The organism is Microbacterium sp. WCS2018Hpa-9, from assembly GCF_031843745.1.
In the GTDB taxonomy this organism is placed as follows: Bacteria; Actinomycetota; Actinomycetes; order Actinomycetales; family Microbacteriaceae; genus Microbacterium.
Genome location: NZ_JAVTIY010000010.1, coordinates 1 through 55,973 on the forward strand (window position 1 = coordinate 1; position 55,973 = coordinate 55,973).

The 55,973-nt window shown below is 68.4% G+C and carries 54 protein-coding genes and 1 pseudogene (1 of these 55 running past the window's edge); 32 read left to right on the forward strand and 23 right to left on the reverse strand.

Annotated elements, in window-relative coordinates:
- The first annotated feature begins 65 nt into the window (after window positions 1-65).
- The 12 genes and pseudogenes from RQG82_RS17760 to RQG82_RS17815 all read left to right on the forward strand — a co-directional run bounded on the left by RQG82_RS17760 (window position 66) and on the right by RQG82_RS17815 (window position 12,121).
- The gene (locus tag RQG82_RS17760) at window positions 66-911 is read left to right on the forward strand and encodes a sugar ABC transporter permease (RefSeq protein ID WP_311260124.1); all 846 of its coding nucleotides are present in this window, start codon (window positions 66-68) and stop codon (window positions 909-911) included.
- The gene (locus RQG82_RS17765; RefSeq protein ID WP_311260125.1) at window positions 904-1,767 is read left to right on the forward strand and encodes a carbohydrate ABC transporter permease; all 864 of its coding nucleotides are present in this window, start codon (window positions 904-906) and stop codon (window positions 1,765-1,767) included. Before RQG82_RS17760 ends, RQG82_RS17765 begins: the two co-directional genes overlap by 8 nt.
- Window positions 1,767-2,915 (forward strand): mandelate racemase/muconate lactonizing enzyme family protein, encoded by a 1,149-nt coding sequence (locus tag RQG82_RS17770; RefSeq protein WP_311260126.1) that lies wholly within the window; start codon window positions 1,767-1,769, stop codon window positions 2,913-2,915. The genes RQG82_RS17765 and RQG82_RS17770 overlap by 1 nt, the downstream gene beginning before the upstream one ends.
- On the forward strand, window positions 2,912-3,940 hold the full coding sequence (locus RQG82_RS17775) for an aldo/keto reductase (RefSeq protein ID WP_311260127.1): 1,029 nt from the start codon (window positions 2,912-2,914) through the stop codon (window positions 3,938-3,940). Before RQG82_RS17770 ends, RQG82_RS17775 begins: the two co-directional genes overlap by 4 nt.
- Before the next feature lie 5 nt (window positions 3,941-3,945).
- A complete protein-coding gene (locus RQG82_RS17780) occupies window positions 3,946-4,662 on the forward strand; it encodes a GntR family transcriptional regulator (RefSeq protein ID WP_311260128.1) in 717 nt (238 codons plus the stop codon).
- Between the two features lie 183 nt (window positions 4,663-4,845).
- A complete protein-coding gene (locus tag RQG82_RS17785) occupies window positions 4,846-7,788 on the forward strand; it encodes a Na+/H+ antiporter subunit A (RefSeq protein ID WP_311260129.1) in 2,943 nt (980 codons plus the stop codon).
- Window positions 7,788-8,288: pseudogene (locus tag RQG82_RS17790) on the forward strand (Na(+)/H(+) antiporter subunit C); the annotation flags it as partial. The gene RQG82_RS17785 and the pseudogene RQG82_RS17790, both read left to right, overlap by 1 nt.
- A 191-nt stretch (window positions 8,289-8,479) precedes the next feature.
- Window positions 8,480-10,033 (forward strand): Na+/H+ antiporter subunit D, encoded by a 1,554-nt coding sequence (locus tag RQG82_RS17795; protein ID WP_311260130.1) that lies wholly within the window; start codon window positions 8,480-8,482, stop codon window positions 10,031-10,033.
- A complete protein-coding gene (locus tag RQG82_RS17800) occupies window positions 10,030-10,638 on the forward strand; it encodes a Na+/H+ antiporter subunit E (protein ID WP_311260131.1) in 609 nt (202 codons plus the stop codon). Before RQG82_RS17795 ends, RQG82_RS17800 begins: the two co-directional genes overlap by 4 nt.
- Window positions 10,635-10,904 carry a monovalent cation/H+ antiporter complex subunit F gene (locus RQG82_RS17805; RefSeq protein WP_042540345.1) on the forward strand — a complete coding sequence of 90 codons (270 nt, stop codon included), beginning with the start codon at window positions 10,635-10,637 and terminating at the stop codon, window positions 10,902-10,904. The genes RQG82_RS17800 and RQG82_RS17805 overlap by 4 nt, the downstream gene beginning before the upstream one ends.
- Window positions 10,901-11,290, forward strand: coding sequence for a monovalent cation/H(+) antiporter subunit G (gene mnhG, locus RQG82_RS17810; protein WP_311260132.1), 390 nt, complete (start codon window positions 10,901-10,903; stop codon window positions 11,288-11,290). Before RQG82_RS17805 ends, mnhG begins: the two co-directional genes overlap by 4 nt.
- Before the next feature lie 15 nt (window positions 11,291-11,305).
- Window positions 11,306-12,121: a DUF2510 domain-containing protein gene (locus tag RQG82_RS17815; protein WP_311260133.1), complete on the forward strand. Its 816-nt coding sequence runs from the start codon at window positions 11,306-11,308 to the stop codon at window positions 12,119-12,121.
- 35 nt (window positions 12,122-12,156) lie between these two features.
- Here RQG82_RS17815 and RQG82_RS17820 read toward each other — a convergent pair whose 3' ends face one another.
- The gene (locus RQG82_RS17820) at window positions 12,157-12,918 is read right to left on the reverse strand and encodes an alpha/beta hydrolase (RefSeq protein ID WP_311260134.1); all 762 of its coding nucleotides are present in this window, start codon (window positions 12,916-12,918) and stop codon (window positions 12,157-12,159) included.
- A 104-nt stretch (window positions 12,919-13,022) separates the two neighbouring features.
- Between RQG82_RS17820 and RQG82_RS17825 the strand changes: the two genes are divergently transcribed.
- Entirely contained in the window at window positions 13,023-14,393 is a 1,371-nt protein-coding gene (locus RQG82_RS17825; RefSeq protein ID WP_311260135.1) for an MFS transporter, read from the forward strand.
- Between the two features lie 23 nt (window positions 14,394-14,416).
- Here RQG82_RS17825 and RQG82_RS17830 read toward each other — a convergent pair whose 3' ends face one another.
- The 6 genes from RQG82_RS17830 to RQG82_RS17855 form a co-directional block, all read right to left on the reverse strand.
- Entirely contained in the window at window positions 14,417-17,062 is a 2,646-nt protein-coding gene (locus RQG82_RS17830) for a penicillin acylase family protein (RefSeq protein ID WP_311260136.1), read from the reverse strand.
- Window positions 17,063-17,196: 134 nt separating this feature from the next.
- On the reverse strand, window positions 17,197-19,116 hold the full coding sequence (locus RQG82_RS17835; RefSeq protein WP_311260137.1) for a YhgE/Pip domain-containing protein: 1,920 nt from the start codon (window positions 19,114-19,116) through the stop codon (window positions 17,197-17,199).
- On the reverse strand, window positions 19,113-20,021 hold the full coding sequence (locus RQG82_RS17840; protein ID WP_311260138.1) for a hypothetical protein: 909 nt from the start codon (window positions 20,019-20,021) through the stop codon (window positions 19,113-19,115). The genes RQG82_RS17835 and RQG82_RS17840 overlap by 4 nt, the downstream gene beginning before the upstream one ends.
- Complete coding sequence (locus RQG82_RS17845; RefSeq protein WP_311260139.1) at window positions 20,018-20,641, reverse strand: TetR/AcrR family transcriptional regulator; 624 nt, start codon at window positions 20,639-20,641, stop codon at window positions 20,018-20,020. The genes RQG82_RS17840 and RQG82_RS17845 overlap by 4 nt, the downstream gene beginning before the upstream one ends.
- Window positions 20,642-20,773: 132 nt before the next feature.
- Complete coding sequence (argG, locus tag RQG82_RS17850; protein WP_140035705.1) at window positions 20,774-22,207, reverse strand: argininosuccinate synthase; 1,434 nt, start codon at window positions 22,205-22,207, stop codon at window positions 20,774-20,776.
- Window positions 22,208-22,255: 48 nt separating this feature from the next.
- Entirely contained in the window at window positions 22,256-22,660 is a 405-nt protein-coding gene (locus tag RQG82_RS17855) for a helix-turn-helix domain-containing protein (protein ID WP_311260140.1), read from the reverse strand.
- A 100-nt stretch (window positions 22,661-22,760) separates the two neighbouring features.
- Here RQG82_RS17855 and RQG82_RS17860 point away from each other — a divergent pair, with 100 nt between their 5' ends.
- From RQG82_RS17860 to RQG82_RS17880, 5 genes are all read left to right on the forward strand, one after another.
- Window positions 22,761-24,131, forward strand: coding sequence for an MFS transporter (locus RQG82_RS17860; protein WP_311260141.1), 1,371 nt, complete (start codon window positions 22,761-22,763; stop codon window positions 24,129-24,131).
- Window positions 24,132-24,144: 13 nt separating this feature from the next.
- Window positions 24,145-24,936, forward strand: a complete 792-nt coding sequence (locus tag RQG82_RS17865; RefSeq protein ID WP_311260142.1) for an NAD(P)H-dependent oxidoreductase — start codon at window positions 24,145-24,147, stop codon at window positions 24,934-24,936.
- Window positions 24,937-25,034: 98 nt separating this feature from the next.
- Window positions 25,035-25,742 (forward strand): hypothetical protein, encoded by a 708-nt coding sequence (locus RQG82_RS17870; RefSeq protein ID WP_311260143.1) that lies wholly within the window; start codon window positions 25,035-25,037, stop codon window positions 25,740-25,742.
- A gap of 155 nt (window positions 25,743-25,897) precedes the next feature.
- Window positions 25,898-26,866 (forward strand): alpha/beta hydrolase, encoded by a 969-nt coding sequence (locus RQG82_RS17875; RefSeq protein ID WP_311260144.1) that lies wholly within the window; start codon window positions 25,898-25,900, stop codon window positions 26,864-26,866.
- Between the two features lie 66 nt (window positions 26,867-26,932).
- Window positions 26,933-27,928 (forward strand): hypothetical protein, encoded by a 996-nt coding sequence (locus RQG82_RS17880; protein WP_311260145.1) that lies wholly within the window; start codon window positions 26,933-26,935, stop codon window positions 27,926-27,928.
- 50 nt (window positions 27,929-27,978) lie between these two features.
- Here the strand turns inward: RQG82_RS17880 and RQG82_RS17885 are convergent, their stop codons facing one another.
- The 11 genes from RQG82_RS17885 to RQG82_RS17935 form a co-directional block, all read right to left on the reverse strand.
- Window positions 27,979-28,416: a type II toxin-antitoxin system VapC family toxin gene (locus RQG82_RS17885; protein ID WP_311260146.1), complete on the reverse strand. Its 438-nt coding sequence runs from the start codon at window positions 28,414-28,416 to the stop codon at window positions 27,979-27,981.
- On the reverse strand, window positions 28,379-28,612 hold the full coding sequence (locus RQG82_RS17890; protein WP_311260147.1) for an AbrB/MazE/SpoVT family DNA-binding domain-containing protein: 234 nt from the start codon (window positions 28,610-28,612) through the stop codon (window positions 28,379-28,381). The genes RQG82_RS17885 and RQG82_RS17890 overlap by 38 nt, the downstream gene beginning before the upstream one ends.
- Before the next feature lie 39 nt (window positions 28,613-28,651).
- Window positions 28,652-29,767, reverse strand: a complete 1,116-nt coding sequence (locus RQG82_RS17895) for a hypothetical protein (protein WP_311260148.1) — start codon at window positions 29,765-29,767, stop codon at window positions 28,652-28,654.
- A complete protein-coding gene (locus tag RQG82_RS17900; RefSeq protein ID WP_311260149.1) occupies window positions 29,767-30,549 on the reverse strand; it encodes a tetratricopeptide repeat protein in 783 nt (260 codons plus the stop codon). Before RQG82_RS17900 ends, RQG82_RS17895 begins: the two co-directional genes overlap by 1 nt.
- Window positions 30,546-31,571 (reverse strand): VWA domain-containing protein, encoded by a 1,026-nt coding sequence (locus RQG82_RS17905; RefSeq protein ID WP_311260150.1) that lies wholly within the window; start codon window positions 31,569-31,571, stop codon window positions 30,546-30,548. The genes RQG82_RS17900 and RQG82_RS17905 overlap by 4 nt, the downstream gene beginning before the upstream one ends.
- Window positions 31,568-32,554: a VWA domain-containing protein gene (locus RQG82_RS17910; RefSeq protein ID WP_311260151.1), complete on the reverse strand. Its 987-nt coding sequence runs from the start codon at window positions 32,552-32,554 to the stop codon at window positions 31,568-31,570. Before RQG82_RS17910 ends, RQG82_RS17905 begins: the two co-directional genes overlap by 4 nt.
- Window positions 32,545-33,036, reverse strand: a complete 492-nt coding sequence (locus RQG82_RS17915; RefSeq protein ID WP_056375135.1) for a hypothetical protein — start codon at window positions 33,034-33,036, stop codon at window positions 32,545-32,547. Before RQG82_RS17915 ends, RQG82_RS17910 begins: the two co-directional genes overlap by 10 nt.
- Window positions 33,023-33,910, reverse strand: a complete 888-nt coding sequence (locus tag RQG82_RS17920; RefSeq protein ID WP_311260152.1) for a DUF58 domain-containing protein — start codon at window positions 33,908-33,910, stop codon at window positions 33,023-33,025. The genes RQG82_RS17915 and RQG82_RS17920 overlap by 14 nt, the downstream gene beginning before the upstream one ends.
- Window positions 33,911-33,917: 7 nt before the next feature.
- Window positions 33,918-35,078 (reverse strand): AAA family ATPase, encoded by a 1,161-nt coding sequence (locus RQG82_RS17925; RefSeq protein ID WP_311260153.1) that lies wholly within the window; start codon window positions 35,076-35,078, stop codon window positions 33,918-33,920.
- Between the two features lie 197 nt (window positions 35,079-35,275).
- Window positions 35,276-35,980: a Pr6Pr family membrane protein gene (locus RQG82_RS17930; protein ID WP_311260154.1), complete on the reverse strand. Its 705-nt coding sequence runs from the start codon at window positions 35,978-35,980 to the stop codon at window positions 35,276-35,278.
- 93 nt (window positions 35,981-36,073) lie between these two features.
- Window positions 36,074-37,111, reverse strand: coding sequence for a DMT family transporter (locus tag RQG82_RS17935; RefSeq protein WP_311260155.1), 1,038 nt, complete (start codon window positions 37,109-37,111; stop codon window positions 36,074-36,076).
- A gap of 128 nt (window positions 37,112-37,239) precedes the next feature.
- Here RQG82_RS17935 and RQG82_RS17940 point away from each other — a divergent pair, with 128 nt between their 5' ends.
- From RQG82_RS17940 to RQG82_RS17980, 9 genes are all read left to right on the forward strand, one after another.
- Window positions 37,240-38,526, forward strand: coding sequence for an adenylosuccinate synthase (locus RQG82_RS17940; protein WP_042540385.1), 1,287 nt, complete (start codon window positions 37,240-37,242; stop codon window positions 38,524-38,526).
- A 7-nt stretch (window positions 38,527-38,533) separates the two neighbouring features.
- Entirely contained in the window at window positions 38,534-39,643 is a 1,110-nt protein-coding gene (locus tag RQG82_RS17945) for a beta-propeller fold lactonase family protein (protein WP_311260156.1), read from the forward strand.
- 57 nt (window positions 39,644-39,700) lie between these two features.
- Complete coding sequence (locus tag RQG82_RS17950; RefSeq protein WP_311260157.1) at window positions 39,701-41,077, forward strand: MFS transporter; 1,377 nt, start codon at window positions 39,701-39,703, stop codon at window positions 41,075-41,077.
- A gap of 185 nt (window positions 41,078-41,262) precedes the next feature.
- Entirely contained in the window at window positions 41,263-42,696 is a 1,434-nt protein-coding gene (locus tag RQG82_RS17955; protein ID WP_311260158.1) for an NAD(P)/FAD-dependent oxidoreductase, read from the forward strand.
- A gap of 201 nt (window positions 42,697-42,897) precedes the next feature.
- Window positions 42,898-43,200, forward strand: coding sequence for a DUF427 domain-containing protein (locus RQG82_RS17960; protein WP_311260159.1), 303 nt, complete (start codon window positions 42,898-42,900; stop codon window positions 43,198-43,200).
- 64 nt (window positions 43,201-43,264) lie between these two features.
- Window positions 43,265-44,152 carry an ATP-binding cassette domain-containing protein gene (locus RQG82_RS17965; RefSeq protein ID WP_311260160.1) on the forward strand — a complete coding sequence of 296 codons (888 nt, stop codon included), beginning with the start codon at window positions 43,265-43,267 and terminating at the stop codon, window positions 44,150-44,152.
- Window positions 44,149-44,829 carry an ABC transporter permease subunit gene (locus RQG82_RS17970; RefSeq protein WP_311260161.1) on the forward strand — a complete coding sequence of 227 codons (681 nt, stop codon included), beginning with the start codon at window positions 44,149-44,151 and terminating at the stop codon, window positions 44,827-44,829. The genes RQG82_RS17965 and RQG82_RS17970 overlap by 4 nt, the downstream gene beginning before the upstream one ends.
- On the forward strand, window positions 44,826-45,560 hold the full coding sequence (locus RQG82_RS17975; RefSeq protein WP_311260162.1) for an ABC transporter permease: 735 nt from the start codon (window positions 44,826-44,828) through the stop codon (window positions 45,558-45,560). Before RQG82_RS17970 ends, RQG82_RS17975 begins: the two co-directional genes overlap by 4 nt.
- A gap of 53 nt (window positions 45,561-45,613) precedes the next feature.
- A complete protein-coding gene (locus tag RQG82_RS17980; protein ID WP_311260163.1) occupies window positions 45,614-46,537 on the forward strand; it encodes an ABC transporter substrate-binding protein in 924 nt (307 codons plus the stop codon).
- 74 nt (window positions 46,538-46,611) lie between these two features.
- Here RQG82_RS17980 and RQG82_RS17985 read toward each other — a convergent pair whose 3' ends face one another.
- Entirely contained in the window at window positions 46,612-47,892 is a 1,281-nt protein-coding gene (locus tag RQG82_RS17985; RefSeq protein WP_311260164.1) for an AI-2E family transporter, read from the reverse strand.
- Window positions 47,893-47,986: 94 nt separating this feature from the next.
- Here RQG82_RS17985 and RQG82_RS17990 point away from each other — a divergent pair, with 94 nt between their 5' ends.
- A complete protein-coding gene (locus RQG82_RS17990; protein ID WP_042541193.1) occupies window positions 47,987-48,286 on the forward strand; it encodes a chorismate mutase in 300 nt (99 codons plus the stop codon).
- 138 nt (window positions 48,287-48,424) lie between these two features.
- Entirely contained in the window at window positions 48,425-49,591 is a 1,167-nt protein-coding gene (locus tag RQG82_RS17995; protein WP_311260165.1) for an ROK family protein, read from the forward strand.
- Window positions 49,592-49,628: 37 nt separating this feature from the next.
- Here the strand turns inward: RQG82_RS17995 and RQG82_RS18000 are convergent, their stop codons facing one another.
- From RQG82_RS18000 to RQG82_RS18015, 4 genes are all read right to left on the reverse strand, one after another.
- On the reverse strand, window positions 49,629-50,108 hold the full coding sequence (locus RQG82_RS18000) for a hypothetical protein (RefSeq protein ID WP_311260166.1): 480 nt from the start codon (window positions 50,106-50,108) through the stop codon (window positions 49,629-49,631).
- A 117-nt stretch (window positions 50,109-50,225) separates the two neighbouring features.
- Entirely contained in the window at window positions 50,226-51,146 is a 921-nt protein-coding gene (locus RQG82_RS18005; RefSeq protein WP_311260167.1) for a carbohydrate ABC transporter permease, read from the reverse strand.
- A gap of 2 nt (window positions 51,147-51,148) precedes the next feature.
- Window positions 51,149-52,123, reverse strand: coding sequence for a sugar ABC transporter permease (locus RQG82_RS18010; RefSeq protein WP_311260168.1), 975 nt, complete (start codon window positions 52,121-52,123; stop codon window positions 51,149-51,151).
- 30 nt (window positions 52,124-52,153) lie between these two features.
- A complete protein-coding gene (locus RQG82_RS18015; protein WP_311260169.1) occupies window positions 52,154-53,398 on the reverse strand; it encodes an extracellular solute-binding protein in 1,245 nt (414 codons plus the stop codon).
- Window positions 53,399-53,689: 291 nt separating this feature from the next.
- On the opposite strand from RQG82_RS18015, the gene RQG82_RS18020 reads away from it, so the two are divergent.
- The 3 genes in view from RQG82_RS18020 to RQG82_RS18030 are tightly spaced (at most 24 nt apart) and all read left to right on the forward strand, a layout consistent with a single transcriptional unit that may run on beyond the window.
- Window positions 53,690-54,586: an SIS domain-containing protein gene (locus RQG82_RS18020; RefSeq protein WP_311260170.1), complete on the forward strand. Its 897-nt coding sequence runs from the start codon at window positions 53,690-53,692 to the stop codon at window positions 54,584-54,586.
- A 24-nt stretch (window positions 54,587-54,610) separates the two neighbouring features.
- Window positions 54,611-55,603 (forward strand): ROK family protein, encoded by a 993-nt coding sequence (locus RQG82_RS18025; RefSeq protein WP_311260171.1) that lies wholly within the window; start codon window positions 54,611-54,613, stop codon window positions 55,601-55,603.
- A protein-coding gene (locus tag RQG82_RS18030; RefSeq protein ID WP_311260172.1) for a 1-phosphofructokinase family hexose kinase crosses the window boundary here: on the forward strand, window positions 55,600-55,973 show its start. It continues 568 nt past the right edge of the window; the window shows 374 of its 942 coding nt (coding positions 1-374); it begins with the start codon at window positions 55,600-55,602; its stop codon lies off the right edge, out of view. Before RQG82_RS18025 ends, RQG82_RS18030 begins: the two co-directional genes overlap by 4 nt.

Here is a 55,973-nt window from a genome sequence, read left to right on the forward strand (position 1 = left end):
CCCCCCCCCCCCCCCCCCCCCCCCCGCGGGCTCCACGTCTGCGACACCGACGCGGCGACGGCTGGGTGGCTGTGGCCTTCCTCGCGCCGGGGTTGATCGGGTTCGTCCTCTTCATCCTCACTCCGCTGTTCGGATCCGCCTTCATCAGCCTGTTCGACTGGAAGCTGTTCGGCAGCCCCGACTTCATCGGGTTCGAGAACTACGTGAAGCTGTTCCGGGACCCGACGTTCTACACCGTGCTCGGCAACACGCTCATCTTCGCGGTCGTCTACACGGCGCTGAACCTGTTCGTCGCCCTCACCATCTCGTTGTGGCTGAACACGCGCATGAAGGCCGCGGGCGCCTGGCGGGTCATCTTCTTCCTTCCCGTGATCACCCCGATGGTGGCCAACGCGCTCGTCTGGCGCCTGCTGCTCTCGCAGGACGGTCTCGTCAACTCGATGCTCGCGACCGTCGGCATCGACGGACCCAACTGGCTGTCCGACTCGGCCTGGGCGCTGCCCTCGGTGATCGCGATGTCCGTGTGGCAGTCGTTCGGCTACAACGTCATCGTCCTGTCGGCCGGCCTCAGCGCGATCCCGAAGGAACTGCTCGAAGCCTCCCGCATCGACGGGACCTCTGCCTGGCAGCGCCTGCGGTTCATCATCCTGCCGCTGCTGTCGCCGTCTCTGTTCTTCTGCTCGACCATGACGATGATCGGCGCATTCCAGGTGTTCGTGCAGCCGCTGTTCCTCACGCAGGGCGGCCCGGGCGAGAGCACCAACACGTTCGTGCTCTACCTGTATCGCAACGGGTTCGTCTTCGATCGGCTCGGCTATGCATCCGCCCTCGCGTGGATCCTCTTCCTGGTCGTGATGCTCATCACCGCCCTGCAGTTCGTGGGCCAGCGCAGGTGGGTGAACTATGAGTGACGTCGTGAGCCTGCCCCGCCGCGCGAGCCAGCGTCGCGCTTCCCTCAAGGAGTGGCTGAACACCGCAGCCATCGCCGTGGTGGCGCTGATCTTCGCGTTCCCCTTCATCTGGATGTTCCTCACGGCTCTCAAGCCCGAGAACGAGGTGTTCACCGCGACCCCGCAGATCTTCGGCTCGGAGATCCGCTGGGCGAACTTCGTCGAGGCCTGGACGGTCGTGCCGTTCGGCCGGTTCATCCTCAACGGCCTGATCGTCGCGATCCTCGGCGCCCTGCTCTCGGTGATCGTCGCCGTGCTCTCGGCCTACGCGTTCTCGCGGCTGCGCTTCAAGTACCGCGACAAGCTCTTCCTGCTGTTCGTGCTCACGCTCGTGCTGCCTCAGGAGGTGCTGGTCGTGCCCCTGTTCATCATGATCAACAGCTGGGGATGGAACGACAGCTTCGCCGCGCTCATCATCCCGTTCGCCTTCACGGCGTTCGGCACCTTCCTGATGCGGCAGTTCTTCCTCACCATCCCGATGGAGTACGAGGAGGCAGCGCTGATCGACGGCGCCTCCCGCCTGCGCACCCTCTGGTCGGTGCTGCTGCCGCAGCTGGTCGCGCCGCTGAGCGTGCTCGCGGTCTTCTCGTTCATCGGCTACTGGAACTCGTATCTGTGGCCGCTGATCATCATCAACACGCAGGACATGGCCACCGTGCCCCTCGGGCTCGGCATGTTCACCGGTCAGTTCGGCACGCAGTGGGCTCTGCTCATGGCGGCGTCGACGCTGGCCGTCATCCCCTCGCTGATCCTGGTGCTGCTGCTGCAACGGCAGCTCATCAAGGGGGTCACCCTGGGCGGACTCGGAGGACGCTGATGCACACGACACACGACACAGGACGCAGCCTCCTCGAGGTCACGGCGGATGCGACGGCAGGGAGCCGCATCGTTCACGCAGCGGCGCAGCTGTGCGACCTTCCGGTCGAGACGGAGCGGACGGATGCTCTGCAGACGTTCGTGAAGCAGGAGACGATCCTCGTCAGACTGCGCACCGCCGACGGCACCGAGGGCATCGGCTACAGCTACACGATCGGCACCGGCGGCGGAGCCGTGCTCAGCCTGCTGCGAGAGACCCTGCTGCCGGCGTTGATCGGCCTTGAAGCCGAGCGACCGGAGGCCGTCTGGCTGGCGCTGTTCGGCATCACCCGCGCGACCACCGTGGGCCCGATCACCGCGCTCGCGCTCGCCGCGGTCGACACCGCGGTGTGGGATGCGAAGACGCGGCGAGCCGGGCTGCCGCTGTGGGTCGCCGCGGGCGGCGCCTCGCCGTCCGTCCCGGTGTACGACACCGAGGGGGGATGGATGCACTTCGGCACCGACGAGCTCGTCGCGCACGCCGTCGACGCGCAGGAACGAGGCATGCGCGGGGTCAAGATCAAAGTCGGGATGCCGAGGGGCCACCAGGACCTGGAGCGGCTGCGCGCAGTGCGGGAGGCGGTTGGACCCGGCATGGACATCATGGTCGATGCGAACCAGTCGTTCTCGGTGGCGGAGGCGATCAGGCGGGCTCGTCTGTTCGAAGAGGTCGACGTCTTCTGGTTCGAGGAGCCCCTGCCGGCCGAGAACGTCGAGGGTCATCGGCAGCTCGCCCGCTCGACGTCGGTGCCCATCGCGGTCGGCGAGAGCATGTACTCCCTCGGGCACTTCCGCGAGCACCTGCAGCGCGGGGGCGCGTCGATCGTCCAGGCCGATGTGGCGCGGGTCGGCGGCATCACTCCGTGGCTCAAGATCGCGCACCTCGCCGAGTCGTTCAACGCGCCCGTCGCACCGCACTTCCTCATGGAGCTGCACGTGTCGCTCGTGTGCGCCATCCCCAACGCGCTGTACCTCGAGCACATCCCGCAGCTGCGTGCCGTGACCACCGGCGAGCTGCGCATCGAGAACGGGCGGGCGTGGGCGCCGAACGAGGCAGGCATCGGGATCGCGTGGGACCACGACGCGCTGTCGGGGCTGATCGTCGCATGAGTGCTCCTGCGCCAGCCGGGGCGGGGCATGTGGTGCCTGATCGCGTGGCGATCGGCCGGGGCGGGCTCGCAGCGCCGCCGGTCGGATACGGCGCCGCGGCGCTCGGCAACCTCTATCAGGCGCTGGGCGACGACGAGTGGCCGGAGATCGTTCCCGCGGCGTGGGCGGGCGGCATCCGGTACTTCGACGTGGCACCGCACTACGGGCTCGGTCTCGCGGAGCGACGGCTCGGCGAGAGCCTGCGGCAGCTGCCGCGCGACGAGTACATCGTCTCGACCAAGGTGGGGCGCCTGCTGGTGCCGCAGGATGCCGCCGGCCGAACAGACCTCGACAACCTGTTCGACGTCCCCGCCGACCATCGCCGTGTGCAGGACTACTCGCGAGACGGGGTGCTGCGTTCGATCGAGCAGTCGCTCTCGCGGCTGAGGCTCGAGCGCATCGACATCGTGCTCGTGCATGACCCCGACCAGCACGAGCGCGAAGCCCTCGACGGTGCGTTCCCCGCGCTCAGCGAGCTGCGCGATCAGGGCGTCATCACCTCGTTCGGGGCGGGGATGAATCAGAGTGCGATGCTCGCGCGGTTCGTGCGCGAGACCGACGCCGACGTGATGATGGTCGCCGGTCGCTGGACCCTCCTCGACCAGTCGGCCGTCGACGACCTGCTTCCGCTCGCCGACGAGCGCGACGTGACGGTGCTCGCCGCGGCGGTCTTCAACTCGGGGATACTCGCGACGGATGCGCCCGGGCAGGACGCGCTCTTCGACTACGGGCCCGCCGAGCGCTCGGTCGTCGAGCGAGCCCGGGCGATCGCGAGCATCGCCCGGCGGCACGGCAGCTCGCTTCCCGAGCTCGCCGCGCAGTACCCGCTGACCCACCCCGCTGTGGCGGCGGTGGTGATGGGCGGCGCGAGCGCCGAGCAGGTCGCGAGGAACAGCCGACTCGTCGCGCGCCCGGTCGTCGCCGAGGTGTGGGACGAGCTTCGAGAACACGGGCTGATCAGCCGAGAAAGGCACCCCGTACGATGAGACTCATGTTCGGCGACGACGAAGCACGCGGACCGCGGCCGCTCCCGGCGCGACGTGCCCTCGTCGACGATGTGTACGACGCGGTGCTCGGCCTTCTCATGGACCGCGTGATCGAGCCCGGTGCGCGCGTGAACATCGACGCGGTCGCTCGCGATCTCGATGTGTCGCCCACTCCCGTGCGCGAGGCGCTCACGCGCCTCGAGGCCGAGGGGCTCGTCGCGAAGCGCGCACTCAAGGGGTACGTCGCGGCTCCGCTGCTCGATGCCGCAGGGCTCCGCGACCTGTACGACATGCGCGAGCTGCTCGAGCCAGAGGCGGCGCGTCGGGCATCCGCGAACCTCGACGATGACGCGGAGTCCGAGCTCGCCGAGTCGGTGGTGCAGATGCGGGCAGCGTCGGCTCCCGATGAGGACGAGCGCTTCCGCAACTACCGGCAGTTCATCGACGAGGATCTGCGCTTTCACCATCTGATCGCCGAGAACGCGCACAGTCCGCTGCTCGCCGAGGCCATCCTGCGGCTCCGGTCGCACATGCACCTGTACCGCCTGAACTTCCGCCACGACTTCGAGGACGACACCCTCAGCGAGCACGAGAGCATCCTCGCGGCGCTTCGCCGACGCGATCCCGCGGCCGCGGCCGAGGCGATGCGCACCCACATCGCGAACTCATACGAGCGCCTCGGCCCCGCGATCGCTCGGCAGGCGGAGAACGCATCCGAATGATCTGATTCGCCGATCCGAATCGCGCAAAGTGCCCGAAATCCCGGGCAAAACCGGCCATTTGGGCGATTCGATGCCGACATGATCGACCCTGAAGAGCGAAATATCAAGGTAAACTCGGTACCGACACCCGCCCGCCCGCCTGCGCCGCACCCCCCGGCCGACGAGCTTTGAGGAGCCGCGTATATGCTGACGCTCCTCGCCGTGTTCCTCCTCGGGTCGATCCTGATGCCCGTTCTGGTGCGCTGGCTGGGGTCTCAGGCATTCGCCATCGCGGCTGTCATTCCCGCCGCGGCATTCATCCACGCCCTCGTCCTCACCCCCCAGGTGCTCGACGGACCGACGCCCTTCGTCTCGGTCGCATGGATTCCGCAGCTCGGGCTGAACCTGTCCATGAACATGGATGTGCTCGGCTGGGTGCTGACCCTCATCGTCACCGGTGTCGGCGCGCTCGTGCTGCTGTACTGCCGCTGGTACTTCCACGATGACTCCGCGGGAATCGGCCAGTTCGCCGGAGTGCTGCTCGGGTTCGCCGGCGCGATGTACGGCCTCGTCCTCACCGACGACCTGGTCATGCTCGTCATGTTCTGGGAGGTCACGAGCATCCTCTCGTACCTCCTCATCGGCCACTACCGACGCCGCGCGGCCAGCCGGCGAGCTGCCCTGCAAGCGCTCCTGGTCACCACTCTCGGCGGACTCGTGATGTTCGTCGGAGTCGTGCTGCTGGTCGTCGATGCCGGCACCTCGAGCATCCGCGAGATCCTCGAGATCGCGCCCACAGGGGCGATCGTCGATGCCGCCGTGGTGATGCTGCTCGTCGGAGCCATCAGCAAGTCCGCGATCTTCCCGTTCCACTTCTGGCTCCCCGGTGCGATGGCCGCACCCACTCCCGTGAGCGCCTACCTGCATGCTGCGGCGATGGTGAAGGCGGGCATCTACCTGATCGCGCGCTTCGCCCCGATCTTCGCGTTCACCGGACCCTGGCGGCCGATCATCATCTCGCTGGGAATCGTGACGATGCTGCTCGGCGGCATCCAGGCCCTGAGGGAGACCGACCTCAAGCGCATCCTCGCCTTCGGCACCGTCAGTCAGCTCGGGTTCTTCTCGATCGTGATCGGCTACGGCACGCAGGCGAGCGCCCTGGCCGGTCTCGCACTCGTGATCGCGCACGCGCTGTTCAAGTCGGCACTGTTCCTGATCGTCGGAGTGATCGACCGGCAGCTGTCGACGCGTGACATCACCGAGCTGAGCGGCGTGGGGCGGCAGGCCCCGGTCATGGCGACCGCGGCATTCATCTCCATCGCGTCGATGGCAGGCATTGCGCCGACCCTCGGATTCGTCGCGAAGGAGTCCACCCTCACAGCCCTCCTCGATGACGCGCTGCACGGATCGCCGTGGGGACTCGTCGCCATCATCGGCGTCAGCATCGGATCCATTCTCACTGCGGCATATGGCATCCGCTTCCTCTGGGGTGCCTTCTGGACCAAGCGTGACGCGGCAGGCGATCGACTGCCGGACACCGCGTGGCCCGACCCGCCCGTCGGATTCCTCTCGGCACCGATCATCCTCGCCGGCCTCACGCTCGCGGCCGGCATCGGCGCACCGGCTCTCGACGTCGCGCTTCAGGGATACGCACTCACCGCCACGCCCGGCCTCGATGCAGAGGGCGTCCCCGCCGAGGGACCAGGGCACCTCGCGCTCTGGCACGGTCTCGAGCCTGCTCTCGGCATCTCGATCCTGTCGATCCTGCTCGGCGCTGCGGTCTTCCTTCTGACGCTGCGCACAGGGTGGGATCGCAAGGCGCGGCTGATCCGCTTCACCGCGGCAGACGTCTACTACCTGGTCATGCGCGGCGTCGACCGGCTCTCGGTGCTGAGCACGACGCTCACGCAGCGAGGCTCGCTTCCGGTCTACGTCGGCACGATCTTCGTGGTCTTCGTCGCCGCCGAGATCACGGCCCTCGTGGCCAGCGACATCGACCGCTTCCAGCTCTCGGCCTGGCACACTCCCACGCAGCTCGTCGTCGCGCCCATGATGGCCGCCGCCGGCGTCATGGCCGTGCGGGCGCAGAAGAGGTACACCGGGGTCGTGCTCGTCTCGATCACGGGCCTCGGCATGGTCGTGCTGTTCGCGACCAGCGGCGCCCCCGACCTGGCGCTCACTCAGATCCTCGTCGAGACCGTGACGATGGTGACCTTCGCACTCGTGCTGCGACGTCTGCCTGCGCGGATGGGCGAGCACAACGCCTCCGTCGGCCGCATCCCCCGAGCGCTGCTGGGTGTCGGAGTCGGGCTCACGATGGCGCTGGTCGCGATCGTGGCGACGCAGTCGCGCGTCGCCGACCCCATCTCCGCGGCCTTCCCGAAGCTCGCATACGAGATCGGCCACGGCAAGAACGTCGTGAACGTGGCGCTCGTCGACCTCCGCGGCTGGGACACGATGGGCGAGCTCTCGGTGCTCGTGCTGGCCGCCACCGGCGTCGCATCGCTGGTGTTCGTCACGCACCGGGCCGACATGCTGTCGGCGACCAAGACCCTGCCCAAGGCGCGACGCCGAAGGACGCTCAGCCGCCCCCTCGTCGAGACGACCGAGGGCGTGCGCTTCCAGACCGACGAGAACGAGAGCAGCCCCCGCGCCTGGCTCGTCGGCGGCCCGAAGATGAAGCCAGAGAACAGGTCGATCCTGCTCGAGGTGATCGTCCGCATCCTCTTCCACACGATCATCGTCGTGTCGATCTTCCTGCTCTTCTCGGGCCACAACCTTCCGGGCGGCGGCTTCGCGGGCGGACTCGTCGCGGGCATGGCGCTCGTCATGCGCTATGTCGCCGGTGGACGCTGGGAGCTCGGCGCGGCCGCGCCCACCGACGCCGGCCGACTGCTCGGCGCCGGTCTGATCCTCGCGGTCGGCACGGCCGTCGTGCCGCTGTTCTTCGGGATGGCACCGCTCACCAGCACGTTCTGGGAGTGGGAGATCCCCGGCATCGGCCACATGGAGTTCGTCACCTCGACCATCTTCGACGTCGGCGTCTACCTCGTCGTGATCGGCCTCGTGCTCGACGTGCTGCGCAGCCTCGGTGCCGAGGTCGACCGCCAGGCGCAGGAGTTCCGCGAGCGGGGGGTGACCCTCTGATGGATGTCTCCCTCACCCTGATCGTCATCATGGCCGTGCTGTTCGCCTGCGGCGTCTACGCGATGCTCGAGCGCAGCCTCACCCGCGTGCTGATCGGCTTCCTGCTGCTCGGAAACGCCACGAACCTCTTGCTGCTCATCGTGATGGGCGTGCCGGGTAGCGCCCCCTTCTACGGCGCTGAGGGCGAGGTCAGCGATCCGCTGCCGCAGGCGCTCACCCTGACGGCCATCGTCATCACCTTCGCCGTCTCGGCCTTCCTGCTCGCGCTCATCTACCGCTCATGGCAGCTGGGCCAGGCCGACACCGTCGAGGACGACGAGGCCGACATCGCTCTTCGCGAGCGCACCGACGCCGACGAAGACCTCATGGACGACGAGGCCGACACCGCCGACGACGAGGCGACCACCGACTTCGTCGGAGTGCAGACCTCGCCGATCACGGTGCTGCACATGCGCGACCACCCCTCGATCCACGACGACGCCCCGACCGACCGGCCCACCGCGCCGCGCGCTGCGGATGCGGATGCGGATGCAGCTGCAGATGCGGATGCGGATGCGGTCGCCGGTTCAGCCGTCCTCGAAGGCGAGTCCGCCCCACCCGATTCTGATGAGAGCGCCGCACGAGACACGGCGGCCGACACGGCATCCGATGACAACGCGCCCGAGCACACGCAAGACGGGGAGGACCGCCCATGAGCGCCCTCGTCCCACTGCTCGTCACCCTGCCGCTGCTCGGCGCGGCCCTCACCCTGATCTTCGGCCGCAAGCCGCGGCTGCAGGCCTTCGTCACCGTCACGACCCTCGCGATCGTCTCGGTGATCGCGGCGGTGCTGCTCGTCGTCGTCGATGCCGGAGCCCCGATCGCCGTCTCGGTCGGCGGATGGCCCGTGCCGTTCGGCATCGTGCTCTACGTCGACAGGCTCGCCGCTCTCCTCGTGCTCATCTCGAGCATCGTGCTGCTCGCGGTTCTGCTCTTCTCGATCGGTCAGGGCGCGGCCGACGGCACCGACGAGACGCCGATCTCGATCTTCAACCCGTCGTACCTGATCCTCGCCGCGGGAATCTTCAACGCCTTCATCGCGGGCGACCTGTTCAACCTGTACGTCGGATTCGAGATCCTGCTCGTGGCGTCGTATGTGCTGATAACGCTGGGCAGCACCGAGTCGCGCATCCGCACCGGTGCCGTCTACATCGTCGTCTCGCTTGTCTCGTCGATCCTGTTCCTCGCCTCGATCGCGATGATCTACGGCGCGCTCGGCACCGTGAACATGGCGCAGATCGCCGAGCGCATGACCGAGCTCCCGCAGGAGACGCAGCTCGTGCTGCACCTCATGCTCGTGATCGCATTCGGCATCAAGGCCGCCATCTTCCCGGTGTCGTTCTGGCTGCCCGACTCGTATCCGACCGCCCCTGCGCCCGTCACCGCCGTGTTCGCCGGCCTGCTGACGAAGGTCGGCGTCTACGCGCTGATCCGCACCGAGACGCAGCTCTTCGCCGAGAACAGCATCGACACCGTGCTGCTGATCATCGCGCTGGCGACCATGATCGTCGGAGTGCTCGGCGCCGTGGCGCAGGCCGAGCTCAAACGGATCCTGTCGTTCACGCTCGTGAGCCACGTCGGCTACATGATCTTCGGTCTCGCGATTGCGACCCCGGCGGCGATCGGCGCGACGGTGTACTACATCGTCCACCACATCATCGTGCAGACGACCCTGTTCCTCGCCGTCGGTCTCATCGAGCGCAGGGCAGGAAGCACCTCGATCCTCCGGGTGAAGGGCCTGCTCAAAGTCGCGCCGGTGATCGCCGTGCTCTACTTCATCCCCGCGATCAACCTGGGTGGACTCCCGCCGTTCTCCGGGTTCATCGGAAAGTTCGCGCTGTTCGAGGCCGCGGCATCCGTGGGCACCCCCCTGATGATCGTGCTGATCTTCGGCGGGATCGTCACCTCGCTGCTCACCCTCTATGCGCTGATGCGCGCGTGGAACCTCGCGTTCTGGCGCGAGGAGGACGACTCGACCGAGACCGAGGGCCGCATCTCGTACCTCGGCAACGCGCCGGCCGCCGACGAGCAGCAGGAGCGTCGCCGCATCCCTCGCATCATGACCATCGCCACCGCCGGCATGGTGGGGGTCACCCTCGTGCTCACCGTGTTCGCCGGTCCGCTCTACGCACTGTGCGATCGCATCGGTGCGGCTCTGCTCGACCCGGTCACCCTCGTGCAGCTGGAAGACGAGGTCGAAGGATGAGCCCCACCGAGACCGGCCGTCACTTCTGGCGGGACATCCGCGTGCAGCTGCCGTTCCTGGCGTGGCTCGTCGTGCTCTGGATGCTGCTGTGGAGCCAGTTCACAGTGCTGGCCTTCATCTCGGGTCTCGTCGTCGCGGTGTTCGTCACGCGCGTCTTCCGGCTGCCGACCGTCGAGCTCTCCGGGCGCATCAACGTCTGGTTCGCGGCCCTGTTCGTGGTGCAGTTCCTGTTCGCGATCCTGCGTGGAGCGGTCTCGGTGGCGGCGCAGGTGTTCGACTTCCGCCGTCAGCCCGGCGCGGCGATCATCGCGGTGCCGTTGAAGTATGCCGACGACCTCATCATGACTCACGTCTCGGTGGTCTCGTCGCTGATCCCCGGATCGCTGATCGTCGAGGCGGACCGCGATCGCCAGATCCTGTATCTGCACGTCATCGGAGTGCGGAGCCTTGCTGACGTCGAGGCGCAGCGGGCGAACGTGCTGCGGTGGGAGCGACGGGTCGTGCGTGCGCTGGGCGCCCCCGACCAGTACCGTGCCCTCAGGGCCGACGAACGTGCGGCACGCGCCGGCGGTGCCGGCGGTCTGACCGGGGGAGGTGCCCGATGAACGTGCTGATGCTGGCGATCATGGTCGTCTTCGGGGTGGCCGCCATCCTGACCATCATCCGCATCGTTCGCGGACCCTCGATCCTCGACCGAGCCGTCGCCTCCGATGTGCTGCTCACCGAGGTCATGTGCGTGCTCGGCGCCGAGATGGCGATCAACGGCCACACCCGCAACATCCCGGTGTTGCTGATCATCGCCGCGGTGGGCGTCTTCGGTTCGATCTCGGTCGCCCGTTTCGTGGCCAGAAGGGACAACACGACCCCATGAACGTGTTCGGTCTCGCCATTCCCGACGCCGTCATCGACGTCGCCATCCTCGTGCTGATCCTGCTCGGCGCGGTTCTGTGCCTGTCTGCCGCCGTCGGGCTGCTGCGTTTCCGCGACGTGCCGTCGCGACTGCACGCCGCGACGAAGCCCCAGGTGCTCGGCCTGATCCTCATCTGCCTCGCGATCGCCCTGTCGCAGCGCACCGTCGGCGGGATCCTCATCGGGCTCGCGCTCGTCGCCCCGATCGTGCTCATGCAGTTCGCCACAGCGCCGCTGTCGGCCCACATCGTCGGCCGGCAGGCCTATCGCAACGGCACGACCGATGAGCGCAGTCTGGTCGTCGACGAGCTCGCCGACTCGAAGCAGACTCCGCCCGGCGCCGGCTGAGAAGGAAGCAGATCGATGTCAGCACCACAGGGATGGTACGACGCGGGCACGCCTGGCCGGCAGCGGTGGTGGGATGGCGTGCAGTGGACCGAACATGAGCGGGCGGCGCCGCCGACCACCCTGTCGATGGGCTGGTATCAGGTGCCGGGAACCACGGACGTGCGCTGGTGGGACGGTGTGATGTGGACGCCGTACCGCGTGCGCAAGGGCAAGCCGCGGCCCGATCCTCTGGCGGTCGAGCCGCCGCTGATGGGACTGGTCCTCGGCATCGTGTTCCTCGTGCTCGCCATGCTGCAGCTGACTGCGGCGGTGATCTCGCAGAGCCCGGGCAACTTCGCGCTTCCCGTGATCCTGATGTCGGTGGCCGTGATCTGGATCCTCGGCGCCGCACACACACGCGCTGTGCGCAGACTCCCCGGCCCGCAGTCGGCGCCGATCGTCGACGCGTCCGTGCAGCCGTTGCCCGGCGAGGTCGACGGGCCGGGTGCCGGGTGGTACCCGGTGACGGGGCAGGCCAGCCGCTGGTGGACCGGTTCTCGGTGGACCTGGTACGTGGGCACGAAGTTCGGCCCACGACCAGGGCACGCCGGGCCCCGCGGGTATCTCACGTCGATGATCGTCGGCTGGTGCGTGGCCGGCCTCGCGGTGATCGGTGTGGCGGTCGCGGTGGCCGGAAGCATCATGCAGCAGAACTTCGTCACCGGGTTCCTGATCGCGTTCGGCATCATCTTCGCCGTGCTCTTCGGCGCTCTGGGGGCGTTCGTCCTGCTGCTGACGAGATCGCGCCGCGACGCGATGCTTCTTCCGACCACACCCCCGCCGCTGCGCTGAGGCAGGCGCGCCGCGCCGGTGGAGTGCCCCGTGCGTCAGAGGTTGTCGGCGAACTCCTGGATCAGGCGGGCCGCCGGCTCGGAGTCGCTGATCAGCGTGCCGTGCCCATGGTCGGGGATGACCTGCAGATCGGCACCGGGGATCTCGTCGATGATCTCCTGGCACCAGTTCATCGGCGCGAGCGGGTCGTCTTCCCCGCGCAGCACCAACACGGGCTGCTCGATGCGCGCGAACGCCTTCTCGGGCTGGTGCACGATGGTCGCGCGGATCTTGCGGATGAGATGCGGACCGCCCCGGAGGTACTCCCGGGCGCCACGCCAGATCACGAGCGGCCGCTCGCCGATCAGGTCGGTGAGGAGGTAGCTCGCCTGTGCCGCGACGTTGCGCGCGGCCTTGTTGACGGTGGGGCCGGCGAGCACGACGCCTTCGACGAGCGAGGGATGCCGCGCGGCGAGCTCCGCGGCGATCTGGCTGCCCATCGAATGGCCGATCACGACGACGGGGCCTTCGCCGACGTGCCGCAGGTAGGCGGCGACGAGGTCGGCGTGGCGCTCCATAGTGAAGGTGCGGGTGGGCTCGGGAGCTTCGCCGAAACCCGGCAGATCGAGCGCGATGACCCGGCCGCGCAGGCGCTGCACCACGTCGAGGTAGACGCTGCGACCCATGCCGATGCCGTGCAGCAGCAGGAAAGTGCGGGGGCCTTCGCCGAAGGACTCCGCGATGAGCGTCGCCCCTGCGTGCTCGAACTCGAGCAGGGTGACGGGGGTGCCCTTCGGGGCGAGATAGCTGGAGACCACGCACCCACGCTAACCGAGTGCAGGCGCGGCGGCTAACCCGAACAGGTGTGCGTCGTATGCCGGTGTGCGGCGAGACGCGGGCGCGCGCCATGCGAGGATGAAGGGTGTCTTCGCCGAGCTCCGATCCCGATCAGATCGAGACAGGGGCCGAGACGGCAGGCTCGTCGAAGGGCTTCATCGCACGCATCGCAGACGGGTTGAGCGATCCGGTGCTGCGAGCGCTCGTCGCGGCGACCGCCGTGTCGCGCATCGGCCGCGGCGTCTTCCTCGCGGTCACAGTGCTGTTCTTCACGCAGATCATCGGTCTCTCGCCCGCGCAGGCAGCGGTGGTGCTCGCGGTGTCGAGCGGATGCGGCGTCGTGGGGTCGCTGCTCGGTGGCTGGCTCGCTGATCGGTGGAGCGCACGACGTCTCGCTTTCGGCTTCGAGATGGCCGGCGGCGTGCTGCTCGCCGCCTATGCGTTCGTCGGAGATTTCGTGTCGGCGCTTCTGCTCGCCAGCCTCTCCGGCTTCTTCGACTCGCTCGGATACTCGGCCCGATCCGCGATCATCGCGCGAGGCTTCGCGCCAGACAAGCGGGTGCACGCCCGCGCCGTGCTGCGCACGGTCACGAACCTCGCGATCGCGGCGGGCTCGGGCTTCGGCGCGATCGCCCTGGCGCTCGGCACCCCCGAGGCCTACCGGGTCGTGATCGCCGGGGCAGGTGCCGCCTGCGCACTCGGCTCGCTCTCGCTCCTCCGACTCACGTCGGCGGTCGACGCCCCCGCTCGCGGTCATGTCGCCGCTCAGCTCACCGAGACGGGATCCATCGACACGCAGGCGACGGCCGCGGCATCCGCTGAGCGCAAGGACTGGAACAGACGCTCGCCCTGGCGCGACCCCCGGTATCTGCTGCTGAGCGCACTCTCGGCGATCTTCGGCATGCAGTTCGGGGTGGCAGAACTCGGAGTGCCGCTGTGGATCAGCGAGTACACGAATGCCCCGGATGCCACGTTCGCGGTGCTCCTGATCGTCAACACGGCGCTGGTCGTGCTCTTCCAGGTGCGTGCATCGCGCGGCACGCACGACCTCCGGATCGCGGGAAGGGTGACGATGATCGCGGGATGGCTCATGGTCGCCGCCTGCCTGATCTACGCGCTCGCCGCGGGCCTTCCGACGTGGGCGGCGATCGTCATCCTCATCGTGGGCATGATCGCGCACACGTTCGCCGAGATCCTGTCGCAGGCCGGAGCCTGGGGACTCAGCTTCGAGCTGGCCGATCCGGTGCGAGCAGGCGCCTATCAGGGGGTGTTCGGCATGGGCTTCTCACTCGGAGCCCTCGCGTCGCCGATCGTCGTGAATGCCACGGCGATCACCTTCGGCTTCGCAGGCTGGGTGATTCTGGCGGCGATCTTCCTCGCCGCCGCGATGGGCATCTGGGTGATCGCGCGCCGCGCAGCCGCATCCGACTCATCCGCCGCGCCCGCATCCGCCTGAGAGCTGCGCACCCGCCTCAGGAACTACCCGCCCGGCGTCAGCACCAGGGTGTGTCGCGTCGCCGCATCGACAGCTTTCTCGGAGAACGCCCACGGCTTCTGCACGCCCGCCGCCCAGTCCGCGGTCTGATCGACATAGTGCTCGTCGAATGCATGACCCGATGCTCCGGTGAGGTGGATCCAGGTCGAGTCGTCGAAGTCCGCCAGGTCGACCACCATCCGCATCGACGGCACGGTGGTCGTGGCGTACGAAGCTCCGAGCTCCCACCCGGTCGCGTTGACCACCGAGGCGCCACCGCCGACCGCATACGGGCCGCGGTTGAAGAGCATCTCGATCGGGGCGATGCCCGACGAGCCGAGAGTGTCGCTCGTGAGGGTGATCGCGTGCAGGTCGCCCCACCTCCACCCGGTGACGGCTTCGCCCTGCAGGGCGGCGAGCTCGTCGTATGCCTCTTCGGCAGACAGCGCCAGCATCTCGTCCATGCTCGCGACGTCGATGCCCGGATTCGCCCAGAGCGGGTCTGAGGGGTCGTCGAGCAGGTCCGAGACGACGGTGAAGAGGCGGCCGTGGCCGTCGATCGGCAGAGGCTGGTCGCGTTCGGCGAACAGGTTCTGCACGAGGTTCGACCAGAGCACGTTAGCGTACGCGGCGGCAGGGGATGCCACGTCGTTCTGCGCGTCCCACGTGCGCAGCAGGGCCACAGCATCCGCAGTGCCTGCGCCCTTGACCTCGACATCCTCCATCGCGGATGCCAGGCGCTTGCCGATCCACATCTCGCTGTCCATCTGGATCTCGCGCATGTCCTGCGCGGTGAGCGGTGCGGCGGCCACGTATCGTTCGATCAGGTGCACGATGCGATCGGCACGGTAGCCGTAATCCCAGTCCCGCGAAAGGAAGTAGGGGTAGTCGTCGGTGACGATCGCGTTGTTCGCGGTCACGATGTAGCCGGACTCGGGGTTGTACGACACCGGCAGCTCGTCGAAGGGGATGAACCCGGTCCAGTCGTAGCTGCTGTCCCACCCGGGCTGCGGCATCCATCCGTCGCCGGCTCCTCGCACGGGCAGGCGTCCGGGAGTCTGGTAGCCGATATTGCCCTCGACGTCTGCATAGATGAGGTTCTGTGCCGGCACGTCGAACAGGGCGGCCGCCGAGCGGAACTCCTCGAAGTCCTGCGCGGCCGACAGAGCGAAGATCGCTGTTGCGGCCGTGCCGGGGTCGAGCGCCGTCCAGCGCAGACTGACCGCGTACTCGGAGGCCTCACCCGTGGGCGCGGGGCCCGCCGCGCCCCCGGCCGTGAGCCCGGGCTCCGGCTGCTTGGCGATCGCAGTGAAGTCGTCTACGAGGCCCGAGATGATCGGCCCGTGCACGGTCGACCTGATCGTGAGGTCGATGTCGTCGCCCCCGGCGACCTTGATCGTCTCGGTGGTCTCCTCGATAGGCACCAGCGCCCCGTCGCGCCAGTACTGGTCGCCCTCGATCCGCTCGATGTAGAGGTCGGTGACATCGGTGGTCAGATTGGTGAAGCCCCAGGCGATCTGCTGGTTGTGGCCGATCACGATGCCGGGGAGTCCCGAGAACGAGAAGCCGCTCATGTCGAACGGGCATTCATCGGTGACCTCGCTGCAGCGCAGCTGCACCTGGTACCAGACCGAGGGCAGTGATGCGCCCAGGTGCGGGTCGTTGGCGAGCAGCGGCATGCCGCTCTCGGTGAGGTCGCCTGACACCACCCAGGAGTTCGACCCGATGCCCTCGCCGACGTCGCCGACGAGCAGGCTAGCGGCCTCGATCACATCGGAGGCCTCGTGCCACTCGATGGTCGTCGCGGCCTGCTGCATCTCGTCGTCGTTCGCGTCGGTCGTGAACGCGGCAGGCTCGGCGCCGGTCTCGAGAGTCGGCACGGTCGAGATCTCGGGCACGATCACCGGGTGCTCGTCGAAGGGGTACGCGGGGTACAGCTCATCGAGCGTCGCGGTGATCCCGGCCGCGTCGGAGCTGTCCGCGAGCTGGGCGGTCAGCAGCGCACGTTCGGCCTCGTCCTCGATGTTGCCGCGGAGGTCCCAGGCCATCGCCTTCAGCCAGGCGACCGAATCGGCGGGCTCCCAGGGCTCGGGCACGTACTCGGGGTTCTGCATGCCGATAACGGCATATTCGAGCGAGAGCTCGGCACCCGAGCGTGACGAGAGATAGGCGTTGACGCCGTCGGCGTAGGCCTCGTAGTAGCCGCGCGTCACGTCGTCCATGGCCTCGACCTCGGCCTCGGCGACCTTGCGCCACCCGAGGGTGCGCAGAAAAGCATCCGTTCCGGCCTGCGATTCGCCGAACATCTCAGCCACCCGACCGGCCGTCACATGGCGACGGAAATCCATCTCGAAGAAGCGGTCCTGCGCGTGCACGAACCCCTCGGCGTAGAAGAGATCGTGCGTCGAGTCGGCCGTGATGGTCGGGATGCCGCGGTCGTCGCGCTGCACCGTGACCTCGGACCGCAGACCCTCGAGCGGCAGGGTGCCCCCGGTCTGCGGGAAGGACCGCTGTATGGTCCAGGTCACGAAGAAGGCAGCGGCGACAGCGACCACGACGATGGCGGCGACGACGAGGAAGACGATGCGACCGATGCGGGCGCCCAGGGAAGAGCGCGACGGGTCGACGATCTCGGTCGAATGGGTTGTCATCTTCGAGAACTCTTTCGGGTGGCATGGCGGAACTCAGTCCCAGAGAGTCCCAGAGTGCGTCTCACCGACGCACTCTGGGAATACTACCCACAACGGCGCGGCGGGCGGGGGAGTTCTCGCCCCCGCCCGCGGGGTCAGCCGATCAGACTCGGCTGCAGATCGCGCAGCGTGCGCCGGTGCGTCATGCGCGTCACCCCGATCGCGGCGAGCAGCAGAGCGCCGACCAGCCAGATCCCGAGCACCACCAGATCCCATCCGGCCCTGCCGAGGTTGCCCCCGTACATGAGCTGTCGCATGGCGTCGACGACGTATCCGAGTGGCAGCACGTGGTGCAGTGCGGCCAGCGGGGCCGGGAGCGTCTGCCAGGGGAAGGTGCCGCCGGCGGTCACGAGCTGCAGCACCATGAGCACGAGACCCAGGAACTGCCCGACCGAGCCGAGCCAGACGTTCAGCGTGAGGATGATCGCTGCGAACGTCGCTGACGCGAAGATCATCACGCCGAGCGTGCCGATGGGGTTGTTGAACGTGAAGCCCAGGGTGATCGCGAGGATGCCCATGAGCCCGACCATCTGCACCGCACCCAGCATCGCCGGAGTCAGCCAGCCGGCCAGAGTCACCCTGATCGGGGAGTGCAAGGCGGTCACGGCGCGGCGAGAGACGGGCTTGACGATGAGGAACAGCGCATAGATGCCGATCCAGGCCGACAGCGCGGCGAAGAACGGTGCGAGGCCCGCGCCGTAGTCCTCGGCCGACGCCACCTTGTCGCTCGAGACCTTCACGGGATCCGCGATCGTGTCGGCCTGCAGCGTGCGCAGGTCGGGGGTCGAGACGGGGATCGCGTCGACCCCGTCAGAGAGCCCGTCGCGCAGCTCGGCCGTGCCCGACGCGAGGGTGCTGAGTCCGTCGCGCAGCTGGGCTGCACCGTCGTTCGCCGACGCCGCGCCCGTGGCGACGGTCTGCGCGCCGCTGGCGAGGGTCTGTGCGCCGCTGGCGAGCGTCTGCGAGCCGCTGGCGAGCTGCGAGGCGCCGGATGCCACTGACTCGGCACCGGCGGCGAGCTGGTCGACCTTGTCGACCGCGTTCTGCACGGTCGCGTTGCCTTCCTCGAGTCGTGTCCCGAGCGGATCAAGTGTCGCGAGGACCCGATCGATGTCCTCCTGCGTCAGGCCCTGATCCGTGAGGACCGTCGCGATGTCCTGGCGTGCCTGGGGCAGAGCATCCGTCGCCTGCTGCACAGCCGACCCGGCGCGGTCTGCGACGTCGGCCAGCTGCCGGTTGCCGTCACTGACCTGCTGAGCCCCCGACGCCAGAGTCGCCGCGCCACCGGCGAGCTGAGACGCGCCGCCGGCGAGCTCAGAGGCGCCCCCCGCAAGCTGAGACGTGCCGTCGGCCAGCTGGGAGGTGCCATCGGCGAGTGTGGCGCTGCCGGTCGCCGCGGTGTTGGCGCCATCGGTGAGCTGGGTCGCCCCGTCGGTGGCGGTGACCAGGTTGTCTCGCACCTCGCTGAGTCCGGTGAGCAGTCGTTCAGCTGCCTCGCTGCCGACCATCTCGGCCACCGAGCTGCGGATCTTCTCGACCGCCTGAGTGCCCATGGACGACGCGAGGTAGTTGTTCGCGTCGTTCGTCTCGAGTTCGATGCGCGCCTGGTGGGGGTCGTCGCCCGCGGCCGAGGTCAACGCCGAAGAGAAGTCAGCGGGGATCGTGACCGTGAAGTCGACGGTTCCGTCGCGCAACGCATCTGCGGCCTCGTCGACCGACATGCGCTGCCAGTCGAAGGCGTTGCCGTCGATGAGGTTCTCGGCGACGTCCTCGCCGTAGTTGACGGTCTCGCCGGTCGCGGCATCCGTTCCTGTGGTGGGGGCAGGGGCGCCGGCGTCATCGACGACCAGGGCGACAGGCACATCGGGGAACTTCGAGTACGGGTCCTGGTTGGCCCAGAGATACAGGCCGCCGTAGAGGATCGGCACGCACACGAGCGCGATCAGGGCGATGATGCCCATCTTGCTCGCGGTGAGCCGCCGCAGTTCGGCGGCGATCATGGCGGGAACCTTCATCGCTCGCCTCCGTTCTTCTCGGTGTCTGGTGTGTCTGATGTGTCTGGTGTGGCTTCGCCGTCCTCGCTCGACGAGCGGGGCTCGGGGTCTGGGGGAGAACCGAGAGGATCGGGCGCCTCTGCGGCGTGTTCGTCGTCGACACGCGGTGCCGCGGCGAGGTCGTCTGGGTCTTCCGTCACCGGGTCTGTGTCGGGCGTATCGTCTGGGTCGGCTTCGCCGTCGTCGCTCGACGACTGGGGGTCCGCGTCGGGGTCGATCGGCCGGTCGAGCACGAGGGGCTGGATCGGACCGGATGCATTGATCGCCTCGAGCTCGTGCATCCGTTCGAGGGCGACTGCAGCCGACCCGCCGATGACGACGAGCATGGCGTAGCCGCGGTCGGCGAACTCCGACGCGATACGCCACCAGCCGTCGGGGCTGCCGCCGTGACGGTCGGGCGCGACGAGCACGATGCCTTCGGTGCCCCCGCGGAGGATCGCCAGTTCGCAGAGGATGCGCACCCGCGCGGCCGGATCGACGTTGCCGATCGGCACGCCGGCGAGCTCTCCGAACCCGAGCTGGTTCAGCCAGCGGCGCGCGTGCAGCGGGGTCGCGCCGACCCCGGCGAACATGAGCTCTTCGCCCACCACGCCGGCGAGGGTGATGTCGGCGTGCGGGTCGCTGACGTCGGGGGCGTCGACGAGCGCGATCGTGCGCCGCAGGGCCTTGTTGTTCGAGTCGCCGTCGATCGTCACGCGTCCGGTGTCGGGCCGCATCCGTCCGCTGGCGATCAGACCCAGCACCGTGGGGCGCTGCTCGGTCTCGGCGAGGGCGAAGCGCACCGCTCCGCTGTGGAACTCGAGGCTCGTCGTCGGCAGCGACTGCCCGCCGCGCCCCTTGCTCACCTCGTGCAGAGTGACTCTCATGCGCTGACCTCCTGCGATTCGACGATGTCGGGGTGCGCTGTCAGCAGCTCGTCGGCCTCGCGCCACGACAGCCCGGCGATGCTGAGCAACGTGCGCACGGCAAGGCCGGCCGCACCGGTGCTGCTGGCATCGGTGCGCGAGACGACCGTGCGCGCGACCTCTTCGATGAGGCGGGCGAGGGTCGGCGCCGAGAGGTCGGTGCGAAAGCTGCCGTCTTCCTGCCCGCGACGCGTGAGGGCGGCGACGGTGCGGCGCAGCGGCGCGAGGGCGTCTGCAGTGTGCTGCACGTGAGCTTCGTCGAGCGCGAGTGCCGCGGCGACCTGAACGTGGGCGGCCTCCTGCCACAGGCGAGCCGCGAGGCGGGCGAGCGCTATGCGCGAGTCGGCGTCGGTCACAGACTCGGCGATCGCGTTGAAGCGCTGCGCTCCGACCGAGATCAGCTCGCGGATCAGCGCCTCGCGGTCGTCGAAGTGGCCGTAGAGCGTGCGGCGCGACAGGCCGGCGCTGCGGGCGATGACGTCGATCGAGGCGCGCGGGTCGGTTGCGAGGGTCACGCGGGCCGCATCGAGGATTCCGGCACGGTTCTCGACGGAGTCACGGCGGGGAGCACGGGTGGTCATGCCCCCATTGTACGTATAGTGCACAATGGTGTGCAAGATAATTCGGGGGACTCACAGGGTCGCAGTGCACCGCGCGGGCAGAAAGAAGGGGACGGATGCCGCAGCATCCGCCCCCTTCAGAAGAACCGAGAGTCAGTCGGTGCCGGAGTCGAAGGCCGCGCCCTCGGATGCGGTGTCGACCGCGTCGGCGAAGTTCTCGTCGACCTCCTCGACGGAGCCCGTGATCTCGCCCGACTCTCCGGCCGTCACGCGGCCGACGAGCTCACCGGTCGCGCCGCCGATGAGGCCGAGACCCGCGTACTGCTCGAGGCGCGAGCGCGAGTCGGCGATGTCGAGGTTGCGCATCGTGAGCTGCCCGATGCGGTCGACCGGGCCGAAGGCGGCGTCGCCGACGCGCTCCATCGACAGCTTCTCGGGGCCGTACGACAGGTTGGGCGAGGTCGTGTCGAGGATCGTCCAGTCGTCTCCGCGGCGCAGGCGGATCGTGACGGTGCCCGAGATCGTGAGGCCGACCCAGCGCTGGATCGACTCGCGCAGCATGAGCGACTGCGGCTCGAGCCAGCGTCCTTCGTACATCAGGCGACCCAGGCGACGACCCTGCTCGTGGTAGGTCGCGAGGGTGTCTTCGTTCAGGATGCCGTTGACGAGGCGCTCGTAGGCGATGAAGAGCAGCGCCATGGCCGGAGCCTCGTAGATGCCGCGCGACTTCGCCTCGATGATGCGGTTCTCGATCTGGTCGCTCATGCCGAGGCCGTGGCGTCCGCCGATCGTGTTGGCCTCCATGACGAGGGCGACCGGGTCGGTGTACTCGACGCCGTTGATGGCGACCGGGCGGCCGGCCTCGAACGTGACCGAGACGTCTTCGGTCTCGATCGCGACCGAAGGATCCCAGAACTTGACGCCCATGATCGGGTCGACCGTCTCGAGCGAGACGTTCAGGTGCTCGAGGGTCTTGGCCTCGTGCGTCGCGCCCCAGATGTTGGCGTCGGTCGAGTATGCCTTCTCGACCGAGTCGCGGTAGGGGAAGTCGTGGGCGACGAGCCACTCGCTCATCTCTTTGCGGCCGCCGAGCTCGGTGACGAAGTCGGCGTCGAGCCAGGGCTTGTACACGCGCAGGCGCGGGTTGGCCAGCAGGCCGTAGCGGTAGAACCGCTCGATGTCGTTGCCCTTGTAGGTCGAGCCGTCGCCCCAGATGTCGACGCCGTCTTCCTTCATGGCGCGCACGAGCAGCGTGCCGGTGACGGCGCGGCCCAGGGGCGTGGTGTTGAAGTACGTGCGTCCGCCCGAGCGGATGTGGAAGGCGCCGCACGACAGCGCGACGAGACCCTCTTCGACCAGGGCGGTCTTGCAGTCGACCAGACGCGAGGCCTCCGCGCCGTACTCGAGTGCACGGCCGGGGATCGACTCGATGTCGTCTTCGTCGTACTGCCCGAGATCTCCGGTGTACGTGTAGGGGACGGCACCCTTGTCGCGCATCCACGCGACGGCGACGGAGGTGTCGAGTCCTCCGGAGAAGGCGATGCCGACGCGCTCGCCGACGGGAAGAGACTGGAGGACCTTGGACATGCTTCCCAGTCTATCGGCGGCGTGTCGGCTGTTTCGGACGGAAGAGAGTCAGCCTGCGGCGACGGCGTCGAGGGTCTCGGGCTCGGCGGCGGGCCGTTCGAGTTCGCGTCGCTGATGCGCTGCGTATCGACCACCCCAGTCGGTCAGCGCGTCGACGAGAGGCATCGACCCGCGACCGAGGTCGCTCAGCCGGTACTCGACCTTGGGCGGCACCTGCCGATAGACCGTGCGGATGAGCAACCCGTCGTCTTCGAGCTCACGCAGCTGACGGGTGAGCACGCGAGCGGTCGGCTCGTCGAGCAGCCTGCTGAGTTCGCCGAAGCGCAGCACTTCGTGCTCGCCGAGAAGGCTCAGGATGCTGGGCTTCCAGGCCCCGCCGAGCACTGCGATCGAGACCTCCGCGTCGCAGGCGTCGCCCCACTCCCGGACGATGCGCTCTGTCTTCTCCCTCATGGGATCCGCCTTCCGTTCCCGGTCATAGTATCCGAACGGTCACTATGTACCTTGAATGACCGTACTTGTCTGAAGTGTACTCAGCCACAAGACTGATGTGGTGACCTTCTCGACCCCCACGGCATCCGCTCGTCCACGCACGGCCCTGCATCCCTGGCTCGCCATGATCCCGCTGCTTCTCGGCATCCTGATCGGGGCGCTTGCGATCAGCAGCATGTCGACCGCGCTGCCCGCGATCCGTGGCGACCTCACCCTCAGCGACAGCGGCGCCCTGTGGCTCGTCGACATCTACGCGCTCTCGTTGGCGGCGACGCTGATCATCGCCGCCCGGATCGGCGACGCGTTCGGGCGCAAGCGGATCGTGCTCGCAGGCCTCGCGGGCTTCGCCGTGCTCAACCTGGTGGGCGGATTCGCGCAGGACGGGATGCTGCTGATCGCCGTGCGCGCGCTCCTCGGCGTCGCTGAGGCATTCGTCGTGGCAGGCGTCGTCGCCACGATCGGGGCGCACTATCACGCACGGCAGCGCGTGCTGGCCTACGGGCTGTGGACCGCGACCTTCGGTGCGGGCAGCGCGCTCGGCCCCGTGCTCGGCGGCCTCGTCACTGAAGGCCCGGGATGGCGTTGGCTGCTGCTGGGGAGTGTGCCGCTCGCTGTCCTCGCCGGTGTGCTCGCGATCTGGCTCGTGCCCGACTCGCGCAGCTCGCGGCGACCGTCGTGGGACATCCTGAGCATCGTGTCGTCGATCGTCGCGCTCGGCGCCCTCGTCTTCGCCCTGCACGAGGTGCTCGCCGCTCCGCTCGCCGCGGGCATCGCCGGAGTGGTCGCGGTGGGCACGCTCGTGTTCTTCATCCGCCGCCAGCGCACCCTCGCCGAACCCCTCATCGACATGCGGCTCTTCCGGGTCCCCGGTTTCAGCCCGGCCATCGTGCGCATCGTGGCGAGCGGTGGTGTGTCGACGGCCTCCGTTCTCCTGGTGAGTCTGCACCTGCAGGATGCCAGGGGGTTCAGCGCGGCCGAAGCCGGAATCGCGATCCTTCCCCAGGCTGTGGCGATCGCGCTCGGCGGGGTGCTCGCTCCGTTGCTCCTGCGATGGCTGAGCTCGCCCACGCTCACGGTGCTCGCTCTCGTGGTGCAGGGTGCAGGGGCCGTCTGGCTGTCGACCGGGGTCGATCTCGTCGCCATCCCGCTCGTGCTGGTCGGCGTGGGATTCGGGGTCACGGCGACACTCGCCGCGACCACGCTCTTCGACGTGACGACCGAAGACGACGCCGGCCAGGTGGGGGCGATCCAGGAGGTCGGCTTCGCCCTCGGCGGCGGTCTCGGCATCGCGGTGCTCGGCACGATCGCCCTGATCGCAGGGACTCGTGGTTTCGTCGTCGCCCTCCTCGTCGCGGCCGTGGCGGTCGTCGCCGCGGCACTCCTGCCGCTGTGGCGGCGCACACCGGCGCATGCCGTCACCGACCCCCGCTGAAGAAAGGCCATCCGTGTCAGCATCACGCCCGACCGTCCACTGGATCTACGCCCACCCGCAGGAGAACTCGTTCAACGCCCGACTGTTCCGCGACGGTGTCGAGGCGCTCTCGCGAGACCACGCCGTCGAGATCACCGATCTCTATGCTCAGCGGTTCGACCCCGTTCTCGCGGCCCCGGATCTGGGCGAGCCCCGCGGCAGGGAGGGCAACGTCGTCGATCTCATGGGCGAGGCGTACGCTGCGGGGCAGCTGCCGCCGGATGTGACCGAGGAGCAGCGCAAGCTCGCCGCCGCCGATCTCGTCGTGCTCCAGTTCCCGCTGTGGTGGTACGGGCCGCCGGCGATCCTCAAGGGATGGTTCGACCGCGTGCTCACCAACGGGTTCGCGTACGGCCCCTCCGATGCCGAGACCGGGCTTCCGCTGCGCTACGGCGAGGGCCCTCTCGCCGGGCGCCGAGCCCTGGTGATCGTCACGGCAGGTGAGGACGACCGTTCCATCGGAGAACGGGGCATCAGCGGTGATCTCGACTCGCTGATGTTCCCGCTCACCCACGGAACCCTCTGGTACACCGGCATTGAGCCGCTCGACCTGCATGTCGTCCACGACGCCGACGGGTTGGATTCGGCGGGCATCGATCACGAGAGCGCGCGCCTGGTCGAACGGCTCTCGGGGGTGGCCCTCGAGACGCCGAGCCATCCCTATCGCAGGCTGCGCGACGGCGACTATCACGGCACCCGAGCACTTCGAGCGGATCTGCTGCCCGGTCGCACCGACCTCGGCATCCACCGCGTGCGAGCCGACTGAACGCAGGAGCGAGCCGCAGACGGTGTCGCGTGCAGGGAGAGCGCGGCCTCTGCACATTCCGTCGCGGCGGTGGCAGAGTTGCCCTGAAGGAGGCGGACATGGGTGGAGCGATCCTGTGGGGCGTCGTCGCGGCGTCGCCCCTGATCATCGGCGCCGTGCTCGCTCTGCTGCGCACTTGGCCGCCGCGCTGGCTCGGCATCGTGCTGGGTTTCGGTGCCGGAGCCCTGATGGCCTCCATCGCTTTCGAGCTGTGGGAAGAGGGGCTGGATCTCGCCGGTCCCATCCCGCTCGTCATCGGCGTCGCGGCCGGAGCCCTGGCGTACTTCCTCGCCGACCGGATCCTCGATGCGCGAGCCGCGAAGTCGAAAGACCAGGGTGCAGGGGCGCCGCTCGCCCTCGGCGCCCTGCTCGACGGCATCCCCGAGCAGCTCGTGCTGGGCATCGGCCTGGCCTCCGGCGAGCCGGTGAGTATCGCGCTCGTCGTGGCGATCGTGGTCTCGAACCTGCCCGAGTCGATCGGCTCGGCCGCCGACCTGCTCAAGGGCGGCATGACCAAGTCGCGCGTGCTGCTGCTCTGGGCCGGCATCTCGGTGATCTGCGCCCTCGCGACCGTCGCCGGCTTCGGGCTGGCCAGCGCGACCGGCGATGAGTTCCGTGCGGGCGCGAGCGGCTTCGCGGCCGGTGCGCTGCTCGTGATGCTCGTCGACTCGATGGTTCCCGACGCGCAGCAGAAGGCCAAGCAGGTGACGGGGCTCGCGACGGTGCTGGGCTTCGCGCTCGCCGCCGGGCTGTCGCTCGCGGGTTGAGGCCGGAACCAGCCCGCCGGGCCGAGCCGTGCCGCCCGCCATCTGTCGGTCTCGCGGCCGCAGAACGGCCCTGTCTGGCGGGTTACGCTCGGGTGCGACCTCCGGGAGGCTGGCGGGACGCCGCCAAGACGGCGGCCGAGAACAAAGGAGTTCTGATGACCGAGACGACCCTTCGCCCTCCGTTCGACCCGGAACTGGAGGCCGCACTCGCACTGGTGGGAGATACGCTGCCGTCGACGCTGACCGCCGAGATGATCCCGCTGATGCGCCAGTCCCCCGTGAGTGGCGAGGATGAGATCTTCGCCGTGCTCGACGAACGGGGCTTCACGCGCCGCGATGTGACCATCGCAGGACATGACGGCGACGAGATCGTCGTCTCGGTGGTCGAGAAGGCCGGTCGCACCGGTACGGGGCCGGGCTTCTTCCACACGCACGGTGGTGGCATGATCATCGGCAACCGCTGGCTCGGCGTCGTGGGCTTTCTCGACTGGGCGGAGCGCTTCAACGGCGTGATCGTGACCGTGGAGTATCGACTGGCGCCGGAGTTCCCCGATCCGTATCCGGTCGAGGACTGCTACTCGGGTCTCGTATGGACGGCCGAGAACGCCGCGGAGCTGGGCATCGATCCGAACCGCATCCTGATCGGCGGAGGCAGTGCCGGTGGCGGCCTGGCGGCCGGCACGACCCTACTCGCCCGGGACCGTCGCGGGCCGGCGCTCATCGGTCAGCTGCTGATCTACCCCATGCTGGATGACCGCGATGAGAGCGTCTCGACCCGGCAGATCGACGGGATCGGCGTGTGGGACCGCGGGTCGAACATCACGGGGTGGACCGCCCTGCTCGGCGAGCGCAAGGGCACTGACGACGTCTCGATCTACGCGGCCCCGGCGCGCGCCACCGACTTGGCGGGTCTGCCCCCCGCCTTCATCGACTGCGGCAGTGCCGAGGTGTTCCGCGACGAGGATGTCGACTACGCCACCAGGCTGTGGGCGGCGGGTGTGCAGGCTGAGCTGCATGTGTGGGCCGGTGGGTTCCACGGCTTCGACATGTTCGCACCGCACACGGCCGTCGCGCAGGCGATGCTGGCTGCCCGTGACGACTGGGTGAAACGCCTGCTCGGGTGATTCCGGCACCCCACGGGCTCGGTCGACGAACCCGTAGGGTGGAAGCCCCGCGCGATGGAGCCCGACATGCAAGATCTGCTGGGGCGGCTCACCGCCCTCGACCCGGATGCGAGTGAGACGCTCAAGGTCGTCTCGTACTTCGACACGCTCATCGCCCGCGCCGTCGGCGTCGAGAGCATGCTGCGCGGAGCCGCGGTGCTGAGCGGTGCCACCGTGGGGCAGCGCGACCCCCGACAGATCATCCGGGTGCGCGCCGACGGGGTGCGCGTCGATCCGATCGACCCCGCCGATCGATGGATGCTGCGCGAGAGCGGTCCAGATGCCGTCGCCTGGATCGAGCGCGAGGGGGATCCGCACACCAACGACGCGATGATCCTCGAACGTCTCACTCTCGCGCTCGGGATTCTCCGTGCCCGCCGCGCAGGCGATGCAGGAAGCGCCGTGGAGCTGGCGATCAGCGAGTTCGCGGGCGAAAGCGAGCGCGCATCGGCACTGGCGAGACTGCGGCTTCCGGTCGGAGCGGTGGCGGTCGTGGCCTCTCCGCCCGACCCCGCACCGCTGCCGCAGCATCCCTCCGTCGTGGTCGCGACTCGGCATGGCCTGACGAGGGCGACGATCGTCGTCGCGGGCACGCCCGTGGATCGGATGTGGACAGAAGCGACCGGCCTGCGTCTGGGCATCGGAACCGCGGGGCCCGGTGAGCACCTCCCTGATTCGTGGGCGGAAGCGTTGATCGCCGCGCGTCTGAGCACCGCCTCCGAACCGGCGGTGACCGCGGAAGACCTCGGTGCCCTGCTGCTGATCGCGACTGCCGCGGAGTCTCGCGACGTGCATCCGGACGCTGTGGCGCTCGCCCGCCTCGACGCCCGCAGTCGGGAGCTGCTCGACGCCGTGGTCGATGAGCTGAGCGTGCGTGCCGCCGCCATGCGGCTGGGCCGTCACCACTCCAGCGTGCAGGATCGCCTCACCGCGCTGATCGGCGTCCTCGGCTACGACCCGAGGTCGTCCCGCGGGCACGCTCGTTACGTGCTCGCCCGCATGCTGTTCACGCTCTCTGCCTGAAGGACGCATGGCCGCGTCCCGAGCGGAGCCGCCGGAACGGAATAGAGACGTCAGACGATCTCGACGTCGACCTTGAGCTTCGCGTAGGTTCCGATCGCGCGCCGGTCGCACGTAAGCAGCGTGATCCCGGCCGAGCGCGCGGCCAGAGCCACCAGACCGTCGTAGACCGCGCCGCCCGCGATGCCGGCCTCGGCCAGCTCGGAGACTGCGCCCACCGCGTCGTCGGATGACAATGCGACGGACCGAGGGAACTCCTGAGCGATCACTCGAGCCGCGGCAGCGGGGCTGAGGCGGCTTCCGCCCGGCAGTCGGGTCTGCACGGAGTAAGTCTCGAGCAGTGCGTGCCCCGCCAAGCCGAGAAAGAGTCCGGCGCATGCGGAGCGAACGAGCTCGTGCGCCTCGCTGTCCTCAAGCACCAGGGCGATCGCTGCGCTCGTGTCGAGAAGCAGGTCAGCGCTGGTCGGCAAGACGAAGCTCTCTGATGTCATCAGTCGAGAGGGTCGTGCCTCCGCCGCGGATGACCAGGCGTCCGTCCTTCTCCGCGAGGTTGTCGGGCGTCGCGACCTCGATGCGGATCCCGGTGCCGTCGATCATGATGTCGACCGGTCCTGGCAGCATCCCGAGTCGCTCGCGGATCGACGCAGGTATGACGATGCGTCCTGCGTTGTCGATGGTCGTCTGCATGCCATGACGCTACTCCCGGGATGGCAGACCCGCCAGGACTCAGAACCCGGGGTACTCCTGCAGCTTCTCCTCGAACTCGGCGCGGTCGGCGTCGCTGAGCACCGCGCTCGCGATGACGACCATCTGCAGCCCCTCGAGCGGTTCGCCGGTGCGGGTGTTCTGCGCTTCTCGCGTCTTCAGGAAGTCGCCGGAGGGGTCGTTCGAGAGGTCGAAGATGTTCGCGTAGAAGCGCATCGGATCGGGGTAGTTCTCGGTGTAGTACTCCCACGTGTGCTGCTCGCGGGGGTCCTCGCTGCCGTAGAGCTTCGCGATCATCGACGGGTCGATTCCCGAGTACTCGCCGTTGAACGAGTACAGCGACGGCAGACCGTGCTCGGCGACGACCTCGTCGATCGTGGCCATGACCTCGAGCTTGAGGCTGTAGTCCTGGATCGGCTCGGTGGTCGCCCAGCCGACGGAGGTGTATTCGATGAGCATCGACTCTCCGCCGTAGCCGTTGCGCTCGGGGCGCAGATCCTCGTCGCCGACCTGCACCCATTCGTACCCGTACTCGGCGGTGACGCGCGCGCGGATGTCGGCGAACAGACTGTCGGCCTCGGCCTGCACCTCTTCGAGCGACTGTTGCCGCAGAGCATCCTGCGGATCAGTGCCTTTGATGCCCGGGTAGGCCTCTTCGTGCTTCTGCTCGTCGGTCTTCATGCCGTCGTAGCTGCCGGAGGCCGAGGTCTGCAGTGCGCCGATGCCGCCCACCGTGGCGACGTTGAAGATCAGGGTGATCGCAAGGGCGACGGCGGCCAGGGTGCGTCCACGGGCGGTGAACATCGCGCCGACGATGACTGCGACGACCACGAGCTGCAGCGCCAGCATCGTCACACCGTAGAGCGCGTCGGTCGCTCCGATGGCCAGAGTGATGAGCAGGATCAGAGCGAACAGGATGCCGACGACCAGGGCGACCCAGCCGAGTGCGTTCGCCGGCTTCTTCTCCTCCGACGCGGCCTCGGCTGCGGTCGCCGTGCCCGACATGGCCGGGGCGCCCGGATGCTGCACGACAGGACCGGCCTGGCGGCGTGCGTTGCGATAGCCACCGGGTGGCGGCACCGGCGGCGCCCCCTCGGTGCCGGCGACATAGCGGGCCCGCTGCTTCTCGTGATCCATCACCATGGCTTGTCCGTCCCCGAGCCTCCGCCGTCATCGCCCTGCTGCTGATCGCGTTCCTGCGTGCCCTGCTCGAGCTTGTCCTCGAGCTCCTCGAGCTTCTCCTCCGAGGGCTGCGGCTCCTGCTCCTCCTCCGGGGGCGGCTGCTGCTCGTTCTGCTGCTTCTGCTTCAGTCGGTCTTCGAGGTCTTCTTTGCTCTGCTGCATGTCGCGGTCGGGGTCGGACGACTGCTCCTGCGCCTCTTCGCTGTTGCATTCCTCGGGCGTCTCGGTCGTGATGGTGAGCGCTTCGCCGTAGAACTCGGCGGCACCCGCGCCGTCGCCGTCGGCGCGAGCCGCGTCACCCATGCGCTCGAGCACCAGCCCGAGGTTGATGCGCACGGTGCACACCTCGAGACCGGTCGCGAGGTCGAGCGACTCCTCGAGTTTCGCGCGCGCCTCCGGCAGCTTCTCTGCCCCGGCCAGTGCGGTGCCCACGTTGAACGGCGCCTTGTAGGGCTCGAACCAGTTGAGGAACTCCTGGCCGCGGGCCGATGCCTCCGAACCCGAGTAGTCGTCGGCCACATAGGCGGTGATCGACTGGTGCGCGAACGCGTACATGCTGAGGATCTTGCCGACGAACAGCAGCGCGGCCAGCGCGAGGGGCAGAGTGCCGATCGCGATCCAGCGACGGATGCTGCGCCGGCGACGATTCGAGGCGAGCAGCGCGGCGGCGGCTGACGCCTTCAGGTCGTCGGGGCCGGCGGGCGGCGTCGCGCCCGCGCGGGTCGACAGGTCGGTCATGCGGCACCTCCGCCGGTCGGTGTCTTCCGACGGGGCGACGCCGATGGCGCTCGCAGCAGACGCAGCCGGGCGACGAGCATGCTCGCCCTCGTGAGCTCCACACCGAGCAGCGCCACGACGACGAGAGCGGCGATCCAGTAGAGCTCGGTCACGGTGCCCACCGAACCCGATTCGGCATAGCTGGAGGTGGTCGAGGGAGCGTCGGGCAGGGTCAGTTCGGCGTCCGCTGTGCGGTGCTGGTACTCGACCCCGAGTTCGGCGGCGATCGCCTCGAGGTTCGCCTCGTCGATCACCGACAGGGCATTCGCCCCCTGATACTCGATGTACTCGCTCGACGAGCCCTCGACGCCACCGGTGGTGAGCTTCATCGGCCCGCCTTCGGCAGTGCCGTAGCCGAGTACGGCGCCAGCGTCCGTGAACTTCTCGCTGCCGTCGAACGGCTCGGGCGCCGTCGTCACCGTCTGCTCGCCGTCACCGAAGTAGAACACCATGCGCGAGCGTTCGGGCGAGGCCTCGGCCGCGTTCGACAGCGTGTCGGTGAGCAGCTGGTTGGCGATGCCGATCGAGCTGCCGCGCGACTGGCTCGTCACCTCGGGGCGAAGCACCTCGAGCGATGAGACGAGTGCGGTCGTGTCGGTGGTGAGAGGCATGCGCAGGTCGGCCGAGGCGTCGAAGGTGATCAGGGCGAAGCGGGCGCCCGGGTATTCGTCGACGATCGTCTGCACGTCGGCGCGGACGCCGTCCAGTCGCGGCTCGTCGCCGTTCCAGTCCTCGGCGACGATGCTCGCGGTCGTGTCGACGACGAGCACGATGTCTGTGTCGGTTGCGAGGGTCTCTGTCGCACCCCCGGGGATTCCCGGCCGCAGGAACATGAAGAAGCAAGCCAGCAGCATGACCAGCCGCATGGCCCACAGGGCCTTGCCGCGTCCCTTGGCCTTCGTCAACGCGATCACGGCGAGAGCGGCCACCGGCGCGCAGAGAAGCGCCAGGAGGAAGATGTTGAGCACGGGCTGGAAGATCACAGTCTCACCCTCCAGAGCACGACGATGAACGAGAGCATCGAGATCATCAGCACCACGATCCAGAGGTTCGGGGCGTCTGTCCAGATGACCTGCGCCTGGCCCTTCAGTGCGGCCGCCTCCTGCTCCTGCACCTGCGCGACGATGTCGCTCACGGTTGTGGTGTCGCGCAGACCGTAGGCGGCACCGCCCGTGGCCTCGGCGGCCTTCGTGAGCTCTGCGCTGACGTCGGCATCCTTGCCCTGCACCGGGTTGAGCGCGAACACCCTGACGCCGTTCGAATCGGCATAAGCCGCAGCCTCGTCGAGAGTCACGATCGAGGCGCCGTTGACCTCGTTGTCGGTGGCGAAGATGATCGAGCGCGACCGCTCGTCATCGGGGTGGTCGAACGCCATCGCACACGCAGCCAGACCGTCGCCGATCAGCGAGGCGCCGTTGCCGTTGAGCGTGCCGACCCAGTGCTCGGGGACCGACTCGTTGAACCCGAAGCTCTCGCGGATGCTCTGCAGGTGGTCGCGGATGAAGTCGTAGTCGTCTGTCAGGGGGAAGATCTGCACGGGTGAGCTGTTGAAGATCGTGAGGCCGATGCGCTCGCCTTCGAAATCCTCGAGCAGCTCCTCGAAGACCGTGAGCACCTCGACGTCGACCTCGCTCATCGAGCCCGAGACGTCGAGGCACAGCATGATGTCGCGGCTCGTGTTGACGGGCTGGATGGTCTGCGACGTCATCGGGCGCGCCGAGACGACTCCGGCAGCCAGGGTCGCGACCACGCCGATCAGCAGGATGCTCGACAGTGCCAGCACTCGTCGGTTCAGCGCCTGACGGAAGGTCGGCAGCGCGCGCAGGCGCTCGGCGCGGGCGACACGCGCCCGCTCGTGCGCCTCGGTCTTCGCAGTGCTGCGGAGACCGATGACGATGCCGAGCGTGATCGCGAGGACGCCGACGCCGACGGCGACGAGGATGAGCCAGCCGTTCGCTAGTGCCATGTGCGCACCACCGTTCTGGCCGCCTCGGCGCCGGCGATCGGATCGATCGCAGGGCCCGGTCGGAAGATACTGGGGTAGTAGTGGCGCCCCATCGCGTCGACGAGCGCGGGGTGCACACCGCGCGCGACGAGATCGTCGAGCGCGAGCACGGGGGCCTCGAGGCCGCTGTACTCGTTCACGAACGTGCGCACCACACGGCTGAGCTCGAGGTTGGCGTTGCGGGCCGAGAGGGTGCGCGCGCGGTAGTCGTCTTCGATGCGCTGGATGCGATCGAAGTACTCGACCCTCAGCTGCGACAGCACGTCGGTCGTGAGCAGGGTGGGTCCCTGGGCGTCGCGCGTCAGCGTGAGGTCGCGCCGCGGACGCGTCAGGGCGACGATCAGCCACGCCGCCGCGATCAGCAGCAGCAGGATTCCGAAGGCGAGCAGGAGCCATCCCCAGCCGTACTGGAATGGAGGGTAGAGCTCATCAGAGCCGGGCATTCGACCTCCGATTCAGCAGCTGCAGCAGCTGCGAGACGGCGTCGTCCTGACCGGCGAGAACGCTGTGGCTGATCTCCATGCGCTTGAGCAGCTCTGCCAGACGCGCGGCGTCGGCCTCGGTCTGCGCTGCGAGCTCGCGGATGATGTCGGGGTCGCCCTGCACGAAGTCGGGCACCTCCCACATGCTGTCGACATCGCTGCGGATGGTGCCCGTCGCGTGGTCGAGCACCGGGTCGGCGTCGCTCACGGTCAGCCACAGCACGTCGTGCTGCACGCGCAGTCGGCGCAGCATCCGCTCGGTCTCCGACGTGACCGGCGCCTCGTCGCTGATGACGACGACGATCATGCGCCGCGAGATCGTGCGGGTCACGTAAGACAACAGCGCGTCTCGGTCGCTCGAGGCCGTGCTCGAGTCGATCGACTGGTCGATCGTGCGCAGGGCATGCTCGAGCGCGCCCTCGCTGCGTCCCGGTGCGCGACGGCGGATGCGGTCGGAGTCGCCGTAGACGAGCGAGAAGTCGTCGCCGTGCCGCAGAGCGAGCACGCCGAGCACGCCGGTGGCGAGGATCGCGAGGTCCTTCTTCGATTTCTCGTCGTGCGCGAGTGCGGCCATCGAGCGTCCGGTGTCGACCACGAACAGGATCGTGTGCATCCGCATCGCGCGGTGCCGCTTGACCAGCGGGGTGCCCAGCCGAGCCGTCGCGCGCCAGTCGATGTCGCGCACCTGATCGCCGTACTCGTACTTGCGCAGGTCCTCGAAGTCGAGGCTGCGGCCGTGCAGCAGCGACGCGTACGCGCCATCGAGCGCGTGCAGCGACTTGCGCGACGAGTGGATGAAGAGCTTGCTCTTCACCTGGGCGATCAGGCTGGCCATGGCGAGGTCAGGGTGTGGGCACTGCGGCGAAGATCTGGTCGATGATCTCTTCGCTGCGGATGCCCTCGGCGTCGGCCTCGAAGGTCAGCAGCACGCGGTGACGCAGCACGAGGTGGCGCAGCGAGCGGATGTCTTCCGGGATCACGTGACCACGGCCGTTCAGCAGCGCAAGCGCCCGGGAAGCCTGCAGGAACGCGATGCTCGCACGAGGGCTCGCGCCGTACTTGATGAATCGCGCGCGCTCCTCGCCGATGTAGGGCGCCGGGTTTCGAGTGACGTAGGCGATCGAGACGATGTAGTTGCGGATCGCCGGGTCGACGTAGATGCGGCTCGCGACGTCCTGCAGCATGTGCACGTCGTCGAGGCTGATCGCGCTCGACACGTGGCGGTCGGGGTCGAGCACGCCCGAGTCGATGCGCCCGAGGATCTCGAACTCCTCGGCGGGGCTCGGGTACTCGACGATCTCCTTCAGCAGGAACCGGTCCATCTGCGCCTCGGGCAGCTCGTAGGTGCCCTCCTGCTCGATCGGGTTCTGCGTGGCGATCACGAGGAACGGCTTGGGCAGATGGTGCACCTCGCCGCCGATCGTGGTCTGGTGCTCCTGCATCGCCTCGAGCATGGCGCTCTGGGTCTTGGCGCTCGAGCGGTTGATCTCGTCGAGCAGCACGAAGTTCGCGTGCACCGGGCCGAGCACGGTGCGGAACGAGCCCGTTGCGGCGTCGTAGATCTGGTTGCCGGTGATGTCGCTGGGCAGCAGGTCGGGCGTGCACTGGATGCGCTTGAACTGCGCCCTGACGGTGTCGGCGAGCGTGCTCGCGGCGGTCGTCTTCGCGAGCCCCGGAACGCTCTCGAGCAGGATGTGTCCACCGGCGATCAGTGAGATCAGCAGGCTCATGCGCAGCCGCTCCTGGCCGACCATCTTCGCGGAGTAGGCGTCTGACACCGTCTTGAGCACCGCGGTCGCGCGCTGGAGCTCAGCCTCGGTGGGGGCTTCGGATTTCTTGCTGGCCGACGTCGACGCCGCGGGTGCCGCGGGAGCGGATGCTGAGGATGCCGCGGCGAGGGTCGCAGGAGCGGGAGGGGCCGGCGGGGCGGCCTGGGTGGAGGGCGCAGGTGGAGGCGGCGGCGTCGAACCTGCAGAGGGGCCGGGCGCGTAGGGCTCGTTCATCGGTATGTCTCCTCGTTCCCACGGGGGACGCGTAGACGACCCCCCGTCGACCAGCGTAACCGCATCCGGTCTCGCCGCTGCGGCCCGGAGACGGATGCAGGTCGAGATCACAGATGCATGCTCAGAGGGGCCAGTTCGGCATGCATCCGTGATCTGAGCATGCAGGTGTCGAGGGAGTGACAGCTCCCCCGGTCGGATCAGGCCGCGACAGGCACACGGGCACCGCGCCGGCGGCCGACCCACACCACGAAGCAGGCGACGCCGATGATCGCGATGGCGATGCCGACGACGTAGCCCGAGACGCCGAGGTAGCCGCCGGGCACGCGGTGCGGGTCGAGGAACGGATAGGGGTACCACCACGGATCGCCGGTGGCGGGGGCGATGATGAGGTTCGCGCGGATCATCGTGTACACGACCCAGACGATCGGGAAGATCGCTGCGATGGCGACGGCGCTCCAGCGCAGCGCGCGTTGACGCGGTGCGAACAGAAGATCCGCGAGCAGGAACAGCGGGATGACGACGTGCAGCACCTCGTTCGACCACGGCACGGTCACACCCTGGGGCAGCTCGACGCCTCTCAACAGCGTGTTGTAGACGATGCCGGTGACGATCATGGAGGTGCTCACGCAGGCCAGGATGACGGCGAGCCAGGTGGGCTCCACTTCGGTGTCTCTGCGATGGCGGAGCGCGCAGGTGGCCGCGATGATCAGCACGATCGCCGCGAGCAGGTTCGACAGGATCGTGAAGAAGCTGAGGAAGTTCGCGGCAACGGTCGGCAGGTGCTGACCCCACTCGGTGGTGGCGGCGAGAGCATTCTCGATGCTGCGCGACAGCTGCGCGATGATCGCTGCCAGTGCGAGCGCTGCTGCTGCGAGTCGTGCGAAGGGCCACCAGGTCGTCATATTCGCCTCCGCGCACACTTTATCGGTCGGGATACGTCTGATCGCTAGACCGATATGGCGGTATGTCGACGCTGCGCCTGCGGGGCGAAGCCGTCAGACGGCGCGACGGCCCCACTTCATCCGGGTCACGAGCACTCCGAGCAGGCACAGCGCGCCGCCGACGAACATGAGCGGGGTCGGAACCTCGCCGAGGATCGCCCACGACATGAGGATCGCGATCGCGGGCACGACGTAGGTGGTCGCCGAGGTCTGGCCGGCGGTGCTGCGCTGTAGCACGTACGCCCACGTCGTGAAGGCGATCGCCGTCGGGAAGACGCCCAGATACACGACCCACAGCGTCGCCCCGAGCGGAGCCGTCTGCAGAGCGCCGATCAGGCTGCCCACCCAGGGGAGCAGTGCGGCGGTGCCCGCGGCCGCGCCGAGGAACGTCAGCGTGGTCGCGTCGGTGCCCGCGCTGAGCAGGCGCTTCTGCAGCAGCGTGCACCCCGCGTACATCACGGCGGCGAGCAGCGCGAGCAGCAAACCGGTGATGTCGGGCCCCTCGCTCGTCGAGGAGTTCATGCCGATCAGCACCACGCCGAGGAAGGCGATCGGTGCGCCGATGATGAGCGGCTTCGGGAAGCCCTCACGGAGAAAGAGTCCGCTGAAGACCACGACCATGAGTGGCGCCAGGTTGACCACCATCGCCGCCGTGCCCGCATCGAGCGTTCGCTCGGCGGCGTTCAGCGCCAGGTTGTAGACGCAGAACCAGCCGACCCCCCACACCGCGACGAGCCACCAGTGTCGACGCTCGGGAAGACGGATGCCGTGGCGCACCGCGATGATCGCGAGCACCGCGGTGCCCACCGCCATGCGCAGCAGCGCGAGCGCGCCGGGGTCGAAGTGCGGCCCGGCGCCGCGGATGCCGATGAACGCCGACGCCCACAGCACGACCGTCACCAGGGCGGCGATGAGCACCAGCGGGCCCTGCGTTCGGGGCTTCGCGGTGTTCAGGCTGTCGTCGCGGCTCACGCGACCGGTCTTCGGCATCCTTCGATCGTGCCACCGGGCACCGACATCGGCGATGCGCGCGAGCGACAGCATCCGGTGCTTTTCCGCCAGTCCTCCGTCGACTTGCTCGGTGCCGTGCATCTGCAGGACGTGAGTCCCACCACTCCACAGCCCGGAGGCTCGGCGAACGACCTTCGATAGGATGGAGCCGCCCGAAGAGGGCCAGCTCATCAGCCGGTGCAAACCCGGCGAAAGCAAGGGGGATACCCATGCCAGGAATCGTTATCGTCGGCGTCCAGTGGGGCGATGAGGGCAAGGGCAAGGCCACCGACCTGCTCGGCGAGCGCACCGACTGGGTCGTCAAGTTCAACGGCGGCAACAACGCGGGCCACACCGTCGTGGTCGGCAACGAGAAGTACGCGCTGCACCTGCTGCCCTCCGGCATCCTGTCGCCGGGAGTCACCCCGGTGATCGGCAACGGCGTCGTGATCGACCTCGAGGTGCTCTTCAGCGAGCTCGAGGCGCTCGGCGGCCGCGGCATCGACGTCTCGCGCCTCAAGGTCAGCGCCAACGCGCACCTGATCACCCAGTACCACCGCACGCTCGACAAGGTCACCGAGCGCTTCCTCGGCAAGCGCATGATCGGCACGACCGGCCGCGGCATCGGCCCGGCCTACGCCGACAAGATCAACCGCGTCGGAATCCGCGTGCAGGACCTCTTCGACGAGAACATCCTGCGTCAGAAGGTCGAGGGCGCCCTCGACCAGAAGAACCACCTGCTGGTGAAGATCTTCAACCGTCGCGCGATCACCGCAGACGAGATCGTCGAAGACCTGCTGTCGTACGCCGAGCGTCTGCGCCCCATGGTCGCTGACACCGGATACCTGCTCGACGAGGCCCTGCGCCGCGGCGAGGTCGTCGTGTTCGAGGGTGGCCAGGCCACCATGCTCGACGTCGACCACGGCACCTACCCGTTCGTCACGTCGTCGTCGGCCACCGCCGGTGGAGCATCGACCGGATCGGGCATCGGCCCCGGCGCGCTCGACCGCATCGTGGGCATCGTCAAGGCCTACACGACCCGCGTCGGCTCGGGCCCGTTCCCGACCGAGCTGTTCGACGAGCAGGGTGAATGGCTGCGCTCGCGCGGCTTCGAGTTCGGCACCACCACCGGCCGGCCGCGCCGCGTCGGCTGGTACGACGCCCCGATCACGCGCTACGCGACTCGGGTCAACGGCATCACCGACCTCGTGCTCACCAAGCTCGACATCCTGACCGGTCTCGAGCAGATCCCGGTGTGCGTGGCCTACGACGTCGACGGCCGGCGCTTCGACGAGGTGCCGGTCAACCAGACCGACTTCCACCACGCGACGCCCGTGCTCGAGTACTTCCCGGGCTGGAGCGAGGACATCTCGACCGCGCGCACCTTCGACGACCTGCCGAAGAACGCGCAGGACTACGTGATCGCGCTCGAGGGCATGAGCAACACGCGCATCTCGGTCATCGGCGTCGGCCCCGAGCGCGACCAGGTCATCGTGCGTCACGACCTGCTCGACTGAGCACCCGGTGACACGCTTCTGGCTCGGCGGGTACGGCCCCGCGATGGAGGGCTCAGCCGACGGCATCGGTCTGCTCGCAGGCGACGAGAGCGCGCCGACCGTGCTCGAATACCGTGGTGCGATCACTCAGACCCCCTCGCCCTCGTGGCTGGCGCAGCATCCGTCGCTCGATGTCGTCTATGCGGCGCTCGAGGGGGATGCCGGGGTGCAGGCGTTCGTCCGCAGCGGCGAGTCGGCTCTGCGGCCGCTCGGCGAGCCGGTCGCCGCGGGTGACGGCGTGTGCCACGTGGCGGTCTCATCGAGCGGATCGTTCCTCATCGCGAGCTGCTACGGCGACGGGCGAGTCGTGCGAATCGGCATCGACGTGCAGGGGCGCCTGGTGCCGGATGCCGTGAACAAGGCCGCCGAACTCCGCGCAGCGCTCCTCGGCGAACCGCTCGAGGAGGCGCCGCCGGCCGGAGTCGCGGCCGCGGCATCCGATCCGTACTCCGGAGAGCTCACCGCCACCGGCGATAAGCGCTCTTCGCATGCGCACTCGGCGGCCTTCCTCGCCGACGGGCGCATCGCGACGACCGACCTCGGATTCGACCTGGTGCGCATCTGGCGTCCGATCGCGGGCGGCCTCGTGCTCGATCACGAGGTCGTGCTGCCCGTCGGCACCGGTCCGCGTCACATGGTCGCGCATCCCAGCGGCCACCTGCACGTGGTGACCGAGTACTCGTGCGAGGTGTTCACGCTCGCCGCCGGGCGCGACGGCACGTGGGCGGTCGTGTCGTCGGTGCTCACGAGCCCCATCGCCGAGATCGGCGTGGACTTTCCCGCCGAGCTCGCCCGCACCCGTGACGCTCAGTTCCTGTATACGGCCCTGCGCGGCAGCAACACGATCGCCGCGCTGCGCGTGCGCGGCGGAGGCGAGGCGCTCGAGTCGATCGCGCTCGCCGACTCTGGCGTCGACTGGCCGCGTCATCATCTCGTGCACGAGGGCAAGCTGCTCGTCGCGGGGCAGCGCTCCGACACCGTCGCGCTGATCGATCTCGACGAGCGCACGGGCGCGCCGCTCGACATCCGGCACGTCGCCCAGGCGCCGGCGCCCACGCACATCCTGCCGGTGCGCTGAGGCGGTCGACGGGCGCCGCTTGACCTCAACCAATGTTGAGGTTCTACGGTCGAGCCTATGACTATCGACACCGATGCGGTTCCGACCGCGAAGACCGCCACCGGCATCCTGAGCGGCGCCTACCTGTGGATCACCATCGGCGCGTGTGCGCTCGTGTTCCTCGGGGCGTTCGAGTCCCTCGCAGTCACGACGGTGATGCCTGCGGTGAGCGCCGACCTCGACGGCGAGCGGCTGTACGCCCTCGCGTTCGCGGGGCCGCTGGCCACCGGTGTCATCGGCATGGCCGTGGCGGGCAACTGGGCGGATCGCCGTGGCCCCGTGGCTCCGCTCTACGCATCGGTGGGCCTGTTCGTCATCGGGCTGATCGTCGCCGGACTCGCGCCGAGCATGGAGGTGCTCGTCGCCGGGCGCTTCGCGCAGGGGCTCGGCAACGGCGGGCTGATGGTGGCGCTCTACGTCGTCGTCGCCCGCGTGTACCCGCGCGACCTGCACCCGGCGATCTTCGCGGGGTTCGCTGCGGCCTGGGTCGTGCCCTCGCTCGTCGGACCCACCGTGGCCGGGGCCGTCACCGAACTGTGGAGCTGGCACTGGGTGTTCCTCGGCGTCGTCTTCCTGGTCGTGCCCGCGCTGCTCATGGTCGTCCCGGCGCTGCGAGGACTCTCCGGCGAGGGTGACGTCACCACGCCGTGGGCCTTCGGACGACTCGGCTGGTCGGTGCTCGCCGCGGTCGCCGTGCTCGCGCTCAATCTCGTCGGCGATCTGCCGGGAGCCGGTCCCGTGCTCGCGGCCGCCGCCGTGGTCGTGGCACTCGTCGCCGTTCGTGCGCTGCTGCCGAAGGGCACGCTGCGGGCGCAACGGGGTCTGCCGTCGGTGCTGCTCGTGCGCGGGCTCGCCGCCGCCGGGTTCTTCGGCGCTCAGGTCTACATCCCCTACCTGCTGACCGAGCGCTACGAGGTCTCGCCGACCATCGCCGGGCTCTCGCTCACCGGCGGCGCTCTGGCCTGGTCTGCTGCCGCCACCGTGCAGGGGCGCATGGGAGCCAGGCTCTCGAGCGTGCTGGCCGTGCGCATCGGAACGGTGCTGGTCGTCGCGGGGGTGGTACTCGCACTCGTCGCCACCGTGCTCACCGCGCCGGTGATCGTCATCATCATCGCCTGGGCGGTCGCGGGAGCCGGCATGGGGCTGATGAGCCCGAGGACCAGCGCCCTGACGCTCGAGATGTCGGCGCCCGAGAACCAGGGCTTCAACAGCTCGGCCATGACCGTGGCCGACTCGTTCGGAAGCGCGCTGGCGCTCGCGATCACCGGGGTGCTGTTCACGGGGCTGGCGGCAGCGGCAGACCCGTTCATCGCGGTGTTCGCCTTCGCCGGGATCATCGCGCTCGCCGCGGCGGTGCTCGCCGTGCGCGTCGCGCCGCGGGAGCCGGTGGCCTGAACCGCGGTAGGGCGTGGGGCTCGGTCCGTTTGCAGGACGGACTGAGCCCCGATCGAGCCCCGGATCGGGTCGGATCGAGCCCCCGACTCGCCCCTGCGACGCGCCCGGCGACGCGCCCACGGAACAACCACCCCGTGACTCGACGTTGCTCTTGAGCAAGACTGGGCGACGGAGAGGTGCACCTCATGACTGCTGAGAAGACCGACGAATACGACCTGATCGTTCTGGGCGGCGGACCGGTGGGCGAGAACGTCGCTGACCGAGCCGTGCAGAACGGCTTGACGGCGATCATCGTGGAGAGCGAGCTGGTCGGCGGTGAGTGCTCGTATTGGGCCTGCATGCCGTCGAAGGCGCTGCTGCGCCCGGCCCAGGCGCTGCGCGCGGCGCAGAACGTCAAGGGCTCAGCCGAGGCGGTGACCGGAAAGCTCGATGTGCGCGCGGTCTTCGACCGCCGCGACTCGTTCACGAGCAACTGGTCTGACGACGGGCAGGTGAAGTGGCTCGACTCGGCCGGCATCGACCTCGCCCGCGGCCACGGTCGTCTCACGGGTGAGCGCGAGGTGACGGTGACCGATGCCGATGGTGGCACTCGCGTGCTCCATGCGCGCCACGCGGTCGCGATCAGCACGGGGTCGGATGCCGTGATCCCGCCGATCGAGGGGTTGCAGGGGTCCTCTCCCTGGACCAGCCGCGAGGCGACGAGCGCCGAAGAGCTTCCCGAATCGCTCGCCGTGATCGGCGGCGGAGTGGTCGCGGTCGAGATGGCCACGGCCTATGCGGCGCTCGGTTCGACGGTGACGATCATCGCCCGCAGCGGTCTGCTGGGTTCGATGGAGCCCTTCGCGGGCGAGCGGGTCGCGGCGGGGCTGAAGGAGCTCGGCGTAGACGTGCGCACCGACACCGGCACCACGAGCGTCACCCGCGGCGACGACGGCGTCACGATCGTGCTCGATGACGGATCGACGGTCACCGCGGCCGAGGTGCTCGTCGCCACCGGTCGTTCGCCCCGCAGCGGAGACGTCGGTCTGGACGCCGTGGGTCTCGAAGCCGGCCGCTGGATCACCGTCGACGACACCATGCGGGTGCCCGGGTCGGATTGGCTCTACGCGGTCGGCGATGTCAACGGGCGCGTGCTGCTCACCCATCAGGGCAAGTACCAGGCACGGGCTGCCGGCGACGTGATCGCTGCACGCGCCAAGGGCGAGGACGTCGACGACAAGCCCTGGGGCCGGCACGTGGCCACCGCCGACAGTGCCGCGGCCCCGCAGGTGACGTTCTCGTTCCCCGAGGTCGCGTCGGTCGGTCTGACCGAGGCCGAGGCGCGCAAGGCCGGCACCGACGTCGCCGTGATCGACTACGACCTCGGCGGGGTCGCGGGAGCGAGCCTGTACGAAGACGGCTTCGAGGGCCAGGCGCGACTCATCATCGACAAGGAGCGCGACGTCATCGTCGGCGCGACGTTCGTCGGTCCGGAGGTCGCCGAGCTCGTGCAGACGGCCACCGTGGCGATCGTCGGCGAGGTGCCGATCGCTCGCCTGTGGCATGCGGTTCCGGCCTACCCCACCATCAGCGAGATCTGGCTGCGGCTGCTCGAGACCTACGGGCGGGACTCGGCATGAGTTCGTCGGGCGGACGCGAAGAGCGGATGCCGCAGGGCGCCATCCGTTTCGGCATCCGCTCCGAACAGCCGGTGAGAGACCTGGCGCGATCGGCGCGCCCGGAGCCGGATTGTTTCCCACATTGACGGCCCCGGGCACAACCCCCGGCCGAATGTCGCACACCTCTTATACGCTCGAACCCACATCCGAGGAGGCAGGACCATGAAGGCTGTACTCGCAGGAACCGTCATCGCCGAAGCAGACGAGAGCGATCTCGCCCGCATCGAGGGCAACTGGTACTTCCCGCCCGCGTCGATCGCCGAGGGAGCGCTCGTCGAGAGCCCGACCCAGTACACGTGTCCCTGGAAGGGCGCGGCTCAGTACTTCTCGGTGCAGGCCGGCGGCGAGCTGCACACCGACTACGCCTGGTCGTATCCCACTCCGTTCGCGAGTGCCTTCGACCGCGTCGGCAAGGACTTCTCGGGCTTCGTCGCGTTCGACCCTCGGGTCGAGGTCTCTGCATGACCTCTGTATGCCGCAGCCGGGGCGCTGATGCCCGTCTCGTCGATCGATCGACCGGAGAGCAACCATGATCGAGTTCCGCAACGTCACCAAGCAGTTCCCCGATGGCACGACTGCCGTGAAGGACTTCAGCCTGGTGCTGCCGTCTCGCAAGACGACCGTGTTCGTCGGATCCTCCGGCTGCGGCAAGACCACACTGCTGCGCATGATCAACCGCATGGTCGAGCCGACCTCGGGTGACGTCGAGATCGATGGCGAGAGCGTGCTCGGCGGCGACCCCGTCGCGCTGCGTCGCCGCATCGGATACGTCATGCAGAACTCCGGTCTGATGCCCCACTTCACGGTGATCGACAACGTGGCCACCGTGCTGCGCCTCACGGGTGTGAAGAAGGCGCCCGCGCACGAGCGCGCTCGCGAACTGCTGAAGACCGTGGGTCTCGACCAGTCGCTGGCGGAGCGGTATCCGAGCCAGCTCTCGGGCGGTCAGCAGCAGCGCGTCGGTGTGGCCCGCGGACTCGCGGCGGATCCGAACATCCTCCTGATGGACGAGCCGTTCGGCGCGGTCGACCCGATCGTGCGAGCCGACCTGCAGCAGGAGACGCTGCGGCTGCAGCACGAGCTCGACAAGACCGTCGTCTTCGTCACGCACGACATCGACGAGGCCTTCCTGCTCGGCGACCAGGTCGTGATCCTCGACAAGGGCGCGCGCATCGTGCAGGTGGGCAGCCCGAGCGAGATCATCGAGAACCCGGCAGACGACTTCGTCGCCTCCTTCATCGGCGCCGACCGAGGGCGCCGTGCGCTGCACCTCAGAGAGACCCCGCACGGCACCGTGGTCGTCGACTCCGAGGGCCGCACGCAGGGCGCGATCGTGTCTGCGGCCGAGCAGTCCGACGGTCCGCTGGCGGGGCCGGATGCCGCGGCTCTCGACGCTGTGCAAGGCGAGCGGGCGTGAACTGGGTCACCGACAACCTCGGGTTGATCTTCGAGCTGACTCTGGTGCATCTGCGTCAGAGCATCATCCCGATCGTGCTCGGCTTCGTGCTCTCGCTTCCGCTCGGCTGGGTCGCGTGGCGCTTCCGCCTGGTGCGTGGACCGATCATCGTGCTCACCGGTCTCCTCTACACGATCCCGTCGCTCGCGTTGCTGATCCTGCTCCCGGCCGCGCTCGGCTACTCGGCCATCAGTGAGTCCAACCTCGTCATCGCACTGACGATCTACGCCGTCGCGATCCTGGTGCGTGCCGTCTCAGACGGCCTCGACTCTGTCGACGACGATGTGCGTCAGGCGGCGACTGCGACAGGTTTCGCGGCCTTCCGCCGCTTCTGGGCGGTGGAGTTCCCGCTCGCAGGCCCGGTGATCCTCGCCGGGCTCAGAGTCACAGCGGTCAGCACGATCTCCCTGGCGACGGTCGGCATCCTGATCGGGGTGACGAACCTCGGCTACCTCTTCACCAACGGCCTCGAGCGCCGCATCATCGCCGAGGTGTTCGCCGGAGTCGTCGCGGTCGTGGTGATCGCGCTCGTCCTCGATCTGATCCTGCTCCTTCTCGGCCGTGCCCTCATGCCGTGGACCAAAGCGGCCGCCAAGCCCGCGGCGGCCCGCGCTCTCGCTGTGGCGGCTCCCGCATGAACCTGTTCCTCGAAGCCATCGCCTGGATGGTCGCGCCCGAGCAGTGGCAGGGGCGCTACGCCCTGCCCGTCCTGCTGGGGCAGCACCTCGTGCTGACTGTGATCTCGGTAGTGATCGCCGCGCTCATCGCTCTGCCGATCGGCTGGCTGATCGGCCACACGGGTCGAGGTCGCGAGATCGCGGTCGCCGTCTCGGGTGCCGCGCGCGCGATTCCGGCCTTCGGGCTCATGGTCCTGCTCGTGCTGCTGCTCGGGGTGCTCCGCATTCCCGAGGCCGCGATCATCACGTTCGTCCTGCTCGCCATCCCCTCACTGCTCGCCGGGGCCTACACGGGCCTCGAGGCGATCGACCGCCGCGTCATCGACGCCGCGAAGTCGATGGGGATGACCGGGTGGCAGGTGTTCTGGAAGGTCGAGGTGCCACTCGGGCTGCCTCTGCTCGTCGGCGGCATCCGCTCGGCACTGCTGCAGGTCATCGCGACCGTGACGATCGCGGCATACGTCAACCTCGGCGGGCTCGGATGGCCGATCATCCAGGGAATCCCGCTGCGTCGATTCGATCAGGTGCTCGCCGGCGCCATCATCGTCGCGGTGCTCGCCCTGCTCGTCGACCTGATCTTCGCGGCGCTGCAGCGTGCCGCCGTGCCTGCGGGCCTGCGCACCGGCCGCCCTGCCGGACGCAGATCTCGGGCATCGGCTCGGCCCGCCGCCGTCGAACCGGCCACAGCCTGAATCGTCCATCCTCCGTGATGTCCCCCACAGCAGTCCCAGAGAAGAGGAAGTCCATGTTCACAGCACGAGGCAAGCGTTCTGTCTTCGCCGTCGGTCTTGTCGCCGCGGCAGCACTCGCCCTGACCGCCTGCTCTTCGAGCAACCCGCTCGACGAGCCGTCCGACTCCGGCGAGGGCTCGGGCAGCGGCGACACGATCGTCGTCGGCTCGCAGGCGTACTACTCCAACGAGATCATCGCCGAGATCTACGCCCAGGCGCTCGAAGGTGCGGGCTTCGATGTCGAGAAGAAGCTCAACATCGGTCAGCGCGACGCGTACATGCCTGACGTCGAGTCGGGCGCGATCAACGTGTTCCCCGAGTACACGGGCAGCCTGCTCGAGTACATCTCGGACGACGAGATCGACGTCACCAGCCCCGACGACGTCTACGCGGCACTGCAGGAGGCCCTGCCCGAGAGCCTCACGGCCCTCGACTTCGCCGAGGCGACCGACCAGGACTCCTACACGGTGCTGAAGAGCTTCGCGGAAGAGAACGGCCTGACGTCGATCGGCGACCTCTCGAAGGTCACCTCGCCGGTCACGATCGGCGCAGCACCCGAGTTCGAGCAGCGTCCGTACAGCCCGGCGAAGGCCAAAGAGGTCTACGGCGTCGACCTGACGTTCTCGGCCACCGGTCCGACCACGCTCGAGTCGCTTCTTGCCGGCCAGATCCAGGTCGCAGACATCTACACCGCCGACCCCGCCTTCGAGACGGAAGAGATCGTCGCCCTCGAAGACCCCGAGAACCTGATCATCTCGTCGAACGTGGTGCCGATCGTGTCGAGCGACATCGCCGATGACGTCTCCGATGTGCTCAACGCCATCAGCGCCAAGCTGACCGCTGAAGAGCTCGTCTCGCTCAACGTGCTGAGCACGGTCGAGGAGCAGTCGTCCGCCGACATCGCCAAGAAGTGGCTCGAGGACAACGACCTCGTCTGACTCCGAGTCGCCTTCACACGAAAGTGCCCGGTCCCTCAGGGGCCGGGCACTTTCGTGTGTTGTGGGTGAGAGCGCTAGATCCGAGCGTCCTGCCGGGGGATCAGCACCTGCTTGATGATGATGAGGATGGATGCCGCCACCGGCACCGCTACGAGCGCACCGAGGAGCCCGAGCAGCGTGCCGCCGGCGAGGGCGCCGATCACCACGAGCGCACCGGGCACGGAGACGGCGCGGTTCATCACGCGAGGGGTGATCACGTACGCCTCGATCTGCATGTAGACGAGGTAGATGAGAGCGAAGACGAGCGCCGCGACGGGGTTGGTGAACAGGGCGAGCCCTGTGCCGATGATCCAGAAGATCACCGATCCGACGAGCGGGATCAGGGTGATGCAGAACGCGACCGTCGCCATGAGCGGCGGGAACGGCAATCCGAGGAACAGATACAGCAGGAAAGCGAGCACCGCGTTGCAGAACGCGAGCACGACCATTCCCATGACGTAGGCGCCGACCGAGTCGGTGATCTGGTCGGTGATGTCGCCTGCGCGAGCACGGTCGCGGGCGGGAGCGAGTCGGAGCATTCCCGCCTTGATCGAGGGCAGCGTCGCGACGAAGTAGAGCGTGAGCACCAGGACGACGATGATGCCCGAGATGGCGTTGGCGATCGATGCCCCGACCTTCAGGGCCCCGCCGCCGATCGCGGCGATGTTGCCGGGGTTGGTGAGGAACGACTGCACGTCGGCGACGAGGTCCTGGAACTGATCGCCGAACTGCTCATCGAGCGCCGCATAGACGTCGCTGCGGGTGAACTCCTGGATCATCCCCGGCACGGATCGCACGAAGCTCGCGATCTGGTCGATCACGACCGGCAGCACCATCCACACGACGAGACCGGCCACGACGATGAGCCCGAGGATCGCCACGACCACCGAGATCGCCCGCGACAGCCCTCGCCGTTCGAGGAACCGCACGGTGGGGTCGAGTCCGAGGGCGGCGAAAAGGGCGAGAGCGATGTAGATGAGCACGGTCGACAGGTTCGCGACGGCCAGGCCGAGCACGATCGCGGCGAGGGCGCCGAGGGTCACCAGGAACCCGAACACGAAGGGACGGTCGATGCGCGTCCAGAATGACCGGCTGGGCGTCATCGGCTCGACGACGCCGTGACGAGCGGCGGGCGATTTCGTCGGGTCGTGCCGGGCGGTCGTCGCGACGGCGACAGCCCCCGGTGCAGGGGAGCTCGCGGACGAAGAGGCGTCAGCGGATGCGTCGGCCGTCGAGGGCGCGTGCTCAGGTGCCGGGGACGGGTCGGATGCGGGGGCGGACCCGCCCGAGGACGGCTCGTGCTCTTCTCGGCTCATGTGCTCACGATAGCGTCCGATCGGCGCCCGGCCCGGGAGCATCCGCATGGTCACGAGGGGTCGTCCAGCCCCGTGTTTCCGTAGAGTAGGGGGCATGACCGCCGCCGAAGACCCCCGGGCTGAACTCCTCCGACTGCGCTCGAGCATCGACAACATCGACGCCGCACTCATCTTCATGCTCGCCGAGCGCTTCCGCGCCACGCAGCAGGTCGGGCAGCTCAAAGCCGAGCACGAGATGCCGGCATCCGATCCGGGGCGCGAGGAGCAGCAGGTCGCACGCCTCAAGGCTCTGGCCGAGGATGCGCATCTCGACCCCGAGTTCGCCGAGAAGTGGTTCAACTTCGTGGTGGCCGAAGTCATCCGTCATCACACCGAAGCCGCCGAGGGACGATGATCCGGCCTTCCGGGCGAGTGACAGTGTGTGCAGCACTCACCCGCCCGGGGACCGAACTAAGTTTATTGAATAAACTATGACCGAGGGTACGCAGAACCACCAGGTCTGTCAACCAATTCCGACAACGGGACCGGCACCATGCTGAACGGCGACGACGCACTGGACACGCAGGCGTCGGTTCGCCGCGCGAATCTGCGTCGTGCGCTGCAGCTCGTGTTCCGCAACCCCGGCTCGGAGACGAGGGCAGGGATCGCCCGCGCCACCGGACTCACCGCCGCAACCGCCTCGTCTCTGGTGGCGGAGCTCATCGATCTGCAACTGATCATCGACGGCGAGCAGGCTGCCAGCACGGGCGGCAAGCGGGCGACGACCCTGAGCATCGCGTCCGAGCATCACGTCATCCTCGTTCTCGTGATCCGGCCGACCGATGCGCGCATCGCGCTGGTCGCGCTCGACGGCACCGAGGTCGAGACGCGCAGAGTCGCGTTCTCCGATGAGTCGCGTGATCGGGTGCTCGACGGGGCCGTCGCCGACATCGCAGCCGAGTACTCCGGGCGTCTGCTCATCGCGGGAGTGCAGCTGCCGGGCACGACCGACGGACGCCGGGTGTTCGAGAGCGTGCAACTGGGATGGACGGACGTGCCGCTCGCCGAGCGCTTCGAAGCGGTGCTCGGGATTCCCGTGCTGCTCGTCAACGACGTGGATGCCGAGGCGATCGCCAAAGCTGCCAGGGAGGACGAATCCTCGGGGTATCGACTGTTCATCCACATCGGCACCGGTATCGGCGCGGCGGTGACTCTCGACGGCGAGCTCGCTCCGGGTCCTCGCGACCGCGCGGGCGAGATCGGTCACGTCCAGGTGGAGTTCGGCGATGACGCGCGGACGTGCCGTTGCGGACGTCAGGGGTGCCTGGAGTCCGCCTCGTCGATGACGGCCATGCTCGGCGACGACTTCGATGACGCCATGGACGACGAGGCCATCACCGCGCTCGCCGCGTCTGCCGACGACGAGCACCTGGCCGAAGGAGCGCGGGCGCTCGCCCGCACCATCAAGCTCATCGCGGCGGTGCTCGACGCGGCCGAGGTCGTGATCGGCGGGCCCGCGCGAGCGCTGGGCGACAGGTTCCTGCCACTCGTGCAGGCAGAGGTCGACTACACGGCGACCGGCACCGCGAACGTGCCGGTGCGATACGCCGACGCGGACGCGTCGATCTCGACGGGTGTCGCACAGGTGGCACTCTCGAGTGCGTTGGGCGTGCGGTGGAGTCCGGCGCAGCTGCGCGCAGCATCCGATCCGGTCTCCTGATCGCGCGCTCCCCCTGAGGCCTCTGCGACCGACGGCCTCAGCGCGGCGAAGCGATGCCGACCAGGGCGGCCACCAGCCCAGCCATGACCAGGATGGCGATCGCGAGGTAGTGGAAGACCTTGCCGATGACGAGCATCGGGAGGTCCGGCCCGTCGTACGACGCGGGGCTGAACATCAGGCCGCGGGCACCGAAGCTCCAGCGGATGCCGAACCCGATCCGCCGCAGCTCGCGCGATGGTGCGGCGAATGTCCTCCCGCTCCGTTCACGCGATGCCTTCCACGCTGCCTGCGCCGCGTACCAGGCGATGACGAAGAACGGCATCGCGAGAGAGACCGCCCAGGCGATGAGGGCCACTCCGATCAGGATGCCCGCTCCGGTGCCGAGCGATCGGATGAAGAACAGACCGAGCGCAGCGAGTCCGACCGCTGCCGGAACGAGCACCACTCCCCAACCCCACCCCGGGTGTGCGTCGCCCGACGGTCGTCGATCAACTCGGCCAGCATCCTGCCATGTCATATTGCCCCCCTGCGTCACCACACTAGACGGCGCGCGGAGCATCGTCCGGATCTGCCCTCGTGAGACGACGATGCGGAGCGCCACCCTCGGTGGCGCTCCGCATCCGTTCCGCAGGTTCTACTTGACGCTGCCGGCGGTGAGCCCGCCGACGAGGCGCTTCTCGATGAGCATGAACAGGATGACGACGGGCAGGATCGCGACGATCGAGACGCCGAACACGTACTGCCAGCTCGTCTCGTACTGACCGACGAACTTGGTGAGCGCGACGGACAGCGGCTGGTTCTTGTCGGTGGAGAGGATCACGAGCGATGCGGCGAACTCGTTCCAGCAGGCGACGAACGTGAAGACGATCGCGGTCACGATTCCGGGCCAGACCAGCGGCAGGTTGATCTTGAACAGCACGGTGAAGCGCCCGGCGCCGTCGATCTGAGCGGCCTCGTCGATCTCCTTCGGGATGCCGGCGAAGAACGAGTGCATGATCCACACCGCGAACGACAGGTTGAACGCCGCGTTGATGAAGATCATCGCGGCCCACGTGTCACTGAGTCCGAGCACCGTGAACTGGCGGAACAGGCCCGAGGTGAGCACGGCCGGCTGCAGCATCTGCGTCACGATCACCAGGAACAGGAAGACCATGCGTCCGGGGAACTTGAAACGCGCGGTGTAGTACGCGGCCGGCAGCGAGACCAGCAGCACCAGCAGCGTCGCGAACACGGCGATGATGATGGTCGAGATCAGGTTGTAGGGCAGCGGCGTCTCGGGGGTCGACCACATCGAGATGTAGTTCTCCCAGTGCCACTCGATCGGCAGGTACGTCGGGTCGACCGAGCGGATCTGCGACTTCGTCTTGACGGAGCCGAAGAACATGATCAGGTACGGCAGCACGAAGATCGCCAGCACCAGGATGCCGGCGGCCATGCGCAGGATGACGCGGGGCAGCGTGACCTGGTCTTCGGTGTAGCGGCGCTTGCGCCCCGGGATGCGGGGAGCGGCGGCGTCGCCCGCGGTGGTGACGAGGGCGGTCTCGGTCACGGTCATGATCAGACCTCCTTCATGGGCTTGACGGCCTTGACGTAGATCGCGACGATCACGATCACGATGAGGAAGGCGACGACCGAGAGCGCGCTCGCGACGTCGACCTTCTTCTGCAGCTCGATGTACTTGAAGATCATCGTCATGATCGTGTCGGCGCCGTAGCCCGGGATCGACCCGGTCATCACCTTGAGGATCGGCAGCGAGTTGAACACGTTGATGATGTTGATGAGGATCGCGACCGCGAGGGCGCTGCGCAGCTGCGGGACGACGACCGTCCAGTAGGTGCGGGTGGGGCCGGCGCCGTCCATCTTCGCGGCCTCGAGGGTATCGGCCGGAACCGTCTGGAGTCCGGCGAGGATCGTGTAGGTCGTGAACGGCAGCGACACGAAGATCGCGATGACGATCGACCAGGCGAACGCGGTGGCCGGGTTCTTGGTCCAGCCGTAGCCGACGGCGTCATCGGAGAGCCCGATGTCGTAGAGGAACTTGTTGAACACCCCGAAGTACGGCTCGAGGCTGTAGTAGAAGACCATGGTCGTCATCACGACGGATGCCGCCCACGGCACGATGACGGCCATGCGCACGATCTGCCGACCGGGGAACGCCTTGTTCAGGATCTGCGCGAGTCCGAGCGAGATCATCACTGTGAAGGTCACGACCGCCACGACCCAGATGATGGTGCGGAAGATGATCGGCCAGAACTCGGCGAACGTGAACACCGTCACGAAGTTGTCGAAGCCGACCGAGCCCTTGTCGAGACCCGACAGCGAGATGTCGCGGGTGGAGTTGAAGAACATCACGCCGGCGGGGAACAGCACCACGCCAATGATGAGCAGCAGGGCGGGGGCGATCCAGGGCAGTGCCTGGAGCAGGTCCTTTCCGCCCGGCCTGCCGCGGGTCGCGCCCGTGCGGCGACCCGGGGTGCGGGGACGGCCGGTGGCCGCCCCCGCGAGGTTCGAGGATTCTTTCGTCTGGCTCATGGGAATATCCGAACCTCTCCGTCAGCGGGCTCAGCCCGCGTCGACCTGTGCCTGGATCTCGGCCAGGACGTCCTGGGCAGGCTTCGACTGCAGCTGGCCGAACAGTGCCTTGAAGGCTCCGTCGGTGGCCGACCACTTCTCGTTCGTCGACGGGTAGAACTGCGCGTCGGGCAGCACATCGAGGAAGGGCTTGAGAGCCTCTTCGCCCGAGAGCTGCTCGGCACCCGACTTGGTGACGGGCAGGAAGCCCTCGGCCTGCACCCACGGCACGTACACGTCGGCCGAGTAGTAGTAGTCGAAGAAGGCGGTGATCGCCTCCTGCTTGTCGCCGTCGTTCTGGAACGCCATCAGCTGGTCCATGACGCCGAGCGTGAACGGCGAGCCGTCTTCGGTCGGGATCGGGACGATCGAGTAGTCGAGCTCGGGGTTGCCCTCTTCGATCTGGCCCACTGTCGGCGGCAGGCCGACCTGCATGCCGATCTTGCCCTGGATGAAGATGTCCATGAGGGGCGAGCGCTGGGTCGAACCGGGGTCTGCCTGAGTGGCGCCCGCATCGATCATCTTCTTGATCTGCTCGGCACCCGCGAGGTTCTCGGGGGTGTCGATCGTGATCTCGGAGGCATCGCCGAACGAGCCGCCGCCGCCCCACAGCCACACGGCTGCCTCGGCCTGAGCCTCTTCGGAGCCGAGCGGCATGCCATAACCGGCCACGCCGCCACCGAGTGCCGACACCTTGGTCGCGGCATCGAGCAGCTCGTCCCAGGTCGTCGGAGCCTCGACGCCGGCCTGCTCGAGCAGCGCGTTGTTGACGAACAGCGCGCGGGCCGACGCGATCAGCGGCAGGGCGTAGGCGGTGCCGTCGACTTCGGCGTTCGCGAGGAACGCGTCCTGGAAGTCGGAGTAGGTCTCCTCAGACACGACCTCTTCGACCGGGTAGAGCAGCTCGTCGCCGACGAATCCGGCGAAGGGTCCGCCGTTGTAGATGTCGGGCGCCTCGCCGGCCTGGATCTTGGTGGAGACGACCTTCTCGAGGTTGTCCCACGACTGCACCTCGAGGTCGACCTTGATGTCGGGGTTCTCCTTCTCGAACCCTTCGATCACGTCTTCCCACAGACCCTTGGTGGCGTCGGAGTAGCTGGGCACCAGAAGGTTGAGCGTCGTCTCGCCCTCGGCGTCTCCGCCGCCTCCTGTCGAGCCGCCGAACCCGCACGAAGCGAGCGTGAGCGTGGCGGTTGCCGCCAGGGCAACGGCGCCGAATCGCAGTGACTTCTTCATGTGTATTGCATTCCTCACTGTGTAGGTGGTGCACAGTCGCAAGCACAACTCACGCGACGGTGCGTGTGATCGCCTTCCCTTGGTGGCTGGGCGATCGGTTCAAGCCGGATCGGCTCGAGGAACCCTCCATGGACCGGATCTCCGGAGGGGCGGTGGAACTTGTTCGATTATTTGTCAGGAGAATAAACAAATCAAGAGGAACCTTGCAAGGATTCCTTTTGTCGACATACTATGATCGAATAAGCCGCTAAACAATCACAAACTTGCAACATCTGGTCCGGAGGGCCTGACATGACCGAACTTCTGCCCGGCGCACACATGCGCGAAGAACTGAACTCGCAGCCCGAGACCTGGGCCCGCGCGGCCGATCTCCGCGATGCGCAGGCGCTGCTGCCGGCATCCGGAGCCCGCATCGCGGTGGTCGGATGCGGCACGTCGTGGTTCATGGCGCAGTCCTATGCGTTCCTGCGCGAGACCGCGGGGCAGGGCGAGACCGACGCATTCGCCGCCTCCGAGTCGTTCGTGGACCGCGGCTACGACGCCGTCGTCGCCCTGACGCGATCGGGCACCACGACCGAGGTGCTCGAACTGGTCGAGCGCATCAAGGGTCGAGTGCCCACGATCGGTGTGATCGGCGACGAGACCTCGCCGCTCGTCTCACTGGTCGACGAGGCGGTGCTGCTGCCGTTCGCCGACGAGAAGTCGGTCGTGCAGACGCGCTTCGCGACCACCGCGCTGGCGCTCTTCCGCGCATCGCTCGGCGAAGACCTCACCGGTGCGATCGACGATGCCGCAGCCGTGCTCGCCGCAGACTACGACGACGAGCTGCGCGATGCCGAGCAGTACTCGTTCCTCGGCCGCGGCTGGACCATCGGCCTCGCGCACGAGGCCGCTCTCAAGATGCGCGAGTCGTCGCAGTCGTGGACCGAGTCGTACCCGTCGATGGAGTACCGCCACGGACCGATCGCGATCGCCGCACCGGGCCGCGTGACCTGGCAGTTCGGCGAGGCGCCCGAGGGGCTGGCCGCGCAGGTCGAGGCGACGGGGGCGCGGTTCGTGCAGCATCCGATCGATCCGCTCGCCGACCTCGTGCGCCTGCACCGCGTCGCCCTCGACCGTGCGGTCGCCAAGGGGCTCGACCCCGATCAGCCTCGCAACCTCACGCGATCCGTCATCCTGGATGCATGACCCGACCCACCCGCGGAGAATTCGATGACCAGCCTTGAGGATGCCGCGAGCATCGCCGACGTCGTGAGCGACGCGGCGGGCGAGAAGCTCGCCGCCGCACGTCCACTGGGCAGCGGCGCTCCGGTGCTGGCCTTCGACGTGGGCGGCACCGACATCAAGTCGGCGCTGTTCGATGCAGACGGCACGGCTCTCGGCCTGCGTCGCACGCCGACCCCTGTGGCCGACGGCGACCGCACCGAGGTGCTCATCGAGCGACTCGGCGTTCTCGCCGCAGAATTGCGCGCCGAGCACCCCGACGTCGTGCCGCAGGCGGCAGGACTCGTGGTGCCGGGGATCGTCGACGCGGATGCCGGACTCGGCGTCTTCGCGAGCAACCTCGGCTGGCACGATTCTCCGCTGCGCGATCTCGCCTCGGCGAAACTCGGCCTGCCCGTCGCCTTCGACCACGATGTGCGCGCGGCGAGCTGGGCCGAGCATCGCCTCGGCGGCGCCCGTGCCTACTCGAACTCGGTTGTGCTCGTCATCGGCACCGGCATCGCCGGGGCGCTGCTCGTCGGCGGAGAGCCTTATACGGCGGGCGGTTATGCGGGCGAGATCGGCCACTCGCCGATCGCCGACGGACCGGTGTGCGCGTGCGGTGCGCGGGGCTGCCTCGAGGTCGTCGCGTCTGCGGGAGCGATCGCGCGACGCTATCGCGAGGCGACCGGGATCACGCCGGACGGCGCCAAAGACGTGATCGCCCGCGCTGCGGCCGGCGACCGGGTCGCCTCCGAGATCTGGAACTCGGCGCTCGATGCCCTCACCCTGTCGCTCGCGCAGCTCACCGCGGTCGTGGCACCCGAGGCGATCGTGATCGGCGGCGGGCTCTCGCGCGCCGGCGGAGCGCTCTTCGACGAGCTGCGAGCCCGGCTCGCCGAACGCCTGAGCTTCCACCGCCTCCCCGTGCTCGTACCGGCCGAACTGTCGGGCAACGCCGGCATCCTGGGCGCGGCACTGCGCGCGAGAGAGCTCGTATGATCCTCACCGTCACCCCGAACCCGGCCCTCGACCTCACCTGGCACGTCGACCGGCTGACCCTCGGCGAGACGCACAGAGCGGATGCCGGTGCGGTGCGCGCCGGCGGCAAGGGCCTCAACGTCGCCAGGGTCGCGCACGCGCAGGGTGCCTCGGTGCTCGCGGTCTCGACGGCGGGCGGCCGCAGCGGCGTCGAGCTCGCCGCCGAGCTCGGTGCCAGCGGTGTGCCGCACCGACTCGTGCCTGTGGTGGGTGCGACCCGGCAGAGCATCGCGCTGGTCGATAAGGCGCTCGGAGACACGACGGTCGTCAACGAGAGGGGCGTCAACCCCTCCGATCCCGAGTGGGCGGCTCTGCTCGGCGAGGTCGTCGA

Excerpts from the sequence above, each read along its gene's own strand:
- RQG82_RS17800 (WP_311260131.1), top strand. The coding sequence starts at position 10,030 with ATGAGCCCCACCGAGACCGGCCGTCACTTCTGGCGGGACATCCGCGTG.
- RQG82_RS17840 (WP_311260138.1), bottom strand. The coding sequence starts at position 20,021 with ATGAGAGTCACTCTGCACGAGGTGAGCAAGGGGCGCGGCGGGCAGTCG.
- RQG82_RS17855 (WP_311260140.1), bottom strand. The coding sequence starts at position 22,660 with ATGAGGGAGAAGACAGAGCGCATCGTCCGGGAGTGGGGCGACGCCTGC.
- RQG82_RS17930 (WP_311260154.1), bottom strand. The coding sequence starts at position 35,980 with ATGACGACCTGGTGGCCCTTCGCACGACTCGCAGCAGCAGCGCTCGCA.
- RQG82_RS17935 (WP_311260155.1), bottom strand. The coding sequence starts at position 37,111 with ATGCACGGCACCGAGCAAGTCGACGGAGGACTGGCGGAAAAGCACCGG.
- RQG82_RS17870 (WP_311260143.1), top strand. The coding sequence starts at position 25,035 with ATGGGTGGAGCGATCCTGTGGGGCGTCGTCGCGGCGTCGCCCCTGATC.
- RQG82_RS17835 (WP_311260137.1), bottom strand. The coding sequence starts at position 19,116 with ATGAAGGTTCCCGCCATGATCGCCGCCGAACTGCGGCGGCTCACCGCG.
- RQG82_RS18025 (WP_311260171.1), top strand. The coding sequence starts at position 54,611 with ATGACCAGCCTTGAGGATGCCGCGAGCATCGCCGACGTCGTGAGCGAC.
- mnhG (WP_311260132.1), top strand. The coding sequence starts at position 10,901 with ATGAACGTGTTCGGTCTCGCCATTCCCGACGCCGTCATCGACGTCGCC.
- RQG82_RS17770 (WP_311260126.1), top strand. The coding sequence starts at position 1,767 with ATGCACACGACACACGACACAGGACGCAGCCTCCTCGAGGTCACGGCG.
- RQG82_RS17775 (WP_311260127.1), top strand. The coding sequence starts at position 2,912 with ATGAGTGCTCCTGCGCCAGCCGGGGCGGGGCATGTGGTGCCTGATCGC.
- RQG82_RS17910 (WP_311260151.1), bottom strand. The coding sequence starts at position 32,554 with ATGGCACTAGCGAACGGCTGGCTCATCCTCGTCGCCGTCGGCGTCGGC.
- RQG82_RS17990 (WP_042541193.1), top strand. The coding sequence starts at position 47,987 with ATGACCGCCGCCGAAGACCCCCGGGCTGAACTCCTCCGACTGCGCTCG.
- RQG82_RS17805 (WP_042540345.1), top strand. The coding sequence starts at position 10,635 with ATGAACGTGCTGATGCTGGCGATCATGGTCGTCTTCGGGGTGGCCGCC.
- RQG82_RS17815 (WP_311260133.1), top strand. The coding sequence starts at position 11,306 with ATGTCAGCACCACAGGGATGGTACGACGCGGGCACGCCTGGCCGGCAG.
- RQG82_RS17920 (WP_311260152.1), bottom strand. The coding sequence starts at position 33,910 with ATGGCCAGCCTGATCGCCCAGGTGAAGAGCAAGCTCTTCATCCACTCG.
- RQG82_RS17915 (WP_056375135.1), bottom strand. The coding sequence starts at position 33,036 with ATGCCCGGCTCTGATGAGCTCTACCCTCCATTCCAGTACGGCTGGGGA.
- RQG82_RS18015 (WP_311260169.1), bottom strand. The coding sequence starts at position 53,398 with ATGAAGAAGTCACTGCGATTCGGCGCCGTTGCCCTGGCGGCAACCGCC.
- RQG82_RS17960 (WP_311260159.1), top strand. The coding sequence starts at position 42,898 with ATGAAGGCTGTACTCGCAGGAACCGTCATCGCCGAAGCAGACGAGAGC.
- RQG82_RS17785 (WP_311260129.1), top strand. The coding sequence starts at position 4,846 with ATGCTGACGCTCCTCGCCGTGTTCCTCCTCGGGTCGATCCTGATGCCC.
- RQG82_RS18010 (WP_311260168.1), bottom strand. The coding sequence starts at position 52,123 with ATGAGCCAGACGAAAGAATCCTCGAACCTCGCGGGGGCGGCCACCGGC.
- RQG82_RS17975 (WP_311260162.1), top strand. The coding sequence starts at position 44,826 with ATGAACCTGTTCCTCGAAGCCATCGCCTGGATGGTCGCGCCCGAGCAG.
- RQG82_RS17875 (WP_311260144.1), top strand. The coding sequence starts at position 25,898 with ATGACCGAGACGACCCTTCGCCCTCCGTTCGACCCGGAACTGGAGGCC.
- RQG82_RS17780 (WP_311260128.1), top strand. The coding sequence starts at position 3,946 with ATGTTCGGCGACGACGAAGCACGCGGACCGCGGCCGCTCCCGGCGCGA.
- RQG82_RS17795 (WP_311260130.1), top strand. The coding sequence starts at position 8,480 with ATGAGCGCCCTCGTCCCACTGCTCGTCACCCTGCCGCTGCTCGGCGCG.
- RQG82_RS18005 (WP_311260167.1), bottom strand. The coding sequence starts at position 51,146 with ATGACCGTGACCGAGACCGCCCTCGTCACCACCGCGGGCGACGCCGCC.
- RQG82_RS17955 (WP_311260158.1), top strand. The coding sequence starts at position 41,263 with ATGACTGCTGAGAAGACCGACGAATACGACCTGATCGTTCTGGGCGGC.
- RQG82_RS17965 (WP_311260160.1), top strand. The coding sequence starts at position 43,265 with ATGATCGAGTTCCGCAACGTCACCAAGCAGTTCCCCGATGGCACGACT.
- RQG82_RS17890 (WP_311260147.1), bottom strand. The coding sequence starts at position 28,612 with ATGCAGACGACCATCGACAACGCAGGACGCATCGTCATACCTGCGTCG.
- RQG82_RS17885 (WP_311260146.1), bottom strand. The coding sequence starts at position 28,416 with ATGACATCAGAGAGCTTCGTCTTGCCGACCAGCGCTGACCTGCTTCTC.
- RQG82_RS17765 (WP_311260125.1), top strand. The coding sequence starts at position 904 with ATGAGTGACGTCGTGAGCCTGCCCCGCCGCGCGAGCCAGCGTCGCGCT.
- RQG82_RS17845 (WP_311260139.1), bottom strand. The coding sequence starts at position 20,641 with ATGACCACCCGTGCTCCCCGCCGTGACTCCGTCGAGAACCGTGCCGGA.
- RQG82_RS17830 (WP_311260136.1), bottom strand. The coding sequence starts at position 17,062 with ATGACAACCCATTCGACCGAGATCGTCGACCCGTCGCGCTCTTCCCTG.
- RQG82_RS17900 (WP_311260149.1), bottom strand. The coding sequence starts at position 30,549 with ATGACCGACCTGTCGACCCGCGCGGGCGCGACGCCGCCCGCCGGCCCC.
- RQG82_RS17895 (WP_311260148.1), bottom strand. The coding sequence starts at position 29,767 with ATGGATCACGAGAAGCAGCGGGCCCGCTATGTCGCCGGCACCGAGGGG.
- RQG82_RS17880 (WP_311260145.1), top strand. The coding sequence starts at position 26,933 with ATGCAAGATCTGCTGGGGCGGCTCACCGCCCTCGACCCGGATGCGAGT.
- RQG82_RS17950 (WP_311260157.1), top strand. The coding sequence starts at position 39,701 with ATGACTATCGACACCGATGCGGTTCCGACCGCGAAGACCGCCACCGGC.
- RQG82_RS17980 (WP_311260163.1), top strand. The coding sequence starts at position 45,614 with ATGTTCACAGCACGAGGCAAGCGTTCTGTCTTCGCCGTCGGTCTTGTC.
- RQG82_RS17925 (WP_311260153.1), bottom strand. The coding sequence starts at position 35,078 with ATGAACGAGCCCTACGCGCCCGGCCCCTCTGCAGGTTCGACGCCGCCG.
- RQG82_RS18000 (WP_311260166.1), bottom strand. The coding sequence starts at position 50,108 with ATGACATGGCAGGATGCTGGCCGAGTTGATCGACGACCGTCGGGCGAC.
- RQG82_RS17995 (WP_311260165.1), top strand. The coding sequence starts at position 48,425 with ATGCTGAACGGCGACGACGCACTGGACACGCAGGCGTCGGTTCGCCGC.
- RQG82_RS17985 (WP_311260164.1), bottom strand. The coding sequence starts at position 47,892 with ATGAGCCGAGAAGAGCACGAGCCGTCCTCGGGCGGGTCCGCCCCCGCA.
- RQG82_RS18020 (WP_311260170.1), top strand. The coding sequence starts at position 53,690 with ATGACCGAACTTCTGCCCGGCGCACACATGCGCGAAGAACTGAACTCG.
- RQG82_RS17940 (WP_042540385.1), top strand. The coding sequence starts at position 37,240 with ATGCCAGGAATCGTTATCGTCGGCGTCCAGTGGGGCGATGAGGGCAAG.
- argG (WP_140035705.1), bottom strand. The coding sequence starts at position 22,207 with ATGTCCAAGGTCCTCCAGTCTCTTCCCGTCGGCGAGCGCGTCGGCATC.